This is a genomic window from Paenibacillus sp. P4_A9, assembly GCF_056402415.1.
The window spans coordinates 115,343-173,013 of record NZ_JBFUHL010000005.1 but is presented as its reverse complement, the minus strand read 5'-3'; the positions used below and the strand labels follow the sequence as shown (position 1 = coordinate 173,013).

The window sequence follows — 57,671 nt, the reverse complement described above, 5'->3', positions numbered from 1 at the left end:
TCTCCATTGCCTTCCACAGCTGCATCGTACTTCGCCTGAGCGCTTGTGATCGTTGCGTTCAAGAGCGACTTATCTACAGGTATACTAGCTACAGTTATTTGTATCTCGTGGGAAGCTCCGCCGACCTTCAGCTCATTCCCCAGCCCATTGGCAATCACAACATGGTCTACAGAAATTGTCGTATTGGTTGCCTGAGTTATAGATTTGGCCTTAAATTGGATTGAGAGCAATTCGCCTTGGGCAGGTATGTTAGCGCCCACGCTGGCAGCCACAATCCTAATAGTTCCTGGCACCGAGTCATCTTTATCAATGACTCTAAATCCGTCTATCAATGACGTAACTGTATTGAACTCCAATCTTGTCGGATCAAAGTGAAACGTCAAGTCTTGACCATACACTTGTTGGTATACACTTTGCGTAACGCTAGTCAATCCCATCGTCAGATTGAAAGTTTGGCCAGAATTTACTATCTGCGCTCCAGTTAAAACAGTTTGCGGCACTACCGGCACTACCACTGGTTCCGCAAGTACACTGATCTCCGAGGCGCTTGCAAACCCACTGTTGCCCGCTGTTGCTTCGAGCTTGACATAGGAAGCATTTGTCGAAGCAAACGTAGCATATTTCAATGCAATGTCGTTCGCCCAATTTCCATTTGCAACCTTCGTAAAAGATACACCATCCGTACTTACATACACGTTATAGCCTGTTATAATTCCATTGGTGCCTCCTGATTGCCTTGGTAAATACGCGACTTTATTGATATTGTAGGTGCCTCCAAGGTTTAAGGTAATCGATTGTGGGAGAACGTCGGATCCACTCCACTTTGTATGCCAGATCGTTCCTGGATTTCCGTCAATCGCCTTTGAAGCTGCGTTGTCCGCATTTTCCTGACTTGTCGCCGTTGCCGTCAATTGTGATGAAGGGATCTTATTTACAGTTACGCTAACGCTTGTTGTCAAAGGCACGTTGTTGGGATTTTCTACATCTGTTGGCAAAGCTACAGTTCCATTAACAGTGAAGGTCTGTGCTGTCATTACAGTGGGATCATAGTTTGTTGCATCTACATTCCATGTCACATTGGCATCCACACTGTTTGCATTGGTAACCATGGCTACTGTCTTTGGCAATCCAAGAGCGTCCGCTGTCTTTGCCGTTCCGATGTTCACTCCTGTGATGGCTGCCGGCGCTGTGAAGCTCATGACTGAACTAAACGTATAGTTTTGGCCATACAAGATCAATTCAGCGAACCCTACTCTAAATCCACCACCGGCAAGTATATCCTTTATAGTTACGCGAACATAATTGATATTCTTAAATGGCTTAGCAAAAGTCTCCGGTGTAAATTGTTGCCCCCCTACAGTGTAGTTATCAAGAGCTTTACGCCATACAACGCCATCCGTTGATACTTCTAAATCATAGGTATACCAGTTACTATCTTTTTCCCAGAAAATGCGGCTCCCCGCTATAGTTTGGGGTGTCTTAAACTTAACAGTAACGGACTGCGGCATTTCATTTGATTTTGCCAACCAGCCTGTTCCAATGTTTGTATCTCCATCCCTTAACTTATCCGTGCCTCGACCAGCTTCAGTTTCCGATGATGCTGTTATTGTGTCGATGGCATTATCAGTAATAATATCATCCGGGATTTGTTCATCTGATGGTACCACCTTAAACTCATACAGGGATGCCCAGTAATTATTAGTAATGTTGCCTACAATGGATAATTTTACGTATCTGCCTCTCGTATCAACCAAAGCTGTCTCTTTACCGTTTTTAACTGTATTGGTTGATTTATCAATAACCTTAGTCCAATTCACGCCATCTTTTGAAACTTCAATGTAATATTTATATACAGCATCTGATTTCTCCCATAGCATCTGGAAGCCTTGCAAGTTATAGTTTTTCCCTAGATCAACCTGCAACCATTGGGGCAAAGAACTTCCATTTGCAGTCCATTTTGTAGATTCACTATTGTCTACTGCATTTCTAGCAGGATTTCCACCTTGCTCAGACGATGCTGTAGTGGGCTTTCCAATGGCAATATTTTTAAAGAATGCCTCTTTAGGCTCTAGTTTCTCAACTCCGCCAACCCATGGCGTATGTTGTGATACTGACACAAACTGTCCTTGGTAAGGTAACGTGCTTACAGTTGTCGTTGCTGAGGTGAGACCTTCTGAAGTAGCAGTTATTTGTATATCCCCACTTATGTCAGAAGCTCTTACAAATGCAAAGCCTATTCCTGCTTCAACATTCTGATCTTCAACGCCAATTCTTGGCATGCCTTTGCCTTCAAGCTGACCTTGTCCTGTTACAGCGATATGAACGGAATTTGCAGCAGTTGGAACTACTGTACCGTTTGCATCAACAACCTTGAAATAGACAGGTATTAAGTCAGAACCATCCGCTACAGGTTTAATACCTCTATCACGAACTTCAATTTCTAGTTTATTTGCCTGACCAGGTGTTTTAACCGTATGCGTTTTTACAACTTGTCCATCTAAGATAGCATCAGCTCTAAGTTCTCCCGCAACAAACTGGGACAATGTAAATTTGAATATCGGGCTGCCACCTTTTGCTACTGTATTAGGAACATCCACTGCAGCCTGTGCTCTTGTAATTTCTCTCACTAGTACATTGTTTTGATACAGCTTAACAGAATCAGCATTGCTGAATACATTGACACTAAGACTTGATGTTGAAGAATAAGAGCTTCCTATAAACACCATTGGTCCATATACAGGGTTTCTAGCAGATTGCATGGACTGCAGCCAATAGTAGCCGTATTTTTCATATCTATCTATATCTACTGATCCGGCTCCTGCTGTCACAGAGTTTGACCCTCGAGTATGGTCATTCCAAATCCACATGAAATAACCGCCTATTCTCGCATTGGCATCCATCCCGCCCCAGTCAGAATAACCATCACCATTCAGCATTCTCTGACGGTTAAGAAGTGCGGATGTAATAGCAGCTTCGCCTTGATTTCYCAAAGCCCTACTACCATCGCCCCAATCACCCCATTCACGTGTTAAGAACGCTTTATTGGGAGCATAATCCGTCCATTTACTTGGATCTGCTTGCCAATTCGTATTAACTCCCTTGTAATTAACCTCATAGTATTCACCATGAAGCCCATTGTCGTTCGCGGTATACATCTGGTTACCCGGATATTCCTCATGAGCAATTTTAGTTACTGCGTCGTTCCATGATGCCGGGGCAGTTGGTGTTTCATTCAACGCTGCTTCCCATAAGACGACTGAGGGTCTGTTCCGATCGCGTCTTATCATTTCGCGTGTATCTCTTAATGTTAAATCATAAAATTTAGTGCTGTTTGTCCAGTTCTGCCAACCAGGCTGACACTCTACGACCAACAGGCCAATTTCGTCGGCTGCATCCATAAATGCAGGATCATTAGGATAGTGAGCAGCCCGCACCGCATTAAATCCATCTGCTTTCATTTGCAATGCATCGCGATATTGCATGGAATCAGAAGCTGCATCCCCTATATTTTGATACTGTTGATGACGATTTGCTCCACGTATAAATGTCTTTTGGCCATTGATATATAAACCATCCGGCTTAAACTCTATCGTCCGGACACCTACTTTAGTAGTCGTAGAATCTACTAAACTCGAATCATTATAAACCTCGCTTACCAAAGAATATAAGTACGGAGAATCCGGACTCCACAAACTTGGATTGGTTACAGTTAAGGTTTGATTGAATTGATTATCTCCACTCGCAGCTATACTTGTTGGATCGGTTTCACTTTGTGCAACAACGTTTCCGTTCTTATCTACAAGCTTGCTGATTACTTTGGCCTGTGCAGAAACAGTATCTGCATTAACGACGTGCGTTTTCACATTAACCGTTGCGCTTGAGCTTGTTACCTGAGGGTAGGTAACAAAAACGCCGCCACTGGCTGTTTTATCGGCCTGTAAAGCATCGGAAATATGCAAATTATTCGTAATTCTCATTTTTACATCTCGATATATGCCGCCGAAGTAATGGTAATCAAGACCCGCATCAGGTTTCCCAGGCGGCGTATCAGGATTGTCCAAACTGGATACCCTTACAGCCAGAACATTGGTTTGGCCATACTTTACCTTATTCGTTATGTCCACTGAAAAACCAACATATCCACCATTGCGAGTGAAAACTTTCTCACCATTCAAGTAGATGTCACTATCGATCATTACACCTTCAAAATCAATATTTATTGTTTTTCCTCTATACTGCTCATCAACTGTGAAATAATTTCTGTACCAACCTATCCCTTGATAAACGGATTGGGCGCCATTTGCATGTTTTTTTTCAAGTCTCATTGTATGAGGAATTGTAATATTTGCAAATTTGCTGTCGTCGAAAACAGGGGCCTCTGCGCCAGTCAAGTCACCTAGGTAAAATCCCCAATTATTGTTAAAGTTTAATATTGCTCTTTGATCCGTCCCGTTTGTTTCCTGAATAGCGCTTGCGGAAGCCTCTGAATTTGGAAGTAACATTCCTAACACAAGAGTAAGTAGTAGAAGCATAGGAGTTATTTTCTTCAATGTTAGCACCTCTTTCTATAATTTTGCATAATCGACAATCACTAACCGCTTCACTTGATGTATTTTCTCAATGAAAAGATAAGAATCACACAAGCTTCATGAAATCAATATTTTGAGTACGCTTACACCCACCTTCAAGAAAGTACAAATTAGTAAAACCCCCAAAATCGACTTTCTACTGCAATTTTACCTATCTTGTGACAATTTCACCTTAAGAATAATCATGTTTTTAATCGAAATTATCATTAATTTCAAATAATAATCTGATTAATTAGATTTATCCATTCCTAAGTTTATGGCCACGTTTATCTGAAGATTGTTGAGATACCTGGTAGATTTCTAAGCTAACGATAATTTCGCCTCCGAGTAATCATCTAGTTGCTCTCTTAAGTTTCCTCATATCGCTATCATAAGCAAAGTGAACATAATACCTATACAACAGAAATACATGAATTCTTCAAAGTATGAAGAATGTGCTTCTACTTTTTTTAAAGATTTCTCTAAATTCTGCTGCTGGCCCTATTATGTGACCTTTTCAACGAATCAAATCGATTTAATAAATCATCAAGTTCTTTAGACTTCCTCAATACAACCTCTGATTCTAATCCAAAGATCATTCCTAGAAAGACCATTTCCTCTCTTTTCTCTTCTATGGCTTTTTTGATTTTAGAGGCCTTATCCAGTCTTCATACCCCCTTCAATAAAATAATTTGTTGATATGGTTTTGGTGTCACGACTTTTTAATTTTAGTTAGATACATGTTTTTATCTGCAATTCTTATTAATTCATCTATGTTTAACGCATCATCAGGGTAACTAGATACACCTATTGATAGAGAAATTTCTAAATTTAAAATCATCGATACTTCCTTTAATTGATTTTCAATTCTATTTAAAAAAGTAAATAAATCATAATTATTCATATCCGGGGCAACAATAAGAAATTCATCACCACCCCAACGAGTTATAATATCCGTTTTTCTTGTACAATTCACCAACGATGCAGCTATACATTTTAAAACCTTATCCCCCGTATCGTGCCCAAATGTATCGTTAATTTGTTTAAACTTATCCACGTCAACTACAAACAAACTTAATTCCTTCTTTTTCTGCTCCATCTTTAGCAAAAGTGAAGATAATGTTTTTAATCCATATCTTCGAGTATTTACCTGGGTGAGGTAGTCTTTCTCGGAATAAAACTTCGCAATATCATAGTGCTTGCCCAAGAACCAACCCAATACTATGTTAGCTAATGCACAGATCAAATAGATGATGTCCATTTTCCCATAAAACTGATAAGAATAAGAATGAACGATTAATGAGGTAAATCTATCTTTTATATCGTTTTAGATGCAATATTCGTCTTTTTCATATGATATAGTGCTTCTAGCGCTATTCCCCAATTGACATCCCCAACTGCTTTCCAGAACCATTCCAAATAATGGGACTGCGGATGATTATTTCAATAAATTCAGTGTCAATTTTTAGAATCGTGGCATTATTTAAAGCATTTAACAATTTGTCATCCTGTAATGACCGCATAATTTATCACCTCAATCTGAAATGGGTAGAGGGAAGAAACACATTTGGGCGTAAAAAAGTAGTTTTTTCATATGTTTGTTATAACATCTCACCCACTCTACATCTGGGGGCGACATCGGCGATTGCCACCAAATAGATGATCGCGCCGAACTCGGTCTCCTTCCATACTCCTGTCGCGATTAATATCGTCTAGAAAAATTCGGGAATCGAGATCCAGTTCACCGGTTCCTTTATCTGGTCGATCTTCTGCATCAGTATGTTCAGGCTGCCGTTATCCACGGACAGCAGAGAGATGACGAACCCCGAGACGATAACCCAAGAAATAAAGTGGGGCAAGGTGCGTTCCGTCCAATAATTCGCAATGTAAACCATCGGCAGGCTATCCGTATGCTCATGTACGATATCCGGTCAACGTTGACTTTGGTAAAAATAGTAAACGAATTTAGACAGCCGAACCCAATCGATGGCCCATGTTGAGTCCAAGCCTGCTTCACCATCACGAGAACATTAGTTCCCACATTATATTAAGTGATTCAAATAAAAACAACGCAATCAGCATGAAAACACAAATAGCCCTACGATTCTCGTAAGGCCAGTATCACGTTAAGTTTTCTATCTCATTTTAATGCACCATTCGCCCATCCCGAAACCTAACAACCCGCTTCGCCTGCTCAGCGCTTCCAATTTCCTAAGACTTCTAAGTAATAAATTAAAACCGCGCTGCGAGCGGATCTCTATAGATATATGTACTTGTCCTCTTACATGTTAGGATATTTATTATAATTTAGTGTCTTAGCCGTGAAGATGTCTGGAGAATATTTTCGGAAAGAGAATTGTGAGTTTAGGATTGTTCTATAGTTATTTAACAAGAACATAATTACATTAAACTTTCAATAATTCTTCTGTCGCACTCACCCAATTGAATTATACCAGCCATTGGACTAGGCCATCTTGGTATGACTAAAAATGGACTGAAAGTAGTTCTATTTTCGTAAATTGCATAGTACATTACCCTCCCCTTTTCAATTTTCGTCTCATAACTACTGACGAATCCATTTTCAACGCTTTTCAAGGATATCTMTAGTATTCATGGGTACCCTTTCTTCTGTCACTCCCATAAGAATCAGCTCTCCGCCAGGCATCAAAATATCTATAGCTTGGTTAATCGCGCTTTCGGAGAATTTCCCCCCAGTACATTCTAAAGCAATGTCAAAAGCACTTCGCGAACTGAAGTCGAAATCTTGTACCAAGCTTCGTGTTGCAAATTCAAAATGCTTCAGCTTATCTTCGATTGCGCCAAATACATGCAGACGGTCTTTCGTTACGCCAAACATGTGATGCAGCATAACTGCTGTCACATATCCAACAGGACCGTCGCCGAACACAGCAACCCGCGCATTTTGCAGCTTATCGACTATATGGTAAAGTGCTTGATACGAAACGGTGCATAATTCGGTTAATACCGCGATTTCATCAGGAACTTCATCTGGAATTGGAATTGCACAGGATAACGGTATTACTAACCTGTTCTGGGCAATCCCATCCGTTCCACTTCCCAAGAACGCTCCACGATGACAATAGTTCTCGCCCTGGTTGCTTCGGCAAGCGTGGCAGCAATTCATGCGGTCAATCCCTTCTAATAAATAGCCAGGTATATTAGGAACAATGACGACACGTTGCCCGATTGTTAAGTGTGAGCTTCTACTCTTCACGACCCTCCCTATCCCTTCATGAATGAGTGCCATGGGAAGCTTACGACTTAAGGCTTCTTGCCTTCGTTGTCCGCTATAATAACGTAAATCAGCATGACAGATACTTCCCATGGAAGGTTCTACAATGACTTGGTGATCATGCCACTCATGTTCAACAAAAGTCTCGTTAACTACCCAAGGTTTCATGAGTCTATAAGTTCTAGATTGAGTAGTCTCTATGCGAATTGGTTGTGACAAATCGCGTACCTCCTTATATCCTTACTCAAGTGAGTCCTTCTTTTCTCGAACCCGATCATTCAGATTGGCCATAAATCGAACATATTCTGCTATCACAATTTCAGGCTCTGAACCAGGAACCTGCAGTTCTTTGCGCCACTTCGTCTCCCACTCCAACGAATAAAATCCGTCATAACCAGACTGAATAAGGCCACTTACAATGTCCTCCAACGGCACTATGCCATCACCGATGCGAGTATAGCACCAATCATGCTCCATGGGGTCATCGAATGGCGTCCCATCCTTCATATGCACATGAGCACAATATTTGCCAATCCACTTCAATGTGTCCTTAACCGATTCACCATCCTCCAAAGGATGCAGCACATCCCAGATCACTTTGCAGTTTGGTCGATCGACATCCTGCAAGAGACGGGCCAACGATGAACCTGTGGCATACTCATTGTGGCTTTCCACCCAAATTTCAACCCCGTAGCATTCAGCATATTGGCATGCTCTGCGTAAACAATCGACGATTCGGGTATGGTCAATGGCGACCTTAGGTAAATCGTATCTTCTAGCAAAATTACCAAGGAAGACGCGAATCCCTTTCGCATTTAACCTGGCTGCCATATTGGTCAGGGCTTGCAGCTCCAAAATCCATTTATCGGTTTCCTCATCCGAGGTGCCTTTGATGCATACACTTGAACCAATATTGGTGACGATTATTTTCTCGCGCTCAAACTGTCGAGCGATTCGCTGAAGCTCGTCATGTCCCCAATCCGCAGAAGCCCACGTTCCTTTCGTTTCCCGAAGCTCTATCCCCTGAATGAGATGTTCTTGGCAATAATCAATCAACCTCTGCGGGCTCCAATCCTCGCAAGGCAGCGTACTGAAAGATAGATTCACCATGCCATACTCCCCTTTATCCTCTGTCTTTCAAAGCTTCGTTCATCAAATTAATGACAAACTGCTGTGCAGCTGGGTCCTTTCTCACTCCGTAAAGTCCCTCAGTTCCGTAGCCATCCGACAATCGTCCATCTGTTAAAAGCTGCGATAGCAGCAATCTTCCTTTCCCAACGCCGAAATCAACCTGAATGACAGGTGTTTTAGTTAAGTTAACTCCGCATTGTACAAGAGGTGTTACTTGCTGCGCAATGTTATGAAACGATGCCCGATACATCTCGGCCAAATCAAATACGTGTACAGGAGCACTCGGATTTAAAGCATGTTGTAAAGCCGGAGCATCATCGAACAACAAGCGCACCTTGTTCCTTAGAGCATCTATCGCCTCGGTGCAGCGATGTGTATCAAAGGCGTAAAATCCACAAAGTTCAAATGCAAAGTAATCTCCTTGCTCTATTTGCTCAATATCAGCTCCACGTTGTTCCCATGTGTAAAGGAAATCCGTGGCGCTCAAGCTAGTGACTTCCATATCGTAAGCTGGTGAAATCAGTCCACCGCGGTACCCATTCCATAGCCAAGTTGCCTGATGATCCAGTCCATCCCATAGCTGCTTCCCTGCATCTGTCGAGTGAATACAACTTTCGGGTTCAGCATGCTCTTGGAAGCTCACGTTAATTCCTTGGAGCAGCCCCGTCTCGATCCGTTCTGCCTGCTCGACTTTCATAATCTCCTGCAGCGGTCCGAGATCATCATTAGTTAAGTAGCCTTGGCCGAGCTTGACAGGACCACAGTTCAGCATAATGACCGAACAACCTCGTTCGATAGCTTGGTTAAGCCGATCTTTCGTGTCCACGTCGGAGGTGGCCGCTGCCCATTTCAAGCCGGATAACAGCAGCAAGTTCGCATCATCCTCCTTCGATATCGTCCAGCCGCATTGGCTAATAAACGCCTGAAGTTCATCTTCCCCTTCTAACACAGCTATATTCGCCGTTGTCAATCTTTCTGGAATGATAGGACGTAATGTTCGGAAGCGCCATTCCGATACTATGGGATGGACAACGGAGTCAGGTCCATTGAGCAGCTCTGCTCTGAATGTCCATTGTCCGTTTCCAGGGGGAAGTGTCACCTTGACTTGGGTTCGAATGGTTCCATAGGCCTCGACTTCTTCCCTTAATTCAATCACTGTAAAAGGCTTAGCATCCGATTGTTCCATAATTGAAAAACGTGCTTTCATTTCTCGGTTTTCATCCGTCTCGTTAAACCAATATAACGGCAGCGCAACCTGCTGTCCTGGAATGAAATTGCGATCCCACACTTCCAGACTTACGCTGACTGGCGAATAAGCAGCGGTCAAGCCAGCCCAAACCGGCTTCGGATTACCTTCCTGCAACTTACCCATAAAATGATGGTTCCCGTCCTCCCAACTGGACAACATGACAAAAGGTGAAAAACCGGCCGCACCTAGTCTGCGCCAATATTCGGCAATTTGGGTGTTAGCCTCACAGTTCAACTGAAGACGCTGCTCTTTCGTATGATCTTTCCCAAGAAAACGAGCAAGGCTTTCTTTTAATGTAAAATATCCGCCGGGATTTCCCTCGCCATCMAAATAATTGCCACCGAACTCATCAGCTACAATAGGTAATGAGAACTGCTCTGCTGAATCGTAATATAAGCCAACATTCTCAAACAAGCTCCACCAGTACTTATGGATGTGAAGCACATCGCGGTGAGAAATAACTAGCGGAGGGTACTCTTTGGCAAGTCGTTCAATCGCACGAAAGCCTACCGCCAATTGTTCGCCTTCTGTCTCATTCCAAGGATGAATGATACAGACCGATGGGTGACGCATGCATAAATCAAGCCAATGCCGCCATTGCAGAAGCAAGCTTTCTTCCGAAGCATTCATACCATGGAAAAAGCTCCATTCAATCTGGACCATCAAACCATGTCTATCACATAAATGCAGCAGCTCCTCTGGCGGAGTCCCCAGATGAAAACGAAGAGCGTTTGCACCATGGCCTTTTAACCTCAATATGATATTGCGTTCAAACCAATCGCTATCGAAAGCTAGCTCCGATGCCTCTGGATCACGGACCCATCTGTGCCAAACCAAGCTTCCGGCACGGAAAGTAATCGGATTTCCGTTTAAGCGGAACTTCAATCCATCCGTTTGAAACTCTTTGATGCCAAGTGTTTGATTCTTCACACTCGAGCACTTGCCATTCACTGTATAAACACTGACTTTGAGGCGATAACAATAGGGTGTTTCAGGTGACCAATACTTGCATAATCCGTTCAGTCGAATGACTGTTTGACCAACTGAATGCTTGAGGGGGACGTTCTCCTCGGCCAATACAGTGCCACATGCCTCTGTCACCTGAATGGAGAGACTTGCCTCTCTCTGAGTCGAAAATCCTTCTACTTCCCAGTGCAAATTAACTTCATCCTGTTCCAAGTCTACAAAAGGAATTAGTCTTGAAATGTAAAACCCATGATGAAATTCCAGCGATACCGAATCCCAAAGGCAGGAGGAAATATTAGAACGCCAATGATCTGCCGAAGGGATGTAGGATGCATCCTGCACATCCATATCCTTCATTGAACATAAGGAGATCTCCAGCATGATCAGCTCTCCTGGGGCAACATGACGGCAATTCAATGGATGCTTTGTTATCGTCATACCGCCTGGTGAGGAGGATACCTTCTCACCATTCACATAAACGGTTGGGCAAAATCGTGCCCCATTTAGGATCAGAATCGCCGAGGTCCAATCCCCCTCCGGCAATTCAACCATCCGTCTATACCACAACGTCCCTTCCGTCATATGGCCTGGATCTGTGGCCAACCCAGGGACTTGAGCCACTATTTCATAGTTTCTGTCAATTCCTGCTTCCCATGTTCCATTCAAGAGCATTTCAAACATGTCCCCCTTCAGCTGGCGTTGTGCGTGAACCCTGACCACACCAAACAGGACTTGACAGTGCCATGTGATTATCCACTTGAATGACCCGAATATACCAGTACGAACTCTCTCCGCCACGTAACGTTAGTTCTTCTTCAAAGTGCTTGGCATTGGGCTTAAATCTGTGGTACAGCTCTCCATTTCTCACCACATCTACCGCTTTAAGCGGTTGTTCTCCAGCAACAGAAATTTTGAGTGTATACGATTCGGCTTGCGGAAGTTCTGCGCCCATTAAATGACCATCAACTGTAAAGACCAATCGGATTCTAGCATTCGTCGTCCCGTAGACCCGCCTGTTTCTATAAGCATCCAGAATTGCTTCCCGCGTCAATTCCTTGGCAAACACCGCCGTCAACCCGTTTCTCCCTGGATTTCCTTTGTGACCGTCGGAATTGCAAGTCAATCCATAGCGATGACCTTGGTTCAGAAAATAGGCAGCTGTCCGATCTTCCCTCATTTTGTACATATGCTCAGGCACTAGCTTCTCTTGTACTTGCTTATATTCAAAGCTGCCGTGGCAGGAGAAAAACTCAATTACCGGCTCAACACCTTCGTATGGACAGGCATACCAAGTGTCTGCATCCATGGTACCCGAATTATGCAAATGTGGAATCGCCATATAATCAAATTCTTTGAATGCCTCCCACAAGTCTTTCACATTCTTCAGGCTAGAATTAGATATTGTCTCATAATCCAATTCTTCATTTAGCAGTACATGCGTGTCGCCACGTTCACAACGAAATTCAAAACCCCAAAAAGTAATAAAAGAGCCATCTACGTTGTATTGCTGTACCGTCTCACTAAGTTCTTTCCAATTCGCGCGAGTGAGCTTGTTTCGTTCGTTGTCCCAAGGCTGATGATGATCCGTAATAGCCATAAAGTCCAAGCAAGCTGCCTCTTTTCCATATGCAAACATGCGGTCCGGCGTCATATTCATCTTTTCGCGTTCGATACAGTCATTGGACAACGAAGAATGGCAATGTATATCGCCGAAATAGAGATGATAATCGTCAAAGACATGAGTAACGGATGGTGTTTCAGCTATAGGTAAACCCTTGCTCGTGATCTGCTCATGGCTGTGGTTCGATTCAAATACACCATGTCCATTCATGGCGTATTCTCCCTTATCCATGATATACGTAGTCAAATCGGTGATATCACTCATATTCGCAAATCGGTCCATGATTTGCAGCCGACTTCCCCGGTCTGTGCGAATGACGCGCATCCGTTCCGGTTCTCTTGCGATGATATGAAGGCGCAGCTCTTGTGTAAACTCAGGTATAGGTCGTTCATAACCTGCATAGGAACGGCCGAAATCGGGAAAGGCCCGACTTCGGTCAACAAAGTAACGAACATCTATCGTGCTGTAAAATGGCTTCGTTAAAGAGAGCGTTGTTACTTTGACGCCCGTACCGTAGCCCTCGCGAACATACCCCCATTTAATCACAATTTCATCTCCTGGTTCTGCTGCCGCTCCTTGAAATAAGATGACAAACATGCGAGACGCGTTATTCTGGAAGCGAGGCAAGCGAGAAGTGACGAATTGCTCCGTTTCCAAATTCCAGACCTGCTTTTCATACTTAATATCCGGATTTGAACAAAATACTTCGGTGTATCCCGCATCTTCCGGTCCAATGACAGAGGGGCGATTAAAACCTAAAAACCCGGGCATATCCAGTACAAGGCAGCTGTTATCTGAAGTAAAATGCTCACCCGTAATAAGCCGAATCGTGATCTCCCCGCTATCACCGGCTTTCATTTCATCCGGAGTAATTTCAACACTTTGGAAATATATAGTCTCCAAGCTTACCGACTCCTTTGACCATTTCTCTATTCGTTACACTTTATTGACCGTCATGCGCGCGAACATCTGGCTCGTAACCTGACGCTGAAGAGGATCCCCTTTGGCGAATCTTTCTAAGTCATCGACAATGAGCTCACCCATTTTGGTTTTCCTGTTGTGGCTGTAACCACCTATATGAGGCGTACTCAATACATTAGGTAGATGCCTAAGTACATGATTGCTTGGAAGCGGCTCGATATCAAAAACATCCAGTGCCGCATGCAAACGAGATTGTTTCAATTCAGCTAAAAGAGCCATTTGGTCAATAATTTGGGCTCTCGCTGTATTGACCAACAAAGCACTGTCTTGCATCCATGACAGCTCCCTCCGGCCGATCATTCCCTTCGTAGATGGAGTTAACGTATTATGCAATGAAACGATAGAACTGCGTTTCATCAGCTCCTCTAGGCTGCATAAGGTGACGCCTAGATTACGTGCCTCCTCCTCCTCGCAATAGTTAGATCGCAGCAATATTTCAGTTTCAAACGGCTTCAACAGGCGGATCACTTCTCTTGATATTTCACCTAATCCAATAAGCCCGACCGTTTGCCCTGACAATCCCATGACCGTTTCCGTCATATTGTTCGACCAGCCACCATTCTCAAGACGGTTGACATACGGGCGAATCTGCCAAGCTCCTCCCAGCATGAGCACCAATGCCAGCTCTGCTGTAGATTGAGCTAATGCACGATTGGCATTAACAACGGTGATCCCTTTCTCAAAAACTGCTTCATCCACAATGCCGTTAATGCTGCCAGCAGCGTGCCCGATAAATTGCAGTTTTTGTGCGTGCTCCAATACGTCAGAGGTTATTTTGGGCGACCGCCAGGAAGTAATTAAAGCGTCATATTCGCTAACCACTTCAGACAGATCGCTGCTTGTAAAGGGGTAGGATTCCGTCACAATATCCACTTGGGAAAACTGCTTTATGCGATCGACTAGCGCATTCGGGAATATCATCTTTTTTAAATCAGGTTCAAAGATGGTGATTAACGTTTTCATTGGCTAATTTCCTCTCCAGATGGACTCTTTACTTTTCTTCAATCGTTATAGGTGTAAGAATAAATTGACCCGTATGACCTTCCAGCCTCAGCACCCCGTTGTCCTCTACTCGTCGGATCATAGTGTCCTCTCCGTCGATCTCCCTTGAGACCTTCCAATCACCTGGCTTCAAATCAAACACCCAGATCTGAACGAGCTGACTTTCGCTCGGAATTTGAAATGTGAAGGCTTCATTCAAATGGCGCCCCGTTTTACTGAAAATCGCAGCCTTCCCCATTAGGTGACATCCTACAACGAGATGATTAACAATCAAATCTGGCTTTACGGGTTCCGGTCCGCCTATATTTTCCATAACCTGAATCACATTTAGAAATAGATGTTCCTCAGCAGCATGGGCTGGACTAATCTCTACTCGCCAACTACCCGCCTCACTCTGCGGTTCTGTTAACGGATAATTTCGCCCACCCACCCAAAATTGTTTGTCCTCCCCTCCGACTTTCACTATGTGCAAATCCTCCTCGGCTGGGAGCAGGGTGTGATTAACCATTTTTCCGTTATACCCATATTCAGTACGTCGAACCACTGTCGTATTTCCGTTGATCTCAGGCTCCTCCATGCTATGCAGCAGCCAGGATTTCTTATAATCGGGCACCGTAGATACGAGCCTGTCAAACACAATCAGTACGGCCGGCCGCCTAACGTCATCAAGTGGCATAAAGGCAAAGGAACGGAAGTATTCCTTTACCTTGTCGGATGAATACGCCTTTGTCAGATTCCCTTTCAAGTAACTTAGCTCCGGTTTCTGTGGATCAGGACCTATATAATGCGCGTCAACATGAGCGGTTATGTTATGGAGGAATAAATCCTCAAGACGTTTGGGCTCTTTCCGATCATTCGGAAACCGTTGGCCGCCATCGTTCGCATGATTGTCAGCGAAAACTTCATTCGGATCATAGACCAACATACAATTATGAGCGATTGTGCGCCGATGATAATTTCGGACATGCTCCGAATTGTAACCAATTCCACGATAAAACCCGGTATCCACAGCGAGATCACCCTTGTAATACAGTTGAAAGTTCCCTGCGTCCAAATGCTGATGGTTGGCAAAATAATAAGTGCCTACCTTCATTTCCACCACGACATCAGGGGAATCCATCCCCATCTGCCATCCGGTTCTTGCTACCATCGTCCCAACTGGATTCCCAAAATAACGAGTTAATGGCAGGTCATCGGGAGCTTTCTCCTCAACATAAGGATCGACAAGGAGCAGGTCCAGTATGGGATCCACACTGAGCTCATCCTGATACATCCAATGATGTTGATATTGGAAATGCGTATTCTTATAGTAAGAAGCGGCATACGAGAAAAAAGTATCCTTGGTTAAGCTCTTCACGTTCGGGTCGCCGCTCGTATAGGAGTCACCCCCACGAATGAATAGTCCATCTGGACGCCGAATGTATATCCAATAGTAAGGAACTTGCTCGTGATCACGACTATAGACGTTGTCGTAACCCATCCGATCGAATAACAATATAGGAAACATTTCCCATTTATAACGTGTAGTCCCGTAAGAATCCCCTTGGTGATGCGTATGCGATTGATAGCTGAAATTTCGTGCCGGAACCATCTCATTAAAGAAAATCTCACACACATACCGATACATATCCGGCTTCTCGTCATAAATGGTAATCCCCGTGCCCAGCATATCACGCATGAGCATAGCTTCCCCGGCATGACCTGTTATTGAGCTTCCTGGAACAGGGGGATAGCCCGTTTCAAGCAATTCTGCCAATCGTTCGAATTGTGCAATAAACGCGTCACGTTCTTCTTTGGAAAGTAGCGGATAACACCAATCGTATACGATTGCACCCATTAACATTAAATTTCCAATATCCCGGGAGATATCTTGTTTATCCATGGGAAATACAGCCTGCCGCAGCACATCGATTGCAACGGAAATGCTTTTACGTCCCGCTTCTTCCTTCTCTTCAAACAAATATAGAAGCGCATTACCAATAAATATGTCCTTTGACTTAGTGATTTCATCCACATTAGCTTCCAAGCCAGAAGCATGTACATAATACTCCCAAATCTTCCGCAATCTTGGATGCTTGGCATGTCTGCGAATGCCCTCAAGATGCTGCTTTCTTATAAATAACCGAGGGTGCTCCTCTGATGGAACTGGAAGACCCTTCGGGCTAAATGCCGATGGCGGTATATCATGTTCATTGGACATGTGAGGGTTCCTCCTTAAACAATTTGAAGGAGGTCAATGATGCACCTCCTTCAATTCTTTTTATTACTGGATGCCCGCATTGGATTGCTTCCAAATGGAATCGTCTACGCCGATACCTTTGCGTGAACCGACAGATGCTTTTCCACAAACATTCTTATGCGGACTCTGATCACTTGTTATCGCATAAGGCACGGTATACGTCTCCGGTCCGGTTAAACGCTTTCGCTCGAAACGCAGTTCTTTATTGCCGGACTCTTCAGCCGTTTTAAACAACAGATCATGCGTCCCCGGAACTTTCAATTGCCCTTTGGTATTGTAGTAAGCATTGTAGTCCGCTTCCATATTCATAGAGGGGGAGGTCACTTCTTGGCCGTTAATCACCACATTACATCGCACATCACTCAACAAGGGGGCTCCGCTCAACCAATCGGCATAATCCTGCAAATTGATGATCGTGTTATAATACACCTCGATACTATGCGTTGCCTTGATCGGCTCGATCGCTGCCATGCCAGCATTGTAGATGAGGTTGCCGATGATTGAAACATGGTGGACGGATCCAGTGCCTTTCCCCGTATTCGTAGTAATCGGGAGCACATTATCAACCATCAGGTTATCCTTCAGCAAAATGTAGGAACGGACGCCATCCGGATTGCTAAAGTCAATCGCTCCTGGAGATCCACCCGTACCTCCAGCTCCGCCAAGTCCAAAAAATCGGTTGTGTTCAATCCGTACCCAATTCTCGCTTCCGACTGCGCCGCCGCCTTTAAGGTCAATTCCGTTTTCCGTAAATTCACTAAATTGCGGTTCATTATAGAAATCGTTATCCGCAATCCTCGTTCCTTCGTAGACACCGGGATGTATCTGCAGTCCGTCGCCTGCACAATTATAAATTTCATTGCGCAGAACCTGAGACCCTTTCACATTATTGCTTAATACAACACAATGATTGTCTTCTTTCGGCGAGACAATCGTATTGCGTATAACGCTATTTTGAAGGACGTTGTTCACGTTCGTCGCACCGTAGAAGCTTACCAGTCCGCCGCCTTCGCCTCCTCCATACACAAGAAGTCGGTTCAGAACATTGTCGGTTGCTGCCGTACCATCCTTAAAGATGACTAACCGAGTACGCTTTTGTGCAGGTTCTGTTACAACAATCCGATCGACGATCCAGTGATCAGCTCCATCAAAAACGAGCTTATTGATGATCGCCTGCTCCTTATCCTGCTGTTTCACAGGATGAGTTGCGTCACTCGGATTGCTCGGTTGATACGCACGAATGACCCGTTTCTCCTTCTCATTCCCACTTGCCGTTAACCGTATCTCTCCTAGATCGACATAATTGCCAGGAGCTACACAGAAAACCGTTTTGGCTGGATCATTAATCTGATTCCAATCCTCTTTCTTGGAAATGATCTGTACATGAGACTTCTGGGCATCACATGCAGGAATAGCAACTTTCACCTCAAATGTATCAACGGATGCATTAGGGGAAGTGGCACAGCCTGACATCAACATCATACATAGGAGTAATGTCACTTCCACATATCTTCTACAGATCCGAACCATCACTGCAGCTCCTTCGTATGCTTATTGCTTAATATATCGTTGATAAGCCTCGTTTTTAATTTTCAATACTTCATCAATTTTCAAACTTTTTAATTTCTCTACATATTTATCGTAGCTTGCCTCAACGGATTCCCCGCCAAGAATCCATTTCTGACTCATTTCCTCCACAAAGGTATTGATCGGTCCTTCAAGCTCTTTTAAACGTTTTTGTTCATCCAATGTGTAAGTGAGCTTCGGAACTTGCGGAATAATAAATTTGTTTTTAATATAATCGGTCATCCCTTTGGCTGCGAGCGGAGTCATCCACTGTTCTTCATAAGCGAACTCCTGAGGGAAACCAATTGACACTTGTGCGCCTAACTCATTCAGTTGTTTGTTAACCGCTCCAGAGTCCAATATGGCCTTCGTAAAGATCGGTTTACCACCAACCATCGTATATGTCTTTCCTTCGATACCATAATTAGCCATTCGTTTGCCCGCTTCACTAAACCAGAAATCAAAATATTTGACCGTCTCTACAGCATATTTATTGGATGTCGCAATCCCCCAACCAAAACTTGCGATCGTTTCCCTCGCACTGTATTCAGCCACGATTCCTTTCGCACTCTTTGGCGGAGTAATAGGTACGATGTTGATTCCGCTCACTTTATCCTTCAACGTATCGTTGTAGGTGGCCGTACTTGCAAACCAGTCATGGGTTGATCCACCTGTATTGTTGCCGAAGAGAATTTCCCGCGATTTATYTCCTCTGGTGAATGCTTCTTTATCAATCAGCCCTTCTTTATACCATTTTGCAATGTTGATCATGCCGATTTTATATTCTGGCTCATAGGCGCCGTAAGTGATTTTGTCTCCTCGGAGCAAATAGTTTTTATCCGTATCCCAAAGCGTTAAGAGATCATAGATTTTTGAGGGGTCGCGTGTGAAAAATGGGACTTCGTCTGCCTTCCCGTTTCCGTTGGGATCTTTTTCACGGAAAGCTTTCAGCGCTTGATAATACTCATCCACCGTCGTTGGTGCTTTGATACTGAGCTTATCCAGCCAATCTTGCCTAATAAACCAACCTCTGGCTGGATCTCCTTCAGGAATTTGCGGAATGAAATAAATGTTCCCGTCTGCGGAAGTCGCGAATTTACGTACGTCTGGCCGCTGCTCAAAAAATTTCATAATATTCGGCGCATGCTTCTTTAGTAAATCATTCAATGGGATGAACGCGCCTTCAGCTCCGTATTTATTGAAGTTGGACTGATCCGTAGACACGATATCGCTCACTTGGCCGGATGCCATCATGAGGTTAAACACCTCTTTGGGATCCGTCACAGCGCTGGACGTACTGCCTTTTAATTTCACATTCGTCATCTCAGCAGCTTTCAGAAATACTTCCATATCATCCTTAAAGGAAGCCGTTGTGGCCACCATATGGATGCTGAGCGTAATCGGCTTTTCAGATGCCTTCCCACTCGATATGGCGCTTGGAGCGCTTGGAGCCGCAGACACATTGACGGAAGCTTCCGGCGTCTTCTCAGACGACGAAGAGCATCCTGCAGCAACGCCAGCTAATAGCAGTGCAGAAACGACAGCAGGTGTAACTTTGTTAAATCCCATTTTCATTTCCCCCTCGAATAATTTGTAAACGCTTTACTCTAGCCCTTTATGGAGCCAATCATGACACCTTTTACAAAATACTTCTGAATAAACGGGTAGACAACAACGATTGGAATAATGGATACAATGATGGTTGCGTAAATAATCGTTTCCTCCGAAAAGGTAGCCATATCCACATTTCGCATCATCTCTTCCGTGGGCTTCATCTCAACAATCAATTTCTTCAACAACACCTGCAAGGGAAGTTTATTGTCATCTTTGAGCAAGACCATCGCCCAGAAATAACTGTTCCACTTACCTACCGCATAGAACAACGTAATAGCCGCCATAGCTGGCTTGGATAATGGCAAGTATATTCGCCACAATATTTGTAAATCTGACGCGCCATCCATCGTAGCTGCTTCCTCTAACTCCTCGGGAATCGATTGGAAAAAGCTTCGCAATATGATGACAAGCCATGTGGACACGGCGAATGCAATGATAAGTGCTAGGCGAGTGTTAATCAGGCCTAACGCTTTTAGGTTTAAATAGACAGGGATCATGCCCGCGGAAAATAACATGGTAAAGGCGATAAAGAATCCGATCGTTGTGCGTCCAATCAATCGCTTTTTCGACAGTGGATAAGCACCAAGTATCRTCAACAGCAAGCTGACGGCCGTCCCTACTACTGTATAAAAGACCGTATTGGCATAGGCGATCCAAATATTGTTTTCAGATAAGACTCTTTTGTAAGCGTCTAGTGTCAACGCTTTGGGAAATAGAACGACCCTCCCTGAGATGACCTCATCGGATGAACTGAATGAAGCGGAAAGCACATAGAGAAATGGATAAACTGTAGATATGGCAAGTAGTGACAACAGAATGTAATTGCAGATAACAAATATTTTTTCGCCTTTTGACTCTTTCATTCCATCACCTACCATAATCCGCTTTCGGTATATTTTTTGCTGAGCTGATTAGCAATGACGACCAGTACGAGTGATATCACCGAATTGAATAAATCAATCGCCGCCGCAATATGGTATCTGCCCTCCTGTAGACCCGTTCGGAACACGTATGTGCTGATTACATCCGACGTTTCGTAAGTCGCTGGTTGATACAGCAAAATGATCGCTTCATAACCGACGCTTAACAAATCCCCAATCCTGAGAATGAGCATAATCATAATCGTGGGTAATATGCCCGGGATGGTCACATGCCAAATTCGCTTCCACTTATTGGCGCCATCTATAACAGCTGCCTCGTATAACTCTGTGTTGATGCCTGATAAAGCGGCAATGTAGATAATGGAACCAAATCCAACTTCCTTCCAAATGTGCATCGAGATGAAAATCTGGCGGAAATATTCTGCTTTCACCAGGAAATACTGTTTTTCAAAACCAAGCTTATCCAGTCCGATGTTGATCAAGCCATTCTCTGGCGCTAAAAAGTTCGTAACAATTCCGGCGATCACGACCACCGAAATAAAATGCGGTAAATACGTCATGGATTGCACCGTTTTTTTAAATACCGCATTCTTCACTTCATTGAGTAGCAGTGCCAGAACGATTGGAGCTGGAAAACTGAAAAATAACGAATACACACTAATCAAAATCGTGTTTTTTATCGTTCTGAAAAAATAAGGACTGTTGAAATACGTAGCAAAATTTTCAAAACCACTCCATGGACTTCCCATGATTCCTTTAAACAAGCTGAACTCTTTGAAAGCAATTTGCAGACCGTACATCGGTGCGTATACAAAGACGATGTACCACAAAATAAAAGGGATCAGCATCAAGTACAACAGTTTGTTACGAACGATATTCTTTTTGTAAACCGTCATCCTTCTCGTCTTGGCTGGAACGAGTTGATGGTTGTCTAGTCCAACCTCCACTTCCACAGGTTCACCCTCATTCCCCTATCCGTGATCAATTCCATCACCTTCCGTATTTGAAAATGCTTTCATTCTTGCCGGCACAACCAACATTAACGGGTTACCTATCTCGAAGTAAATGGTCAGTTTTCAAATCGTCACCATTATTCAATTTTTAAAAAAGCGCATACATTTGAGTATGCGCAAGTAGAGGTTATTCAGGGAATTGCTTCGCATAAAGACCTGGAGAAACACCTTCATATTTTTTAAACATGCGGATAAAGGTGTTTGGATGATTACAGCCCACCCTACCAGCGACTTCGTGGATTTTCAGATGGCTGTTATTTTGTAACAAATCTTTAGCAATTTTAACGCGATACATATTCAAATAATCTTTAAAATTTTCTCCGGTGTAATTTTTAAACAAGATACTGATATAGGCAGGAGAAGCATTGAATTCCTCAGATAAGTCGACCAAGGAGATATCCCTTTGGTAATTGTCATGTATAAATGTCATCATACGATCCGACATGGATTCGTCTACTTCTTCATTTTTACGATGAACATGATCGATAATGGCAGCAAACATGCCCAACACCGTATCCTTAAGTCCTTTTTCTATACCGCTGCTTTTCATTTCCTTTAGTAAATTCGTCCCCTGACCAAACAAGCTTGCTTCTGTTTCGTTTAATTGTTGCAGAATTCTTCGAAGGGTGTTATACAAACTATGGACTAGTTGGTTCTGCATGTCTCGGCCAATTTCCCGCCGCTCTATATTTTCCTGAAATATGTGATAAATCAGCGCCTCCAATTGTTCCTTTTTACGCTGAATAACCATATGAATGATATCTCTTTCTAATTCGAGCGGGTAATAATATTGATTATTATTCACCTGTGTATACTCATCGTAGGTCAGTATAGACTGCCTATCCAAGGCCGAGTGATCCTCGAGCATAGAGGTTGCAGTATGAAATGACTGCTCCCACTCCCGAATATTAGCCGCTGATTGCCCAATAGACACGAGCATAGAAATGCCGTACTCCTCATGAATCTCATACATAATTTGACTCATAGATTTCTTGATTGTCCCAGTGGCTGTTTCATCAACAAGAAACACATAATTGTGGGTTCTATTTTCAAACCATTCCAATTGCGGTGAGATCAGCAATCGAATACGATCCACAACTTGATTCTCAATTGCCGCTAACTCTGATTTGTTTAAGTTCATGGCCATATCTTCACCGGTCCAACGAAATAGAAGGATTGAACCACCTCGTGCCAACCATTCCAAGCCATGCTTTGACGGAGTTTCGTTCAGCTGCTCCTCAGACAAGGCACCATAGGCCAAATCTCGTATATACGTTCTTTTCCAAACCTTACTGTTCTGCAGCATAGCCTTTTCCAATTCATCATTTGAACTTTGTAAAGTGGAAATCTTTTCTCGAATAAGGAAAAACTCATCCTTGCCACCTATTTCGCTAAGATTCCAGATCGAGGACACGACATGGCGAATTGGCTTGTAAATTTTACGTGATAAAATAATTGCCGCACCAAAACCTAATAGAAGCAGCAATAAGTAAAGGGTACCTGCTTCCCAAGTAATGCTTTTGATTTTGCCGATGAATGGATGCATTGGTGTTATATAAAAATAGGCAACCTCGTCAAATAATGCTGAACCTGTTGAGTGAATATGAAAGGAACCCGTTTCTGTTTTTAAATAACTAGACACTTCGCCGATAAACTTATCGTCCGACAACAATCCACGAATTTTCTCCTCGCCCAGATCCGATTTGGAAAGCATAAGTTCTTTGTTCAACAGGAACCCGATACCTGCTTGATTTGCCATCTGCCAATCAGAGAAGAATAGTTTTTCTGCGAAAGTAATAATAAATGTAATTTCCGACGTGTAATCCACGGTTTCTTTCTTGATGATTGTAAAGGAATTTCGATCTGGCAATGCCCCAGGATCTGTAAGTACGTGGCGAATAAATAACATATCAGTTGTAGACTTTGTTAAGAAATAATCCTCAATCTTTTGAAGGTGCTCGGATGTAAATCCCATTTCCTTATAATACGAATCCGTATCAATCGTCTTATTGGGTGTAATAACCAGCCCTGCCGATTTTTCCATAACATCAATCTTATATCCGAAATTATTAAAAGCGATCGTGCTCGATTTCAATCGATTGTAGACATTATTCACATAGTAGTAATTCTCAGAATCCGCTGCGTATTTAATAATATCATCGTTACTCTTTAATTCTTGAATCAGGTTCAGAGCCACCATAAATTTCATATCCATTTGAGACCTAGCTTGGTGAATGAAATTCCGTTCTTCCCCCTCTTGCTTGACCTCATGAATTTCGTTGTTTTTGTACAACCAAACTCCAGCTACGATAAAAGCATAACCAGTCGCAATCAGAAAAAAGGCAATAAACAACTTTTTCAAGAATGGTGTGTTGTTCATGAGCTCCCCCCTTTTTATGCTTTGAAAGCGTGACCATTTCTCTGTATATTAGTCTGACTCATCGGTTAAGATAGCTTACTTTTCATGCCTGTGTAAATGCACATTATTAAAAAGATCACCGAAATTAAAATTGGCTTACCCAATCAATTCGCCAATCCCCCTTGCGAGTCCTGTGATTGATTAATTAATATTTATTAATTTAACGTTGTACTACAAATGAAAAACCCGGATAGCACTGTCAAACAGTACCTCCGGGTTCTTGCTATGAATGACTTTAACTATCAGTTCGAAACTGTTAAATTGTCAAACTGAACAATCTTGTTGCCCCCGAAACCGATCTTACCATCAACAAACGATGAATCTATTCCAGTTGCGATTAATGTTGTTCCAAAGTAAACGCTAATCGAGCTTCCTGACTTGACGATTTTGATTGGATATACGCCGTCACCGGAAATTAAGGATGCTGAGAAATCGGCCAATTGCGTCGCCGTTCCCGCAGCTACCTTGAACAAACCGTGTGTCGTTGACGTATTCGACTCGCTGAAGTTCACAAAGTAGTAATTGTTTACATCCTGATAATTGAAAATCATCGAGAAATTATCCGTCGATCCGGAGTTGTTCTTCGCTTTACCATCGGCAAGCATCGTAAAATCACCGGTTACTGACGTATTATGAAGGGAAATATTATTGTTTGGAGCCGTGCCGGTTACTGGCGTGTTAAGCGTGTATCGAGCATCTGCAATACCCCACGTACCGCTAACTGGAGTCAAGTGTGACGCATCTGATCCCGTTTGGAATGTTTCGCTAATTAACGTCGAGCTGTTCGAAACAGTTACGGAAACAGCCGATGATGTCGTCGTATTGCCTGCGGCATCGCGTGCTACAGCCGTTAAGGAATGCGCGCCGTTACTAGCACTCGTCGTGCTCCAGTTTATAGAGAACGGAGAGTTGGTATCTTCGCTTCCCAAATTGACACCGTCCAGTTTGAATTGAACGCCTACTACGGCGACGTTGTCACTTGCATTCGCTGAAACGGCAGTTGTCCCTGATACCGTCGATCCGCCTGTAGGAGCTGTCAAGCTTACAGTAGGAGCAACTGTATCGCTGCTGTTGCTAACCGTTACAGACACGGTGGAAGATGTCGTCGTATTGCCCGCGGCATCACGTGCGACTGCCGTCAAAGAGTGCGTACCATTGCTCACACCTGTTGTGTTCCAGTTTACTGTAAATGGAGCGCCAGTGTCTTCGCTGCCGATATTCGTGCCATCTACCTTAAATTGAACACCAACTACACCAACATTGTCACTTGCATTTGCTGAAACRGCTGCCGTACCCGATACGGTCGATCCACCTGTAGGAGCAGTTAAGCTTACCGTAGGTGCAACAATATCGCTGGCGTTGCTGACCGTTACTGACACGGCGGTAGATGTCGTTGTATTTCCTGCGGCATCACGAGCGACTGCCGTCAAAGAATGCGTTCCATTGCTCACACCTGTTGTATTCCAGTTTACCGTAAAGGGTGCGCCAGTGTCTTCGCTGCCAATATTCGTGCCATCTACCTTAAATTGAACACCAACTACTCCGATATTGTCGCTTGCATTTGCTGAAACAGCTAGCGTCCCCGATACAGTCGAACCGCCTGTAGGAGCTGTCATGCTAACCGTTGGAGCAACCGAATCGCTGCTTCCACCGCTGCTAGTTAGCGTTGCACCTGCATCCGTTTGGGCGTAAGTGTTGTCATCAACACCCATTCCTGTACGGGAGCCAACCGATGCGCCTGCGCACAAATTTTGGTGTGGGCTAGATGAGCTTATGACCGCAGTAGGAATCGTATAGTTTTGTGCACCGGTAAGCAGCTTATATTGGAATGTCAGGCCGGTGTTGTTCGATGCAGCCGCAGTGGATCCGATCACATCATGCGTGCCCGGGCTCTGCAGTTGACCTGCTGTGTTGTAATAGGCATTGTAGTCCCCTGTTGTGCCGCTTGCAGGCGTATCAACGTCTTGGCCGCTAATAATGACGTTGCACATGACATCCTGAGAAGTAGGCAGTCCATGCAGCCATTTGCCTGCTGATGCCACATTTACGATGGTATTGTAATAGACTTCAATGCTATTCGTATTTTTGATCGGTTCAATAGCCGCAGCACCTGCGTTATAAATCACGTTACCAACGATGGACAAATGATGGGCCGAACCGACGCCGCCACCCGTATTCGTCGTCCACGGAAGCGGATTGTCGAAGAAAATATTGTCTTTGAACAAAATGTATGATTTGACGCCAATATCGTTACTGAAGTCGATGGCTCCAATCGACCCTCCACTGCCTCCAGCACCCCCTAGACTGAATAAACGATTCCCTTCAATCGTCACTAGATCTCCAGTCGTGCTGCTGCCGCCGCCTTTAATATCGATACCGTTCTCCGTGTATTGCACAAAACTTGGGTCATTGTAGATGTCGTTGTTCGCAATTATCGTTCCGTTGTAAACGCCTGGATGCAGCTGAATAACGTCCCCTGCACAATTATAAATTTCATTGCTAATGACTCTTGTGTCCTCAGCATCATCCGACAGAAGCACACAGTGATTATCGTCGCCTGGACTGACAATCGTGTTACGGACTACGCTGAGCTGCAGTGTATTCCGATCGCTTCCGCCACCACCATAGAAGCTGACTTGACCACCTCCGTCTCCACCGCCTTCAATAAGCATCCGGTTCAAGACATTATCTGTGGAGGCATACGAGTTGTGAAAACGGACGACATTCACCCTGATCTGATTAGGCTCTTTCACATTCAGACGGTCGATAACAACATAATCGGCGCCTTGGAATACGAGTTGCTTGATGATCGCACGGTCGCCACTGCTCATCAGAACAGGGTGCGTGTTATCGCTAGGGTTGCTCGGATTGTAGTATCGAATATACCGTTTGGCCGAAGATGTCCCGCTTGCYGTTAAGTTGATCGTGCCTTTGGATGTGTAATCGCCTGGCTGTACACAAAAAATTGATTTCGAAGGGTCGTTGATCAAATCCCAGTCCGTATTGGAGCTAATAAATTGCACTTGTGAATTTCCTGAATCACAGGCAGGCACAGCTACGCTTACTTCATACGGACTACTGGCTTGCGCTACATTCTCGTTAACGGGTATGCCGATCAACATCATCGTTAACATCATGACCGACATAAAACCGGACAACATTTTTCTGTTTTTAATCAAATTTAATAACCGCCTTTCGTAAATTGGTTTTACTCTCGTTCGCCCTTCGTTGAACAGCCTAATACTTTTCACAAAATGAGCTTCCAACTCCTCCTCAGCTTCGCAAGTTTTAGTAAGCGCTTACTCAATGCCACTTAACTTTACTTTTTCGACCTCATTGATGTAAATCTTCATTTTTCAAATCATCACCAAGGGTTGATTCATGCTTGCACAAACGYCGAAAGTCCATGATCATCACAAATAAATCGTCAAACCGTCATAAGCGACTAGGATACCATCGTTGCCGTATTTATGAGCGAGCTCGTCATGAGTTGGTCCTCCCTGATGAGAGAAATGCGTAACGTAAACCTTGGTATTCGGAGTTTTTGCCCCGATCTGCTCCATGCGATCCAGCATCATCAAAACACCAGCATAATTGAGATGGTTTTTAAACTCATCTGTATCCGTCTTTGTAGCATCCATAATAATAGCATCGAGCGTAAATCCAGTTAACTCGTCCCAAACTTTTTCCCGATAGAGACCTGTATCGCAAGCGTAAAGCAAATTTACTTTGCTATCACTGATGACAAAGTTCATAGCGTCACCGGATTCTTCATGATGCGATGCGGTTAATGACTTGATCTTGTAAGGTACCAACTCAAAATGTTGATCTGGACTGATGACATGTCGTGTCAAGTCGAGTGCAGCATCATTGGTTTGCCCGAGTAGTCGGAATACAGAGTCCCCTGCAACCAGATGCAGCGGATAAATGGCCGAGAATTTACGTAGGTTTTTGCTCCTCAATAATAAGTTGTTCCCATAGAAATGGTCGACGTGGCTGTGTGTAATCAGATTGTATTTGAGCTCGACGAGCGAAATGCCGTACATACCACAGGAGGCTGGCACATCGGGCCCTAAGTCTATTAGCAAATCAGAATTGATGATGACAGATTGTCGTTTGCGTACGTTGACTCCGCCATATCTTCTTGCGTGCTCACATACCCTACAGTCACAAAAGGGAGAAGGAATTCCCTCAGCAGCACCTGTTCCTAAGAACGTCACTTTCATTGCACTCAGCTCCTTATCACTAGTTACTAATACGTTAGCGCCGATGCCCTTTCTCGTATATAAGCTCTTTTCAAATCATCACCATTATTCAAACAGCTACTCAAGGCATTATTTTTCTTACCGTAGACCTTGAACCCTAAAGCCTTGTAAAGTTTTTGCACCACTCTTCACTGCCCGTCCCTCGGGGAATAGCAGACGAATTCAGACCAATCCCTTTTCATTTACCTTGAGAAATCAAATAGCCCTACGATTTATCGTAAGGCCTAATTCCATTTGCTATATATTCAGTTTGAATTCAATAAACCAACCTACCATCTCTAAACTTTACAACCCGCTTCGCCTGCTCCGCAACCTGCCGATCATGCGTAATCACAATAATCGTTCGTCCCTGATCATTCAACCGCCTGAAAATATCCATGATCTCTGCACCTGTCTTGGAATCCAATGCCCCCGTAGGCTCATCCGCCAAGATAATCGGTGGATCGCCAGCCAATTGGCTACGCGCTGCTGTTGCCCACCAGACAGCTCCGAAGGAAAGTGCTTCCGACGATCTAGCAGATCAACCGCTTCCAACGCCTGGAGTACCAGCGGCTCCCGCTGTTTCCTCGATAGTCCTCGATAAATCAACGGTAACTCCACATTCTCGTAAGCACTTAACCTAGGCAGCAGGTTAAAGCTCTGGAAAACAAACCCGATCTTCCGATTCCGAATCTCAGCCAATTGTGAATCCTTCAGAGAATGAATCTGCTTCCCATCAAGGGTATAGACACCTTCGTCCGAAATGTCCAAACAGCCGATGATATTCATCAACGTGGACTTCCCAGAACCCGACGGCCCCATAATAGCGACAAACTCACCCTGCGCGATGTCCAAAGAAATGTCATCTAACGCCCGAATGGTCTCTCCGCCCATATAATAAAATTTACTAACATGTTCAATTTGAATTAAGGCTGTCATTGTCTTCGCCCCCATTATCTGAAACCAAATAAATGAAGTCTGCGATTCAATTCTTTTACCGCTTCGCCTTATAAAACTCATGATATAGCTTCATCAGCGCCCGCTTCTCTATTCGCGAAACATACGAACGCGAAATCCCCAGTTCCTTCGCAATCTCCCGCTGCGTCCGCTCTTCCCCGCCTAACTCCAACCCAAATCGACCAACTACAACTTCCTTCTCGCGGTCGTCCAATATCTCTAGATTCCTATAGATTTTGCTCTTCTCAATCTTCAGCTGTACCGCATCCACCACATCGTCTGCCTCGCTGCCGAGGATGTCGATCAACGTAATCTCGTTCCCCTCTTTATCCGTTCCGATAGGATCATGCAAGGACACATCTTTCCGCGTTTTCTTCAATGAGCGCAGATGCATTAAGATCTCGTTCTCAATACAACGTGCCGCAAAAGTTGCCAGCTTCGTGCCCTTGTTCGGCGAGAATGATTCAATAGCTTTGATCAGACCGATCGTCCCGATGGAGATCAAGTCTTCCAAATCTTCGCCCGTATTATCGAATTTTTTGAGGATGTGGACACGAAGCAACGTAAAATTGCATGGTCACTTCGCACCCAGCTACTGGGCCTAGCGTATCTTTGCCTTGAATACAAAAAGCCACCCTATGGTGGTTAGTCACAAGGTGGTCCGTACTTACAATGCCTCCTACCGAAGGTATCAATTAGCATTTTAACTTACTCGTCCAGATCCAAATATCCCTTACCTTTCTAACTGCTTGCCACTCTTCAGCGTTTTGTCCCAATCTGCTCTAGCCAAGTATACATTGGATTTGCCGCCCTTGTCGGAAGAGAACAGGATATGCCGATCATCCCGGGTAAAGAGAGGATGCGGATGCGACATCTGGCTGCGCCAGGAAGTGCCATGTGCACAAAGAAGGCCGACTTCTATCGAATCCCCTTCGTATTTCAACAAGGACATATAGTTCCCACTATCCTTCATCACTTCGCGAATATGCGCACGATCGCCGACCCCCATCGTCTCCTGGTAGTTCATCTGTACATGGGAAGGCCGGGTGTAAGGGTAGTAATATCTTCTCTCGTTCGAACCATCTGTGTTTATGAAAATATCGCCATGTAACAAAAATTCATCGCCGATCCGCTCCCTAGATGAATACTGAGCGCCAACCCTTCCGCTGGCAGTAAAAAATTCATGTCCGATCCGTTCCAACCCTACCTTCTGATCCACTAATGGATACACCTTGTCATGGTCTAAGCGCGCCGTCCACATTCTCTGAACCTGAAGCCATGGACCTTCATGGCAAAACAAAACTATATTCGGATCGACCGGACTTATATTCACATGAGAGATATACTGTCCTTCTCCCCATACCACATAGGGAGCTTTTCTATCAATATCAAAGCGGATGACTACGCTCCTTGGTCTGCGGAAGTGTTTTTCCCTGTGTGTTGAATAGGTACCACCACTATCCGTACAAAGCTCCATATGCTCCACATACGAAAAAGCGAGATATTTCCCAGCATCGTCTACAGATAGATCGCTGGGCGTAAAGCCACGTGGAATTTCCATAAGCTCTTCGGTTTCCAGGTTATCAAGGCAAACGCGCATCAGCGTGCGGTCTGTAAAATAATAAACAATATGATTCCAGGCATCGAGTACGGAACTGAATGGAATAACCCCGTCATGATCGGTAATTTGCACCATTTGTCCATCATTGAATCCTAATGTGTACAGTTGCATCGAACCGGAGCGGTTAGAAGCAACTAAGACGTAACTATTTTCACAATCGATCAATGTTTTGGTGAAATAGGGATGATACGTATCACCGGAATTGTCGGTGAGCTGCACCACTTCGACGCCGGTCAATTCATCTTGCTTCTTGGTCATCGTTGAGTAATAAACATCGCCTTTCAACACCAATCACTCCTCGTCAATGATTGTATAACCTGATAACATTGCTAACATCCTGTTCATCGTATCGGCTTCGATTCCGGCAAGCAGGACGATGCCAATGCCATGCGGATCGTTCGTAACTACCTTAAGGTCATACTTGTAATAATCAGGGGAATACGAGTATTTTGATCCGCAGCATACGCCATGGACTGATCCATTACCCTCGAAGGCATGGCTGATCAATGCGCTCCACGCTTTACGTACGGCATCGGCGTAAAGCAGGGGCTTATCTAGCCAACCGAAGCGCACACCTCTCGCATAGGCATAAATAAACATCGATGTGCAGGACGTTTCTTCGAACGAGCCTTTATCCGTCAACACTTGATGCCACAAGCCATTCTTCCCTTGCTGAACAAGTAACCCTCCAGAGAAATCTCGGAAGAAGGCAAGCAACTCTCCTCTGTCCGGGTGGTCCTCCGGCATGATCTCCAGCAGCTCTGACAAAGAAAAAATAACCCAACCGTTCCCACGTCCCCAAGGTATCTGATTAGCCATATTGAATTTGAAATCATAGACATGAGACATCAGTTTTGTGTCGGGGAGATACAAGTATTTCTTAAAAAGAAGAAACTGTCTTGCGGCTTCATCAAGCCATTTGCGCTCTCCTGTCAGCTTGTAGTATCGACACAAAAAAGGGGTACTCATGTATAAGTCGTCAGCCCATAATGTATTTTCCATGTAATAACCTTTGGATTCACGATAAAATGCACCGTCATCCTGCCGCTCTTGCGTGTTGGCCATATAATCGGCGATGATATGCGCCAGCCTGATAAAACCTTCATCTTGCGCTTCTTTATTTGCCTCCAGCATCGCACTGCCGATTGAACCGCAATCGTCCAACATCTTCAGATCCACCAGCTTCGTGTTAATCGCTGGATACCCATACTGCTCACGATCCCACATCGAGTAGCTGTACATCGTCGTACACGCATTTAGATGTTGAAGTACGTATCGGACCATATCATTGCGAGCGAGCTTTCTGCCCGTCTGAAGAAGGCCGTACAAAGTCACGCCAATCGGATAGTTCCATCTTGCGTAACGAGCATTGTGTAGGTAAGGTCTGATCCAAACGCCTGGTCTGTCTATCCGCCAGTAGGTATGACTGCTAGATTCCTGTAATGTACCATCCGCTTCAAACAAACTATACATTGTTTGCAGCTGCTCTGGGACGATACCTTCAGCGCGCTCCATCGGTCCTAGGTAAAACCAACATTCATCCGTTCCTTTCACGGGATATGGCTGACTGAATGCATACGCCTCGTCTCCAGTGGACACTTCCAGTGTGAAACCCCAGTCTCTCCCCCCACAAGCTGACTCAACCAACCAATTGTGTTCCCCATAGGCGAGATTAATCTCATACTTAAATGGCCCTTCCGTCTCGGACATTGCGACTAGTTCGCTGTTAACCCAGATGCGCATCTTGCCTGCTGACCATCCCTTTAAAGCGAACCGATTCCGGCCGGGGAGGACAGAGTTCCCTTTGGCCCAAGCATATGCCACCTTATTCGGGTGGATACCGAATATTCTTGCACAGTTCATCAGCGACTGCTGATCAGCCGTTCGCGCCTGAGAAGGAAACCACCGGATAGAGGAGTCCGATTCGGATCCTTTCACATCGGGGAAGTTCGTTTCTCCGAACTGTTCATCATCTTGCGGCTCCGAATACAACCAACCACCACAGTCGTATCGTTCAAGGAACGGGTTCATAAAATCTAGTGGAGTCGAATGGCTGCGGTTTGAACCGAATATACAACCGAAACCGGAAGCAACTTTGCGGCATACAAGCAGGAAAGCATTCCAACCCTTTTGCAGCTGTACTTCCACGATCTTACGTGTATCTCTATTCACTTCTTCGGCTACACTCGATTTATATATTTGCTTGCCATTCAGCAGCAACTTGGTCGGACCATAACAATTGACAGCTGTTTCGACAGACTTGGCGTTGTCACTCCAAAGCATGCATAGCGCAAAAGCATATTGACCTAAGGAAGCATCTCGATGCTTCTCGTGCATATTAAAATCAAATCTGCCATCCTGCAGCTGCGGGATTGAAAGCCTGCTATAGCATCGGAATACGAACGGATGAGGGGGATTATTCGCTATATAGGCGCCTGCTATCGTTTCGAGGATGGCGTCCGTGTCCTGATCTGCCATCTTATATGTCATGCTAGCTTCTAATTCAAAATACCGATTCATTCTTTCTCCTCCTTCCGCCTTAAATAGAGGTTTCATTCGAATGAGAGGTACTGTTGTGCAAGTAGCCGGCAATGAATGCTGCCTGCTGCATTTGGATGTGCGAGACGTAATGGACATGATCGCTGTACAACGTCTTGCCATCACCTAGACTTTGAGTAAATCTGTACAAATCTATGGATTTGACTCCAGCAGCCGCCATAATCTGATCGGCAACTTCATTATATTGAGTGACGTCGCGATTGAACCGTACAAATTTCTTCATCTGCTCCTCATGGATAGAATCATCCACAGGCGTGGTTCTCGCCCAAACAATTCGGATATCGAGAGGTTGCATGAGTTGTAAAATTGCCTGCAAATTAGCTCCATATTTATCCAATGGAACTTGCAACTCGCCAGTCGACGAATTTCGTTTGATATCGTGCAGCCCGCAATTTAGCAACAATATGGAATGATCAAACAAGCGATTAGAGACGAGATAGGATAAATATTGAAGAACCATGCCGCTGTCCCCACCGTTTGCGCCTCTCATCGCGTTGGGGAGATCTTGGTTTTCGTTAATTGAATGCTGATCCTTCTTACGATCATAAATGATTTCACTTTCCAGCATTTTCTCCAAATAGCCCCCGTAATCGATCGATATGCTGTCCCCTAAAACGAACAATTTATCCAACATGACTCCTCCTTTCAAATGCCCCGGTACACGTCCTAAACCTACCTCCTCTGACGGCAGTTTTAATGTTCTGTTTGTTCGCGATATTTACCAGGTGTTATTTGCTCCGAACTTTTGAATGAGCGGATAAAGTTTCCAGAATTGCTAAAATGCAACTTCTGCGCTATTTCGCTAATCGTCATATCCGTTTCCCGTAGCCATCGTTTGGCAATGCCAAGACGAACTTTAGCAAGATACTCGCCGAAATTAATGCCCATTTCCTGTCGAAACACACGGCTAACATAGACGGGATGATAATTTAACCTTTCTGCGCAGGATTCCAATGTAAGATTGGTCTCAGCTTCGTTGTTAATCATCGTACAGACCTCTTTGGATATACGGTGATGCGCCTTGTCTTTTTGCTCGCTAATCACCTTGACTAATGGCGCGATCAGCATTTGCATAAACCAACTTTCGATTTCCGGAATCGTTTTAATTTCAAACAACCGTTCAAATAACGAGACCGTTCCATCGTAGGGCATAACACCCCCTATTTCCTGATGTAGACGAAGCAGGTCGGTTAGAAGCCTCGCCACAAAGATTTGGTAATCCCGATGATCGGCCGCATTCTTGTATATCTCCTGAAGAAATACGTTAAGCTTCTGCCTGATCTCTTCCTCATGGCCTAGTTTGATCGAATCGATCAACTCATTTTCCATCTGCATTGGAAAAATCGGGGGCAGTTCGCGGTTGGGTTGAACTTCGTCGAAGAAAAGCAGCGATTCTTGCTCATAGCGAATTCTGTATTTTAGTGCCTCCAACCCTTCCAAATAAGCCTTCGGTATTTCCTTTAAGTCTGTATGAACCCTGCTAACTCCGATGCTCAATGGCAATCGCAAAAACTGCCTCACCTTTTTCTGAATGTCCATCGCCCGTTCAAAAGCCAAAAGCCGAGCCTCCTGGGAGTCTTCACCCTCACTACCCATGATCAACACTTGCGACTGGTTAATCACAATCGACTCGAAGCGCTCCTGCGACGGAACAATCTCACCTACGATATTGCTAATCGCAAACATCAGCAGGTAGCGATCATGCTCCGTGTAGCTGGTGCCTTCAAGCGTATCAAATTCGGATACAAGTACCACATATTGCTTCAGATTCGTTGGGTAATTGTAGCTCCTCATCATCTCTTCAATTTCATTGCGGCGCCATTCGCCTAATATCAACTTGGTGACGAAAAACTGCTTCAATTGATCGCTCATTTGTTGCCGTAAGTGAAGCAGAGACTTCAATTTTCCGCTGATAATGTCAATCTCGCTGCCTTTGTCCGAACCCGACACTAAATCCCGGAGCACTCCGTACCATCTCTTGATTGGCGAGTAAATAACCCTTGAGCTGTAGAGCGACACCAAGATGGTGAGAATTAAAATTCCCGTGCAAATATAAATCGTATATCGGCCAATTTCCCTTGAGTCCATTGAAATGTCATCCAACGAAATAACCGATAAATACAACCAATTGTTGTAGCTCGAACGGTAGGGAATAATAACGGACGGCTTGCCATTCAGTTGAATAGCAACTGCCTTATCATTTTCCAGATTGGCTGTTTGCGCCACAATAGATTCGAGTGCACCATGTAAATGCTCATCCGAACTTGTTCCAGCTACAAACTTTCGATTTTCGTCCATGATGAACATTTCGCCAAACTCTTTATTTTTTGCAAGGATGGCATTAAGATCATCAAGCGAAATATCTACGAGCAACAATGCAATTGGATTAGCGGAGTGTAGTGGCAGCCTTTCAACGACCGTGACTGACTTGTCGGATAGGTAATACCGATTAAATTGCTGACCGACCTCCGTATAGCGAGAGAAAAGCGCTGGATCCGAATAGTACGTAAAACTGCTAAAGCGGCCCCCGCTGCTGATCAACCAATTTTTTTGAAGATTTACAAGCACGACATCTGAGATGCCAAGTTCATAGGACTGCATAAAGGAAATTTCCTGCTGAATTTGCCCCACAGCCTGAAAGTCGTGTTGGGTAACGGCTTTGTTTAGCGTCTGGGTGACCAGCGTCGAGTACATTAATTGATTCATCATCTTATCGACCAGACTTAATTCCTTCTCCGTTCGAAGATGAATCTGAGCCAATATCAAATCGTTGCCACGGATCACTTTCTCTTTTATCGAATTGGAGGAGATCACATAGGAAAGTAACCCCAGCGTAATAACCGGAATGGCACCCAGCAATATACTGATCGCCAGCAGCTTGGTAAAGTATCGAGACACCCCAATGTTCATGCGCTTTCTTCGCGACCCGTTTAAATACTTCATTGCTACTCCTCCGTTATGACGACTGGGGTTGCCTCAGATAGACGGTACAAAAGAAAACCCAGGCATTGTTCACTTGTAAAATAAATGGCTACTTTTTAACCGCCTGATAAGCGGCGTTGATTTCTTCAATATACTTAGTGCCTCCGCTGCTCTTCCATTGCTCAACCGCCTTTTTCCATCCTGCCGCGTCAAGCTCGCCTAGAATAAATTTGCTTTGAGCGTCGTTGACGGTTTGATCCAATGTCTTGCCGAGAGTAGTATACGTTGCCGATTTATAAGGCGCCGCAGGATTGAACACAGCAAACTTCTCATTTTCCCTACGGACTTCTGTCGATCTAGCGACTTGCGGATCGTCCGATTTTAATTGCGGCAACATATCAGTCAATATACTCATGTTATAGATGCCTGGGCCCGCGCCTGTCGACTTGGTGAAACCATCTTGATCCTTCCACACGACTTTTTCGCCGTCCAACGCATAGTTGACCCCTTCAATGCCATAGTTTAGCAGCATTTGTGCTTCCTTACTGCCCAATTTATCAATAAAACCCAATACTTGGCGCAGCTGTTCCTCTGTCTTTACGTTTTTCTTTGGAACCATCATCATCAAGTTGAATCCGCTTTCACCTCGTGTCTTGACACCAGCCGGACCTGTAAATTGGTTAATCATAATCACTTGTGCCTTCGGATCATTTTTCTGAACAGACTTCTCCCGAGTGGAATCAGAAACCTGATAATAAATACCTGCTTTGCCACCATAGAAAATTTCGTTCTTCTTGTTGGAATCCACCAGTAGGAAATCTTGGTTGACGCCATGATCGTCATATAACTTCTTCATTGCATTCAGGGTGTCTGTATACTGTGGCGTCAGCACAGCTGGAACCAACTTGCCGCCGTCTTCTGCCCATTCGTTTGGTCCGCCTAGCCATGTCATTAACGCTTTGAAATCCGAGCCGCCGTTATCCATCACCCATCCGGTTGTATCGGTTTTCCCGTTCTTGTCTGGATCGCCAGTTCCGAAAGCTACTGCTGTATTCAACAGTTCTTGCGGCGTTGTCGGCGCTTTAAGACCCATATTATCTAGCCAGTCCTTGCGAATAAAGATTGTGCTTCTTGCTTTATCTCTAGCACGATAAATGCCGTAGTTTTTTCCTTTGTATGAAGCATTGTTCAGGACACCTGCGTCAAGACGCTTCAAATTAGGGTATTCTTTTAAATAAGGCGTTAAGTCCCAGAACACACCAGCATCAACGGCATTAGCAACTGCCGGTAGATTTAAATCGGCAACAACGACAGTCGGCAAATCTCCTGCCGCAAGGGAAGCGGTCAACTTGTCATTGTATGCCGCGTTCGGTACCCAGTTGATGTTCAGCTTCGAGTTAGTAACCTCCATCAGTTTCTTCATGACGTCGCTGTCGGCTGCTGGCGCATTTGGCGAGGTGTACATCGCCATGAGGGAGATATTTACCGCTTCAGCTGGTTTAGCGCTAGGTGTTCCCGATGTCGCAGTTGTGGAAGAAGCCAGAGTTGCAGTCGATGTATCTCCGCTTTTTGTTCCGTCGCTGCATGCCGCTAGTAGCGCAGTACTTAGCATTAGGACGAGCATGACCCTTGTTTTCTGAACCGTAACCGTTTTCATTTTAGTTAATACCCTCTTTCTATTCAAATTATATATTAAATGATGACGAACTGCACTCCCGAAGGCCATGCAATAATCATCCTTTAACCGATCCCAGTAGTACGCCTTTGGTAAAATATTTCTGCAAAAACGGATATAAAATCAAAATAGGAAGCGTCGCGACCACGATGACTGATGCGCGAACAATGTTCGATGGAGGAATGTAGGAAAACTCATCATCGCCAACCCCGGCAGTGCTGACCGTTACAATTTGCCGGAGCAAAACCTGAATCGGCCATTTGGACTGGTCGTTCATATACAGAATCGCCGATAGGAACGTGTTCCAATGACCCACTGCATAGAAAAGCGAGATCGTAGCGATGGCCGGCAGCGACAAGGGTAGAATGATCAGGAATAGAATAAATGGGTCTTTGGCGCCATCCATTTTCGCCGATTCCTCCAATTCATCCGGAAGGGCCTGGAAAAAACTTTTTAAGATGATTAGAATGAACGGACTAACCAACCCAGTAAGCCATAGCGACCAGTAGGAATTCAGCAACCCCAGCGATTTCACAAGCAAGAAATTAGGGATCAGCCCTCCAGCAAACAGCATGGTGAACACAATCATCAGCATAACGGGATTTCGGCCTTTTAAATATTTTCTTGATAGTGGATATGCGAGCAATGCCGTCACAATGACATTAAGCGCAGTCCCTACCACCGTTATGAAAATCGTTGTCATTAGGCTTCGTGGCAACGTGTTAGAAGAGAAAATAAACCGGAATCCGTCCAAGCTATACCGTGTCGGGATAAGAAGAAACGGATGGGCCGCCAGTTCCGAAGAAGCCGCGATGGATGTAGCAAATACGTGCAAAATCGGTATAAAACAAATCAGTGCATAGAGAAATAACAGAGCATAGTTGACCCAATCGAATAGCATGTTCCTCGAGTGCCTACGGGCTGCGCTGATCGGTACAGATACGTTTGCTGTTGTTGGTTTCGACTGTTCCATTACCATATACCCTCTTCTCCCAACTTTTTAGCTAAACGGTTTGCTAGAAATACCATAATCAAACCTGCTACCGATTTGAAAAGACCGACGGTGGTGCTGTAGCTAAACTGGCCGCCTAGTACCCCTATACTATAAATGTAGGTATCAAATACGTCCGCCACGCCCCGATTCATCGAATTCGACATCAGGAACACATGATCGAAGCTGAGATCCATGATATCCCCCACTTTAAGAATAAGCAGAATGACAACAACATTGCGTATGCCAGGAAGTGTAATATGCCAAACTTGCCGCAGCCTGCTGGCTCCGTCAATCTCTGCCGCCTCGTATAAACTCGTGTCCACACCAGCTATCGCAGCAAGGTAAATAATGGTACCCCAGCCTGCATCATGCCAGATGGACTGAATCGTATATAAGGGGCGGAACCATGTGGCGTCGAGCATAAAGTTAATTTTGTTGCTGCCGAGCGATACCAATAGATTGTTTACGATCCCACCTTCTGTTGTCAGCATTAGGTAGGAGAGAGAAACCACAACAACCCAGGAAAGAAAGTGCGGTAGATAAATAACCGTCTGGATGAATCGCTTAAATAACTGCTTCCGGACTTCATTCAACATGAGAGCGAGAAGGATAGGAATCGGAAAAGCAAATACAAAGCCATACACAAACAGCATCAAAGTATTTCGGAGTAGTACAAGAAACGTATCTTCCGTAAACAGTCTGTGGAAATGCTTTAATCCGACCCAGGGACTGCCCGAAAAGCCAAGAAACGGCTGAAAATCTTGAAAAGCAATAACGTTCCCAAGCATAGGTACGTATCGAAAAACAATGAAATATAAAACACCGGGAATCATCATCAGGTATAGCCATCGATGTTTACCTAACTCCATACGCACTACCTGTAACACCACCTTGTCAAATGATAAGTCGCTTGCAAACTTACTATAACTGGATTAGAGATTATCGGTATATTCTCTTTGCTGAACCAAATTCCAGACAACGCTGCTTTTAATTCGATTATCATTAGTTAGCCTCATTATCATTCGTTAAGATTATAGGCCTAGACCTCGCAAATCCATCTGATAAACGTGCCTTTGCCCTTCATGAGTTGAATCGAAGGAGATAAACGTGCCCTGTCGATTCCAGCGTGGATGTAGATCACAGCGGATATCACCGTCTAGGTCAGGTTGAGAATAATACGAAGCCAGCTTCATCCCCTTCTTGGTGTGTAAATTGTAGATGTACAAATGTCTATAAGAATCCGCATCGGGATAACTATCATAGAGCATCAATCGCCGATCCGGAGAGTAACTGYAATGTCCATCCTTGAGGAAAAATAACTTATCGATCGCCTGCACCTCGCGCGTCTTATCTTTCCACACGTATAGCTGCTCCCCCTCAGGATTCGTTTCCATTTCTCCAGCATGTATCGTCAGGTACTCACGATCCCTCCAGTGGTAATGGGACGCGTACCCATAGTCGGCAAGCAGGAAAAGATCGGAACCGTCCATATTCATCGTGACGACAGCTGTTTTCCACAATTTATCTTTATCTGGGAAACAGCGCACTAGAGCGACAAGGCGGGAGCCATCAGCGTTGAAGGTGATGTGATTGATTAATATTTTCCTGTCCTCACCTTGAAAATACGCTTTCGTAAACTCCCATATCTGTTGCAAAGAAATCGTCTGCCGACTGATCCCTGTCAACAGGTCAATCAGATAGATACCATCATCTTGTGGATGAGGGACGTTCGCGTAAGGGTCCGATTCGCCGGCATATCCGTATCCCGGGCGGAAATCATACATGCGAGGAAAATTGATACTGACCGCATACCGGCCAGTCGGATCGACATTGGCAACCGGCCTTTCCAATTGATGGGACTTACCCGTTGTCAGATTTAGTACGACGCCTTCATAGGCGCTGCCGTTCCTCGAATTATAAATAACGGTATCCTGCGGGTACGCGGGATGCCATTGCAACATGCTCCCCTGCTGGAAGTTCCATGCAGTCGTTTCTCCGATGACGATGAAGTTGTTGTTCCGCAAATCTATAAAACCAAGCTCGGCTCGGTCTTCCGCAAGCGGGAGCCGATCACAAAACGCGACTTTATGACATAGATGATACCGATCATTCCAGCTCCATGCAGGTGTGTCATAATAGCCGAAAAAATAATAGCCATCTTCCTTAGTTAAACGCTCTGCCTTCAACAATTCGTCCTTTATCCGATCCATTGCTCATTACCCCCCGCAACAATAAGAGAGTGATTGTAGATAACATTTTCCGAATATGCGAGACATATATCATGTCGATTATGTTCAGCCGCCTCCCCGCTTTCGAAGACGTTAATATGATCGAGTCGTAAGTTCTTTCCATACGCAATTGTCATATAGGCGGGCTTGATCATAAATTCAGAATCCCGCTGCTCTTTAAGCGTCCGTTTGCCCGTAATAGGTTTGTTGCGATTACCGAAAGGCGTATAACCTGTGATGCGCATCGTCACATCTTGAAATGAAATATTGTCGAGCAGGCTGTCCGGTGCTCCTTGCACAACAATTGTGCTTTGCGTGCTTATAAAGAGATCGCGGAAGGCTACATCTCGTACGCTGCCCATCTTTGAGTCGGCATGCCGCTTCTCGATATCGATGAACACCGGCAACACCGGCTTGATATCGTACAGGTGTGCCGATTCAATCGTGATTTCGCTCATTCGCACCCTCTCCACTGAGCCTCCGTCTTTGACGAAGATGCCGATCCCGATCGCGGAATTAATGGTGCAGTGATTAAAATAAATGTCGCTGATATTTCCGAAAGTCTCCGTTCCCAACTTAATGGCTGTATTCGGTGACTCCAGGATGCAATTCGTCACGAAGATTGACCCGCACGCCTGCTGCTCAGTACTCTTTATTGGGATGCAATCGTCCCCTGTCGATAGGTGACAATCCGTAATAAAAACATGTCGGCAGCCATCAGGCACGATGCCGTCAGTATTCAAGTGGTAACGATAATTCTGAATTGAAATACGGTTGATATAAACGGTATCGCAATGCTTCAAATGAACGGTCCAAAACGAGCTGTCCTGAATACGAATATCCTCCAATGTGACTGAGCGGCAATTATCGAAGAAGCAGGTACAAACCCGTAGTTCAGGCGGCTGTGGTACCCCCCACCAGGAGCCGAACTTCTCCGTACCGAACCCCCGAATCGTTCCTTTGCCCGTAATGCCGAACAAATCGGCATTCGTGGCTTTAAACAAAATCCTGCTCTCATATGCGCCTGACCAGTCTTCCCGGTAAGCGGCACGATTAGTCGAAGCCCAAAGCGTAGCGCCTGTCTCCAAATGCAGCATTACCCCGCTCTTCAGTTCGATACTTCCAATCGAATAATCGCCGGTGGGAACGGTAACCGTCCCTCCGCCTATTCGGTGACATTCGTCTATGGCTGCCTGAAACGCTGCGCTGTCCAGTTTGGATCGATCCCCGACAGCCCCGAAAGCCTTCACATCCAACATGTTCAACCACGATCCTTTCCTTATTAAGTTCTGTAGAGTAAAGCCTTCGTCATCAAAATACCAGCGAAGGTTCATAAGCATGAAAGAATCGTAACGTATTTGCGAATTATCCGTATATATTCATTTCCTAACTATCTTGTTATTTTCTATGCTTGCTCACATTTTTGTATATTCGAGATGGAATATTCTCTTCAATTCAAACTTTTGTGCTTTTTCTTCTGATCATTAACGAAAAGCGCACATCATCCTGCTGCAGTAGCAAGTGAATGTGCGCTTTCATATTCAACATTAGATATCTGCTCACCAAAAGTCTCGCAGCCTTCGTATCACGTTCCCTTTTAGGTAGAATATCTAGACTCGCCCTCATCATAGCTGATAAGCGATTGATAGAGAAATCCACATAATTCTCGCTACTCTACATTTTTCCACGCCGAAAAACAGCGTCTTTACAGGAAGTTGATCGATTACCATTAGACTCCATGCACCTCGAGACGGTACTCCGCCTTATAGGTCGCGGACGTGCCCGTGCGGCGCACCATGACGCCCCAACGAAGTAAGTCGGAACGATGTTCGTACCCTCGGAAAATGTACACCGTGGTGCCGGAGCAACCGGCCATCTCCAGCCTCACCCGTTTGCCTGGCAGCTTCCAGCTGATCTGCCAGTCTCTGTCAACGGCGCAGCTTTGCACGTCCTGCATTAGCTGGTAGCCGTCACCATCTCCCGGCGCCGATGTGTTTTCCATCGGCAGTTCACATTCCAGCTCGCCCGAACAGTGGAAGAACCAATCGAATGTATGCTTTTCGCTATTAGTGTGAGAAGCCGCTTCCTTCGTAATCATAAATTCATCCTGAAGCCGGTCGTCCAACAAGTTAAAGCTGCGCTTGTACGTTATGCCTGGATAAACGTCATCCGCCTGCACGAGGCAACTGTTGGCGACGGAATCGAACGACACCAACTTGCCGGCCGGCCGGTTCGGCTGATTGATTCGGTCTACCATGACCGTATTGTGTGCGATCGCTTTGCGCTGCCATTCGCGGAAAATGTCCGAGCCATATCCGGCGTTCGAAATATCGCGCGATACGATTTCATCCTTCAGGAAGATTTCGAAGTTCATTACGTCGGCATGAGCGTGCTCGCTGATAACGAATCCGTACTTCAAGAACACGCTTGTCTGCGGATTTTGCAACAAGACGTAATGAATGTCCTCGTCGCAGCGGGAAACGCGCTCCGGCCGGATCGAAGCGCCGTGCTCCCGCTGATAACACTCGAGTTCGCTTCGCCAATCGGTGCCGAACAGCAGGCGTGGGAGCGTGCCCACATATTCCGACGCTCCGTCGTTGTTGTCATCGTAGCATTGCGCAAGTGCATAGCGGAAATTCGGCTCGTCGTAAACGTTACGGATCCACTCGTATTGACGCGCGTAATTGGCGAACGAGAGTAACGGCCAGCCGTCGTTCGGGCTCGGGAATTTCCCATTTGGGAACGCGTATTGAAGTGGATAGCGGTACATTTTGCGAACGGAGTCCGTAAACGTAGACTGCTCGTACCCGTAAAGCGCGCAAAAGGCGGCGTAATGGGTCAAGCCGTCCGCGCAGTAAAAATGATAATGGAACGAGCTCTCGTACCAGAAGCCTTGCGGCAGCAGCCCTTTGGCCAGCTCCTTGTTGATCCCTTCGTGCCCATCCTCCGCTAGCCGGCACCATTCATGCTCGCCGAAGAAAAGGCCGATCATGCCGAGCGCCGACTTCATCCAACAAGCGATATTCGGCGTGCCGCCGTCCTTCGTGTTCAGAAACGAGGCCATAGGGAAGAAAAAGCGAAGTTTTGCCAACTCGAGTTCGTCCTCCGGCAATTCGTCTCGCACAAGGTGCATGCCGTTCAGCATCCAGCAAATCGTGACAGCATCCATCAGGTTAATGCCGCTGAACCGGCCTTCGAAGCCTCTCGGCGTGCGGACCCGGAACGATTCCAGATGCTCCGACAAAAAGGCCAGCACCTTACGGATATACGTCAAATACTTCAAATCCCCGTGTAGATTGTAGAGCACGGCGGCGGAAAAAACCTGAGTCCCCGTTTTACTACGGTATGCGGCGTTCCAAGCCTCGTTCGCTTCGTCGTCATGGCGAATGGCATCGCAGTGGCTGCAACGATGCTCGGTCGGCTTGTTGACGTCGAACACGAGAGCAGAGGCGCAAAAGCTACAAAAGTAATTGTGTCCCCAGCCGGAAATGCGCGTTAGATCGTCAGCGTATTGCGCAATCCATTGATCGGTTTCTGCTTTCGTTTGTTCGGCAATCTGCTTCGCCCATGGATAGCGGGTAATTTTATCGTGAATCGCGGGCCAGTCCTTCACCAAAAGTTTGGCTGCCGGTAGCATTCAATCGTCTCCTTCGCGGGTGCTTTAGATTGTTCAGCTTCTTGCACAAGTTCTCATCCAGCTGATTGCGGTCTGGTCGTGCGGCTTCGTAAACATAAGCGCCTATTAAATGAAAGCAGCTTGGTTCAGCAGTTATCTCTTAAAACGAAGCCCAAGGCTTGGACGCGGCGACCGATATCGTCCGGAATTCGTTGCCGAATATCATCGTCGCATCTCCCTGCTGATATGGCCTGCAAGCAACATAAAAATGATACAGCACGCCGTTCCAGAAAAATACGGATGGTTTGTGTGCGTGAGTCGAATCGATTTCCCCGGCCACACCTGCGGCAACGATCGGCTCCGGATACTTTGTCCACAAGGCAAGATGATTCGAGAGGGCAATTCCGTTCTGAGCATGCCGTCCATCAAAGCCGAAATAATACATAAGCCATTGTTTCCCGTCATAAACGATGCAGGGCTCGCTCACAAAGATTGAATCCCACCGGCCTGGACTGTTCGGCAATACAGGGTTATGTGGCGCCCGATTCCAGTTCAGCATATCGACAGAGGTGGCATATCCAATTTGCTCTCTCCAGTGATGCCGCTCGAGAGATTCTTTCGGCTTGTTTTTCGCGTTGTAAAAGAGATATAGCAGTCCGTTATGCTCCAGCAAACATTCTTTGTACAACCCGCCATTCTCCCAATCATCCCCGCTTTCCGCCGTTAAAACCGGCTCGGGCAAGCGATGCCACTCGAGCAAATTCTCGTCCTTCGTCCAAGCAAGACCAATACTGGCCGCCCCCCTCTCAAAGCCGCTTTCCGGATAAGCGTGATATGCGAGCCAATACTTTCCGTCCCACCGCTTCAATGTTCCTGGGCCGTCGATCTGCGAGTCACGCAGCATCCATGTGCCCGCTGTATTGCAGTCGTCCCATCCAGAGCCATTGCCGCGCTTCAAAATCATGCCGTATGGCTGCCAATCAAGTAGATTGTCGCTTACCGCGAGTGCGGTCTGGTACCCCATTCCGTCAAACCCTACATACATCATATAGAACCGGTTCCGGTGCCTAAATACAAAAGGGCAATCGACCGCTTGTTCATCGAATGCCCCTTTCTTGTCGGAGCCAATCAGCACTGGTCTGCCAAGCTTGTATGGCCACGCCCAATCGGGATTTGTCGTTTCCATTAGTATTAGCTTCCTCCGTTTGCAGTTGTCCCCATGATAATAACGAATTATCCCGGCGAAATGTATTCGACTTCCTTATGATTTTATTAGAATTATTGCTTTTTTGTCTTTCTCAATAGACTCCCTGCAGCGGTATTATTAAAATGGACCATCGACACAATCGGATATTGTTCTTGTCACCAATGGTGGACTCGAAATGGGTCTGCAAGCTGTTTGAACTCATCATATTTTCTTGTAACATAAGGCCCTCCTCCTAATTCCGCTGCTCATATTCATGAAGTGCGACCGATAAACTGGCTGCATCCCCAACATTATCTTTTAGTCCGGATGGAACTACTCGGCAAACACCGAGAGAGATAGGCAAAGCCTCGCGCTGAAGTTCTTCCATGACAAGAGGTGCAAGCATAGACTCTTGCCGCTCATAGATACTTCCAATAACAATGGTATCTGGATTTAGAATATCAATCAAGATAGCCAGTCCGCGACCGAGCTGTCCACTTACCGTTCGAATAACCGTCATCGCCAGCTCATCTCCGGCGTGGGCAGCTTCAAACACATCTTTTGCTGTGAATTCTTGGAGCTGCCTATCGGCTAATAAAAGTGCCGATTTCTCCACATGTCCACCATACTCAAATAACATTTGAGCCAGTCGGACAATCCCGCCGCCGCTGCAAAAGCCTTCGAATGAGCCAAATTTGCCATAGCCGAGAGGGCCATTTTCTGCTAAACGGATATGCCCAACTTCACCGGCCATATCGTTGGCCCCTCCATAAATGCGCCCGTTTAGGATAAGACCAGCACCCATACCTGTTCCGAAGGTCAAGAAAACCATATTGTCAGAGCCACGCCCGGCTCCCCATTTCCATTCCGCTAATGCACAGGCGTTAGCATCATTTTGTAAACCCACAGGGACGCTGAAACGATCTCGAAAAGGAGTCAACACATCAATGCGATCCCATCCTGGCAGATTCGGCGGTGACAATACAAGACCATCCTTACTGCTCAAAGGTCCACCGCAGCTGATACCGATCGCTTGTAATGTGCCTCTATTGTTGCGCTCTAGCAATTGTTCCAAGGCATCACCAAGCTGCAGTAGTGCTTCTTCAGGTGTTGGCGGCGTCGGAAAGCTTATTTTATCTATGATGTTAACCGTCTCAGATGCCGTACTGCCCAGTACAGCCGCACACTTCGTGCCTCCAATATCAATACCACCGAGCATTAGACTCATACAAAGAATGCCTCCTCGAGCATCATACAAAGCACATGGTAGATCGGAAGATGACGTTCCTGAATGTCCGGTGTGGAGCGGTACGGTACGCGAATGATGACATCGCAAAGTTCCTTTAATCTGCCGCCGCCTTCACCCGTTAGACCAATCGTCGTTACACCCATGGATTTGGCTACCTGCACAGCGTACACAATATTAGCCGAGTTACCGGATGTACTTAATACAACGAGCGTATCCTCTTGTTTGCCATACCCGTAAACTTGTTGCGCAAATACCATATCTGCCGCTACATCATTATTAAAAGCTGTTGCAAACGCCGTATGGCTGACAAGCGAGATCGCCGGGAGCGAACCCTGCAAATGATCCGCTAAATACTTTCCATGCTCTTCGCCATGTATCATCATTTTGTCTCTTTGCTCCTGAGGGAGTCCGCGCGGAGACATAAATCCTTTCATTAATTCACCCACAACGTGTTCACAATCCGCTGCACTTCCTCCGTTACCGGCAAGCAGCATTTTGCCACCCTTTTCGAACGACAGCTTCATCGCCTCAAATGCCGCTTGGATTGAGGCACGGCAAGGCTCCAAATCTGGGTATTTAAACAATAGTTGCTCTAACGTTTGACCCATGCACCAATCTCCTCCCTACGCATGTTTAGGTTTGTTTCAAATGTTCAATCCTTCTAAGAAAAAGGGTTCAGGGGCGAAGCTGCCTGATTTCAGTACATAAGGGGATCATCACGGTTTAGATCCGCTAGTAGGCGTTGAAGCTCGGGGTGATACCGTTGATGTTAAAAGAAGAGACGGTTCCCACGTAGAGAACGTCCCTTCAGGCAGCTTAGAAATCCAAATTGGAACAGATTCGACGTCTACACTCGCTCATCGGTGTTCTACCTGGAGGACGGAGAAATAGACATTCATCTCAGTTGACACCATGACACCTTCAACTTGGATAACTAGTTAACTCAGTCCGATTAAAAGCAGCCTGGGTATTGCCGACCTCTAACGAGCAAACCCGGATTATAGCGATTCACCTGGCTTGGATTCTTTGATCTTGCACTCGCATAATGAAGCACATAAGCCCGTCTTTGCCAGTCGGTCGTTTCATTATCTCCAGATCGATGCAGGAGAGTACCTGGGAAAAACACAGCTGATCCTTTCATCAAGCGGCATGGGACTTCAGCCTTTCCTTTAGCTGCTTGAACCTCTAAAAAATATGTTCGCTGACGCTCTTCCTCTGGCACATCATGAGGGTGAATGGGGTCTCGCTGACTTCCGGGAATGACATGAAGGCAACCGTTTTTTTCGTCTACGTCATCTAGAGCGATCCATACTCCTATTAACGTGTTTGGCTCTGTTTTAATATAATGTGAATCTTGATGATACGGCTGGCCGACTCCCAGTTTATTAGGCTTGTCAATATACATGCTTTGCAGGCATTTAATATCCGGTCCGAGTAAACCGTTCAGGATATCCGCAATTTTATCATGCATGGCATAGTAACGGAAAATCTCATCTGTGAGGTGCATATGGTGTCCAATCTTGAACAAATAGGCAGGATCGGGCTTATCGTTCGATACAAGCCCTTTTTTAATTGCCTCAGGCTCCATATAGATCCCGTTTTTTGAACCGAGCGGGACTTTTCCAGTAATCATGTTTACGGCGTTCGCGTTCAGTTCGTCGCATTCGGAATCCGTTAATATTTGCTCAATGATTAAAAATCCATGCTCACTGTAATGCTCCATTTGTTTGTCCGTTAGCTTCAATGCTTCAGTAAAATGAGTAGCCATCAGTACCGCCTCCAATGATTGTTCGAATGTAGTTCGCTTCTAGGCTTTTTCAAACGACCGCGTGCTCGATGCAGGTAGGCAGCGACGAGATTTGAGTAAGCAATTCCTTATCATTCATACCGCTCATATTGCCGAAGCAGATGGATGTTTGCCCCTACATAAAGACTCGGAAGAAGACCGGCTGCCATCAACTCCAGCTCGACATTTCCCGTTACGGATGCCGCAATGGGCTGATGCTCCAAGCAAAGCGAAGGCAGTTCATCCGGATGACCGGGCGTATACTCCCCTTGAGGAAAGTAATATAGCTCCATTCGCCGTTCAAACTGACCTTCGTCATGGATCTCACTCCCTCTTATTTTGCAATCCGTTCCTTTTCTTTACATAGCTGTTAATCCACCATCGACAAATATAGTGGTTCCCGTTACATAATCGGAGTCGTCACTTGCAAGAAACAGCGATACTCCTGCTAAATCTTCGGGCTCGCCCATTCTTCCCCAGGGAATCCGTTTCGTATTCTCTTCTCTTGCCCCGGGCTTCGCAAACTCTTCCCTGCTGATATCCGTGTCGATTACGCCTGCGCCGATCGAATTCACATTAATCTTGTACGCAGCGAGCTCAAGCGCCATACACTTCGTCATGATTTTAATCCCTCCTTTTGTCGTGGAATAATGGGTTAAATTCGGAGTCCCGACCTCTTCGGAGATCGAGGACATGTTAATGATTTTTCCGCCTTTTCCTTGCTTGATCATCTCTTGAGCCGCTCTTTGCGAGCTGAAGAATGTACCGAATAAATTAACGTCCCAGATTCTGCGAACCGTCTCGGGATCAACTTCCACAAACGGTTTGAAAACAGCGATTCCAGCATTATTCACGACAATGTTAACCTCTCCAAATTCCTCAAGAGTGCGGTCATAAAGCTGCTGAATTTGCTCGTAGCTCGATATGTCACACGGAACGGCAAGCGCATTTCCGCCTTGAGAAATAATCGTCTCCGCCACCTCTTTGCACAAATGCTCTTTCGTGCCCGAGATCACGACATTCGCTCCCTCTTTTCCAAAAGCCAGGGCTATCGCTCTTCCTATTCCACGCGTACTCCCAGTAACGATTGCGGTCTTACCTTGCAAGCGCTTCATTAAGCATTCCTCCGTTTTTTGGCGTCAGCACGATCTTACTATAAGGTGAGCGATTCTTGATCAGCATAGAAAAGGCGTCGGGACCATCCTTCAGATTCATGGTGCCTACCCAGTTATCGATTCTGATTCTACCATCCGCAAGCAGTTGAAGGGCTTGCTCAAAGTCTTGGTTGGTGTATGTGTAGGAACCGATAATGGAAATCTCCTGACGGACAAGATGATTAAGTGAAAGCGTTGTTTGATCGTGTCCTAGTCCGACCATAATGATTTTCCCGCCTGGATTGATGAAGCGCATACTTTGCTCGCGAGTAGACTGTACTCCCACGCAGTCTATAATCGTATCCACGCCTTGACCCCCAAACTGCTCCAAAAGCCGCTCTGCCGCAACTTCAGGTGTGGCGGTAACAGCCCCCCATTGCTCAGCGAAGCGCAATCGTTCGATCTGTTTGTCGATCACCATGACTTGATCCACTCCCATCGCTCGTGCCGCTTGTAAGGTCAGCAAGCCGATGGGGCCTGCTCCGAAAATTACGGCTCTCTGGATAGGTCCATTTTCTATTTTCAAGGCGTGTACACATACGGCAAGAGGCTCGACAAGCGAGGCTGTAATCGGATCTAGAGATAATGGAACCTTGTATACATTACGTAAAGGCACATTTACATATTCTGCGAATGCTCCCGGACGGTGGATGCCGATAATTTTACGTTCACGACAAATATTGAGCTTACCTTGGCGACACCGATCGCATATCCCGCAAGCGATTAGGGGATTGACAACCACTCGTTCTCCGATAAGCCCACTGTCAGTATCACTGCTTTCTACGATTCCGCAAAACTCATGTCCCATAATTAAAGGCGGTATTCTTATACTGCTGTGTCCGGAGTACCCTTCCAGTTCACTCCCGCATATGCCGACCGCTTCAATGCGAATCAGAACCTCATCTCTGCCTAAATGCGGTTTCGGCACGTCCTCCAAGTGCAATTGTTCGGGTCCTTTATAAACCAGCGCTTTCACAAGATCACCCCGTTTACAATATGTTTGGGCTTCTCTCCTGTAAACATTCTTCTTATTTCTAGCGCGGCATAGCGTTGGAGCTTGACTAATGAAGTCTCCGAATACCATGCGCAATGGCTGGTAAGCAAACATTGTTCATGCGACAAAAGTGGATGATTAGAGGGAATCGGTTCTTCTTCCAACACATCGAGAGCTGCGCCGGCTATGGTTCCGTCCTTCAGTGCGGATGCAAGATCGAGGGAGTTGACTACAGCGCCACGAGAGGTATTGATCAAATAAGCACTTCGTTTCATTCGCTCGAATGCAAATCTATTAAAGAGGTGCTTCGTATCTTTGTTGAGCGGAAGGTGAATCGAAATAAAGTCGCTGGCGGCTAGAAGTGTGTTCCATTCTACTCCCTCTACTCCGAATTGATTCAATACTTCCTTCTGTACAAAAGGATCATAAACGAGTACTTCCACTCCGAAAGCTTTCGCCCGTTTGGCCACAGCTCTTGCTATATTGCCGAAGCCGGCGAGTCCTAATTTTTTTCCGCTTAGCCCTTCAATCGGACGAAAAGGGGCAATTTCCCATACTCCATCATGAACCTGCCGGTTAATCCGAACAATTTTTCGGATTGAACCAAGTAAAAGGGCCATTGCATGATCAGCTACCTCGTCAATAGCATAATCCGGGACATTCACCACAGGGATTCCTTTCGCTTTCGCAGCAGCAAGGTCTACATTATCTACACCAATTCCATACCGAACGATGATTTTACACCGTATTAACTGGTCAATAACTCGTTTGGTCACCGGAGCCCATTGCGTTAGAATGGCATCGGCATGATGACATAATTCCTTAACTTCATCCTCCGTCTTGCACTGGGAAGAAACAACAGAAAAACCGATCGGCTCAAGGAGTGTCTTCTCCTCATTTAGATCCGGAAAGCCATAATCGGTTATCGCGACCTTATAACCCGTCATATATGGGCCTCCCGTTCCTCTAGCATAGCAAGAGCTCGAACTGGAGAGCCGTCTCTACCTCTAATTTTTAGCGGTGCAGCCATAAAAAAGAATCGATCGAAAGGGACGCTTTTCAAATTTGCCAGCCCCTCGACAATGACCATTTCCGCCCCTAGTAGAATATGGTGCACCTGTTCGTAATCAGCAGGATTCGGTGTAGGAACGTCCATTCCGATCATGCCTACCTTTTTGTCCGCCAGCCATTGAGCCAATTCGACAGTCATGTATGGAAAATCAGTAAAGTATTGCCGAGCAGGAAGCTGAAGGTCCCAATCCGTCCGATAGATGATCCGTGATCCAGGTAAAATATGCGGTTCGTACGGCAAAAAATCTTCAATGAGCAGAGGCTCTTTAGCACGTTTATAGGAGAGATCGATTAGGAGTACTTCTCCGATGCATTTGTTCAGATCAATTTGTTCAACGGTTTTACCGCCGTTTATAAAATGAAACGGAGCATCGAGATGAGTTCCCTGATGCGTACTCATGGAAAGCTGGGTCATGTTATACCCGATTGTATCGATCGTATTGTGAACGATAACCGCACACTTGGGGTCCCATGCAAAATTCGGAGCACCATGATAAATATCGACGGATAAGTCAACGAAATATCTCATATTTCTCGGCATCTCCTTCCGTATTAATAGCTGCCTGCAAAGTCATTTTCCGGTTTATTGCCTTTGAACTGGTCCATATATTCCTGCCTTCTTCGAACGGTTTCGTCAGCTTCTTCCATCGCTTTTCTCACATCTCCCCCATATATCGAATCCACCACCCACTTTTGACCATACCCGGCATGAGTCACTTCGTCCGCCCAATCGAAATCCTGAAAGGTTGTCATGAGAGGATCACGCACGATGTCACGGCAAAACTCCCATTCCTCCCGCTTCCCAGGCGGATATTTCATACCTGCCTTCTCAATGGCGATCGTTAAATGCGTATAGGTTTCCTCCAAATTAAAGATGTCAGCCGCCATATCATGCCACCCCACCCAGTTAGGGGAAACATATATATCCTCTCCCTTTACGCGAAGAGCCGCTTCACCGAACCAAGAGTGACGAACCTCATCCCAAAGGTGGCGTGCTGTATCATAGTAGAAGGCCCAGGGTTTGTTTTCCGATAAAAAATGTACGCGGGCGATTCCCTCCGCCGGAGACATTTCGAAAAAACGATGATATAGCATCGTTCGGAGCCGACCTTGCTCGGACTCCTCCAAATTCATCCCTTCGAATTTTAGCGTCGCTTTGCGGAACCGGATATCCCTTGTACTGCGTGCAGGCAAGATAAACTCCTCACGTTCTACAACAAATGATAAGTTCGGCTCCTCCCTCTCCCCAGTTCCATCTACGCGACCGGCCCGATTCAACAAATGGTCCAAATATGCTGCCCATCTCTCCGTTTCCCGAATATTCTCTTCGGAGAGTCCCTTCGACAATTCGGCAATTGCCGCTTCTCCCCATTCGAGTTGCCGTTCGCGATCGATCAGCTGATGGCGGAGCATATGAATGGAAGGTTCGTCAACGAGCGGCTGAGCTTCATTCATATATGACTTGACGGCGACAAGAAGGGCAGGCTTGATTATCCGAAAAAGCGCGAAAAGCAGCTCCATTGTAGTAGATGACTTTAATGCTTCGGTCATGACGACCTCAAGAGCGCTATCCGGACACTTATCAAAAGCAACTGAACTCTTCCGCAGCTGCTGACATCGATTGCGAAGTTGGTATGGTGCTCGGCATCCTGCCATAGGAGACGTCCGAGTGCCCCTTTCACTTCATATTCGGGTCTCGCAATCATATGTCCGGCTTCAATCTTCAAACAACACCTATCCAAATAGGCTATACGCTGCAACCTTCTGGCCGATTCCTCAACAGATAACCTGATACGGTCCCACTGCTTGATCTCCATAAAAGGCGATAAACCCATAAGCATCTTCCCTCCGGTTTCGGTTTTGAATCGTATTACGCGTCTCGACGATACTCATCTGCACTGCTAATGTGGAATTCCTTCGGCAGTCGGGCAAACTTCTCCGTAGGCGGCACACCTTGCGGATTATGGAAAAACTCGTCAGTGCCATTCACAAGATACGATTGAAAACGCGGCGCCTTTGAGAGGTCGCATTTCACGTTCGTTCCCGAATAGCGAATCGTCAGCCCTATACGCCATCGATCGGAATAGTTTGCGGGCGACCCGTGCACAATGGCGTCGTCATGCAGCGAAACCTGCCCAGCCTTAAGCTTTAGTGACTTGGCTTCCGCAGCATTGAAAGTCCCCTGCTCAAGCTCAAGCGCCAGAACGGAATCTCCACTTATGCTGCGATGTTTGATCAATCCGGCATTATGGCTCCCTGGAATGACCTCCATGGCACCGTTCTCCTCATCTACATCCGTAAAAGCTAGCCATACAGTTACTGTATTATGCGGATGAAGCGGCCAATAATAGGCGTCTTGATGCCATGCCACCGTATCAGACGACCCCGGCGCTTTTGCGAAAAACTGGGACCCCCATAAATAAAAGTTCGGCCCTAAAATCCCTTCCACATACGCCAAGATTTGCGGATGGGTGCAGATATCGTAGAGCCAAGTGCTCGACATGTGCCATTCTCGTATTTCCATCATTTTCTCGCCCGGCTCGAGCAGCTTCGTTAATTCTTGACGCTCCCGGTTTAGCTGCTGCATTTCGTCTTCTGAATAAACGGGAGCAAGATCGATGATATAACCGTTTTTATTGTAGAACTCTTTCTGCTCCTCGCTCAGCTGCTGAAGCTTCATGATCAATCCCTCCTATTAAGGTCAACTCGATTCTCCATTTTGCCGCGCTTTCCGGATCGACTTCCACGTCTATGCCTTTCGGTGCCTGAACCCGCATGACCGATTGGCCGTCCCTCTTTGACCAGGACGTAGTAATTCGTCCGAACGGCGTTGGAATCGAACCTTCCGCCCACTGCAGTTCGCACTCCGGAGGCTTCACGAGAATCCGTTTCCAGCCGTCTGCTTTACGTTCGATACCGAGTAGAAGCTCAGATAAAAAGTACCCTGGCGCTGCTGACCATGCATGCGCATGGCTACGCGGAAACGTAGCAAATGTCTCCCACGTCGTTGTCGCTCCAAAATCAATCATCCGGCCCCATTCCCGACGAATACCGTCCATAATTCGATCTGTAAGCCCGAGTTGTCTCCAAGCATCGTACAGATAGAAGGCGAAGAACGGCGTTCCCGTCTTCACCCAATGCTCGGGCGGATTCGCAAGCTTCTCTTCAATTATGGGTCGTTGTTTCTCCGAGATTGCCTTTGTCAAAAACAGAAGCACATGGGTTTGTATACTGCAAGTTGAAGATTTTTTCCCTGTTCGGTGGATCCCGTCGATAAACTCCCCTGCCGTCTCGTCGAACAGTTTGGTTTGCAATGTTCTTTGCAGTTCGGCAGCAAAGACTCGCATTTCCTTACATGTCTTTTCCTGTCCGAGCGTTTCTGCCATATTCGCCGCCAACTCATGGCAATAGGCAAGCAGAGCATTCTCTGCTGTCGATACCCCGATGGACGGCAAATCGATCGGTGCCCAGTCAAGCAGATGCCATGCGCTCATATCGAGCAGACCCTCTTCATTTAGAAAACTGCGATAAGTAGCCAAAGTTTCCGTAACTTCTGGAAAAAGATCTTGGAGAACGACAAGGTCCCCGCTCTCCGCCGTATACTCCGCAATCGCTGCAATCCAGCTGAACGTCCACATCGGAATGGCCGCCTGCCAGTCCGTCGGAAGTAACGCAGGAATAAGATTGCTTAGCCGCCGTGTACGTGGCACGAGCGTAAGGCAATGCCGAACCAGTTCGTATGAGCCGAACATTCGGTAATCGACCAAGGCGCTGACGCGGCAGTCCCCAACCCAAAACACCTGTTCATATGTCGGGCAATCAACGAATGTATCCTCCATACAAAGCTTCATGGTGCGGTGTGAAATGTCCCAAATTTCGTTCAACAGGGGATCCGAGCATCGAAATCCGCCGTGACCGGCTGCGGGATAATGGGACTGATGCAGCCGAATGCTGTAGAATCGTGCCTCCTGAGAAAGCCCGCGAATCGTGATGATCAAGTACCGGAAGCCCATTCGGGTGCTGCTCCGGAACGTCTGCCTTCCTTCCCGGGCTATATACCGATATGCATTATTGCAACCGGACGTATATTGGTTGGTCCCTTCGTGCCGATTCTCGAAGCCGTACACGTCAATGATGGTTCCTTTCGGCACATCCACCTCAAACTCAACATCTCCGATCGTCATCGCACCTAAATCAATTGTATATTCCATATCCCCGCTCGCAACGGGAGTCGGAACGATGGACGGGATTCCATACCCGTGAAGAAGATGCTCCGAATCACGAGTAACGGGAAGCGTTCGAACCGTTTGTTTGTTTTTGACAAGCGAATATATATGCTTGTTCCACATGACGTGGTCAGCAGGTACATCCGTGAACTGTTTCCGATATGCAGACAAATCCGCAAGAGATGCACAAGCCCCCACCGAAACGAGCAGAGGATGCTCACGATCGAGCCCCGTTTGCTTTTCGACCCCGCCGTAAATCGGCTGGATGCCGTCCGCTATCGGATGCCTCCGCTCGATCGGACCGAGCGTAGCGAAGGAAGCCCCCTCTTCTCCGTGTCCGAAAGGATGGACGAATCGGGCCACTCCTTCCAAATCCAATTCCATATGCGCGAAACCGTCGTTATGTACGGCAAATATCTCCATTAGAAAGAGATGGCTACCCGGTGAGATCGAAAGCTTATCGCCCGACTTATACCACTCGCCGCCGATGCGAAACCGTCCCTGCACCCCATTCCATGGCGTATGGGCAAAGCTAATGGTTCCTTCGGCACCGAGTGGCACCTCCAAGCAAGAGGCTACAAACCCCGAAAATACCTTTGCGTTCGAATCCCGTTCGCCGGGGAAAAAATTATCGCGCAGCCGCAGCGACAGAACGTTCGTTGGCTGAACTTCCGCTAACTCCAATA

At 45.8% G+C, this 57,671-nt stretch carries 41 protein-coding genes and 3 pseudogenes (2 of these 44 running past the window's edge); all 44 read right to left on the bottom strand.

What is annotated here, in order from left to right:
* Positions 1 to 4,502 carry the 5' portion of a discoidin domain-containing protein gene (locus AC1DVJ_RS07180; protein WP_477589497.1) on the bottom strand. It extends 325 nt beyond the left edge of the window, so only the first 4,502 of its 4,827 coding nucleotides appear in the window; its start codon is at positions 4,500 to 4,502; its stop codon lies off the left edge, out of view.
* A gap of 548 nt (positions 4,503 to 5,050) precedes the next feature.
* A complete protein-coding gene (locus AC1DVJ_RS07175; RefSeq protein ID WP_477589496.1) occupies positions 5,051 to 5,203 on the bottom strand; it encodes an aspartyl-phosphate phosphatase Spo0E family protein in 153 nt (50 codons plus the stop codon).
* A 77-nt stretch (positions 5,204 to 5,280) separates the two neighbouring features.
* On the bottom strand, positions 5,281 to 5,829 hold the full coding sequence (locus tag AC1DVJ_RS07170) for a GGDEF domain-containing protein (RefSeq protein ID WP_477589474.1): 549 nt from the start codon (positions 5,827 to 5,829) through the stop codon (positions 5,281 to 5,283).
* Positions 5,830 to 5,941: 112 nt separating this feature from the next.
* Entirely contained in the window at positions 5,942 to 6,091 is a 150-nt protein-coding gene (sda, locus tag AC1DVJ_RS07165) for a sporulation histidine kinase inhibitor Sda (RefSeq protein WP_477589472.1), read from the bottom strand.
* 105 nt (positions 6,092 to 6,196) lie between these two features.
* Positions 6,197 to 6,427: pseudogene (locus AC1DVJ_RS07160) on the bottom strand (sugar ABC transporter permease); the annotation flags it as partial.
* A 722-nt stretch (positions 6,428 to 7,149) separates the two neighbouring features.
* A complete protein-coding gene (locus AC1DVJ_RS07155) occupies positions 7,150 to 8,040 on the bottom strand; it encodes an alcohol dehydrogenase catalytic domain-containing protein (RefSeq protein ID WP_477589470.1) in 891 nt (296 codons plus the stop codon).
* A 21-nt stretch (positions 8,041 to 8,061) separates the two neighbouring features.
* Entirely contained in the window at positions 8,062 to 8,931 is an 870-nt protein-coding gene (locus AC1DVJ_RS07150; RefSeq protein WP_477589468.1) for a sugar phosphate isomerase/epimerase family protein, read from the bottom strand.
* 13 nt (positions 8,932 to 8,944) lie between these two features.
* Positions 8,945 to 11,848, bottom strand: a complete 2,904-nt coding sequence (locus tag AC1DVJ_RS07145) for a glycoside hydrolase family 2 protein (protein ID WP_477589466.1) — start codon at positions 11,846 to 11,848, stop codon at positions 8,945 to 8,947.
* Positions 11,841 to 13,691, bottom strand: a complete 1,851-nt coding sequence (locus AC1DVJ_RS07140; protein ID WP_477589465.1) for a DUF3604 domain-containing protein — start codon at positions 13,689 to 13,691, stop codon at positions 11,841 to 11,843. Before AC1DVJ_RS07140 ends, AC1DVJ_RS07145 begins: the two co-directional genes overlap by 8 nt.
* A 33-nt stretch (positions 13,692 to 13,724) precedes the next feature.
* Positions 13,725 to 14,732, bottom strand: a complete 1,008-nt coding sequence (locus AC1DVJ_RS07135; protein ID WP_477589464.1) for a hydroxyacid dehydrogenase — start codon at positions 14,730 to 14,732, stop codon at positions 13,725 to 13,727.
* Between the two features lie 28 nt (positions 14,733 to 14,760).
* Positions 14,761 to 16,971, bottom strand: coding sequence for a heparin/heparin-sulfate lyase HepB (hepB, locus tag AC1DVJ_RS07130; protein ID WP_477589462.1), 2,211 nt, complete (start codon positions 16,969 to 16,971; stop codon positions 14,761 to 14,763).
* 63 nt (positions 16,972 to 17,034) lie between these two features.
* Positions 17,035 to 18,516: a hypothetical protein gene (locus AC1DVJ_RS07125; RefSeq protein WP_477589460.1), complete on the bottom strand. Its 1,482-nt coding sequence runs from the start codon at positions 18,514 to 18,516 to the stop codon at positions 17,035 to 17,037.
* Positions 18,517 to 18,561: 45 nt separating this feature from the next.
* Entirely contained in the window at positions 18,562 to 20,145 is a 1,584-nt protein-coding gene (locus AC1DVJ_RS07120) for a type 2 periplasmic-binding domain-containing protein (protein WP_477589459.1), read from the bottom strand.
* A gap of 38 nt (positions 20,146 to 20,183) precedes the next feature.
* Positions 20,184 to 21,053 (bottom strand): carbohydrate ABC transporter permease, encoded by an 870-nt coding sequence (locus AC1DVJ_RS07115; RefSeq protein ID WP_477589458.1) that lies wholly within the window; start codon positions 21,051 to 21,053, stop codon positions 20,184 to 20,186.
* Positions 21,054 to 21,061: 8 nt separating this feature from the next.
* The gene (locus AC1DVJ_RS07110; protein ID WP_477589456.1) at positions 21,062 to 22,024 is read right to left on the bottom strand and encodes an ABC transporter permease; all 963 of its coding nucleotides are present in this window, start codon (positions 22,022 to 22,024) and stop codon (positions 21,062 to 21,064) included.
* A 187-nt stretch (positions 22,025 to 22,211) separates the two neighbouring features.
* The gene (locus tag AC1DVJ_RS07105) at positions 22,212 to 24,464 is read right to left on the bottom strand and encodes a helix-turn-helix transcriptional regulator (protein WP_477589455.1); all 2,253 of its coding nucleotides are present in this window, start codon (positions 24,462 to 24,464) and stop codon (positions 22,212 to 22,214) included.
* 281 nt (positions 24,465 to 24,745) lie between these two features.
* The gene (locus tag AC1DVJ_RS07100) at positions 24,746 to 27,682 is read right to left on the bottom strand and encodes an Ig-like domain-containing protein (protein WP_477589453.1); all 2,937 of its coding nucleotides are present in this window, start codon (positions 27,680 to 27,682) and stop codon (positions 24,746 to 24,748) included.
* A 234-nt stretch (positions 27,683 to 27,916) separates the two neighbouring features.
* Positions 27,917 to 28,729, bottom strand: a complete 813-nt coding sequence (locus AC1DVJ_RS07095; RefSeq protein ID WP_477589451.1) for an MBL fold metallo-hydrolase — start codon at positions 28,727 to 28,729, stop codon at positions 27,917 to 27,919.
* A gap of 295 nt (positions 28,730 to 29,024) precedes the next feature.
* Positions 29,025 to 29,686 (bottom strand): annotated as a pseudogene (locus AC1DVJ_RS07090) (ABC transporter ATP-binding protein).
* Positions 29,687 to 29,741: 55 nt separating this feature from the next.
* A pseudogene (sigK, locus tag AC1DVJ_RS07085) lies at positions 29,742 to 30,263 on the bottom strand (RNA polymerase sporulation sigma factor SigK); the annotation flags it as partial.
* A 174-nt stretch (positions 30,264 to 30,437) separates the two neighbouring features.
* Positions 30,438 to 31,610: an oligogalacturonate lyase family protein gene (locus tag AC1DVJ_RS07080; protein WP_477589450.1), complete on the bottom strand. Its 1,173-nt coding sequence runs from the start codon at positions 31,608 to 31,610 to the stop codon at positions 30,438 to 30,440.
* Between the two features lie 6 nt (positions 31,611 to 31,616).
* A complete protein-coding gene (locus tag AC1DVJ_RS07075) occupies positions 31,617 to 33,845 on the bottom strand; it encodes a glycoside hydrolase family 88/105 protein (RefSeq protein WP_477589449.1) in 2,229 nt (742 codons plus the stop codon).
* 19 nt (positions 33,846 to 33,864) lie between these two features.
* Positions 33,865 to 34,515, bottom strand: a complete 651-nt coding sequence (locus AC1DVJ_RS07070; protein ID WP_477589447.1) for an SGNH/GDSL hydrolase family protein — start codon at positions 34,513 to 34,515, stop codon at positions 33,865 to 33,867.
* Positions 34,516 to 34,577: 62 nt separating this feature from the next.
* Complete coding sequence (locus AC1DVJ_RS07065) at positions 34,578 to 36,827, bottom strand: helix-turn-helix domain-containing protein (RefSeq protein WP_477589445.1); 2,250 nt, start codon at positions 36,825 to 36,827, stop codon at positions 34,578 to 34,580.
* 88 nt (positions 36,828 to 36,915) lie between these two features.
* Entirely contained in the window at positions 36,916 to 38,463 is a 1,548-nt protein-coding gene (locus AC1DVJ_RS07060) for an extracellular solute-binding protein (protein WP_477589444.1), read from the bottom strand.
* Between the two features lie 76 nt (positions 38,464 to 38,539).
* A complete protein-coding gene (locus AC1DVJ_RS07055) occupies positions 38,540 to 39,382 on the bottom strand; it encodes a carbohydrate ABC transporter permease (protein WP_477589495.1) in 843 nt (280 codons plus the stop codon).
* Positions 39,383 to 39,453: 71 nt separating this feature from the next.
* A complete protein-coding gene (locus tag AC1DVJ_RS07050) occupies positions 39,454 to 40,344 on the bottom strand; it encodes an ABC transporter permease (RefSeq protein WP_477589494.1) in 891 nt (296 codons plus the stop codon).
* A gap of 162 nt (positions 40,345 to 40,506) precedes the next feature.
* A complete protein-coding gene (locus AC1DVJ_RS07045; RefSeq protein WP_477589443.1) occupies positions 40,507 to 41,685 on the bottom strand; it encodes a TolB-like translocation protein in 1,179 nt (392 codons plus the stop codon).
* A complete protein-coding gene (locus tag AC1DVJ_RS07040; RefSeq protein ID WP_477589442.1) occupies positions 41,673 to 43,037 on the bottom strand; it encodes a glycoside hydrolase family 28 protein in 1,365 nt (454 codons plus the stop codon). Before AC1DVJ_RS07040 ends, AC1DVJ_RS07045 begins: the two co-directional genes overlap by 13 nt.
* Positions 43,038 to 43,432: 395 nt before the next feature.
* Positions 43,433 to 45,340 carry a heparinase II/III domain-containing protein gene (locus AC1DVJ_RS07035; RefSeq protein WP_477589440.1) on the bottom strand — a complete coding sequence of 636 codons (1,908 nt, stop codon included), beginning with the start codon at positions 45,338 to 45,340 and terminating at the stop codon, positions 43,433 to 43,435.
* 139 nt (positions 45,341 to 45,479) lie between these two features.
* On the bottom strand, positions 45,480 to 46,505 hold the full coding sequence (locus AC1DVJ_RS07030; protein WP_477589439.1) for a glycoside hydrolase family protein: 1,026 nt from the start codon (positions 46,503 to 46,505) through the stop codon (positions 45,480 to 45,482).
* A gap of 112 nt (positions 46,506 to 46,617) precedes the next feature.
* The gene (locus tag AC1DVJ_RS07025) at positions 46,618 to 46,746 is read right to left on the bottom strand and encodes a hypothetical protein (protein ID WP_477589438.1); all 129 of its coding nucleotides are present in this window, start codon (positions 46,744 to 46,746) and stop codon (positions 46,618 to 46,620) included.
* A gap of 12 nt (positions 46,747 to 46,758) precedes the next feature.
* On the bottom strand, positions 46,759 to 47,733 hold the full coding sequence (locus AC1DVJ_RS07020; RefSeq protein WP_477589436.1) for an ROK family protein: 975 nt from the start codon (positions 47,731 to 47,733) through the stop codon (positions 46,759 to 46,761).
* Entirely contained in the window at positions 47,730 to 48,362 is a 633-nt protein-coding gene (locus AC1DVJ_RS07015; RefSeq protein ID WP_477589435.1) for a D-sedoheptulose-7-phosphate isomerase, read from the bottom strand. The genes AC1DVJ_RS07020 and AC1DVJ_RS07015 overlap by 4 nt, the downstream gene beginning before the upstream one ends.
* A 344-nt stretch (positions 48,363 to 48,706) precedes the next feature.
* Entirely contained in the window at positions 48,707 to 49,522 is an 816-nt protein-coding gene (locus tag AC1DVJ_RS07010; RefSeq protein WP_477589433.1) for a phytanoyl-CoA dioxygenase family protein, read from the bottom strand.
* Positions 49,523 to 49,632: 110 nt separating this feature from the next.
* A complete protein-coding gene (locus tag AC1DVJ_RS07005; RefSeq protein ID WP_477589431.1) occupies positions 49,633 to 49,833 on the bottom strand; it encodes a hypothetical protein in 201 nt (66 codons plus the stop codon).
* Between the two features lie 66 nt (positions 49,834 to 49,899).
* Entirely contained in the window at positions 49,900 to 50,655 is a 756-nt protein-coding gene (locus AC1DVJ_RS07000) for an SDR family NAD(P)-dependent oxidoreductase (RefSeq protein ID WP_477589429.1), read from the bottom strand.
* Positions 50,636 to 51,670: a zinc-dependent alcohol dehydrogenase gene (locus AC1DVJ_RS06995; protein WP_477589428.1), complete on the bottom strand. Its 1,035-nt coding sequence runs from the start codon at positions 51,668 to 51,670 to the stop codon at positions 50,636 to 50,638. The genes AC1DVJ_RS07000 and AC1DVJ_RS06995 overlap by 20 nt, the downstream gene beginning before the upstream one ends.
* Positions 51,667 to 52,635, bottom strand: coding sequence for a C-terminal binding protein (locus AC1DVJ_RS06990; protein WP_477589426.1), 969 nt, complete (start codon positions 52,633 to 52,635; stop codon positions 51,667 to 51,669). The genes AC1DVJ_RS06995 and AC1DVJ_RS06990 overlap by 4 nt, the downstream gene beginning before the upstream one ends.
* A complete protein-coding gene (locus AC1DVJ_RS06985; protein ID WP_477589425.1) occupies positions 52,632 to 53,288 on the bottom strand; it encodes a cyclase family protein in 657 nt (218 codons plus the stop codon). Before AC1DVJ_RS06985 ends, AC1DVJ_RS06990 begins: the two co-directional genes overlap by 4 nt.
* A gap of 23 nt (positions 53,289 to 53,311) precedes the next feature.
* Positions 53,312 to 54,310 (bottom strand): hypothetical protein, encoded by a 999-nt coding sequence (locus AC1DVJ_RS06980; protein ID WP_477589424.1) that lies wholly within the window; start codon positions 54,308 to 54,310, stop codon positions 53,312 to 53,314.
* Complete coding sequence (locus AC1DVJ_RS06975; protein WP_477589423.1) at positions 54,307 to 54,594, bottom strand: hypothetical protein; 288 nt, start codon at positions 54,592 to 54,594, stop codon at positions 54,307 to 54,309. Before AC1DVJ_RS06975 ends, AC1DVJ_RS06980 begins: the two co-directional genes overlap by 4 nt.
* 35 nt (positions 54,595 to 54,629) lie before the next feature.
* Complete coding sequence (locus tag AC1DVJ_RS06970) at positions 54,630 to 55,439, bottom strand: phytanoyl-CoA dioxygenase family protein (protein WP_477589421.1); 810 nt, start codon at positions 55,437 to 55,439, stop codon at positions 54,630 to 54,632.
* Positions 55,393 to 57,671 carry the 3' portion of a family 78 glycoside hydrolase catalytic domain gene (locus tag AC1DVJ_RS06965; RefSeq protein ID WP_477589419.1) on the bottom strand. The gene runs 622 nt beyond the window's last position, so 2,279 of the gene's 2,901 nt are visible here — the last part of the coding sequence; its start codon lies off the right edge, out of view; it ends in the stop codon at positions 55,393 to 55,395. The genes AC1DVJ_RS06970 and AC1DVJ_RS06965 overlap by 47 nt, the downstream gene beginning before the upstream one ends.

Bases quoted from the DNA above. Each gene is read 5' to 3' on its own strand.
- AC1DVJ_RS07170 (WP_477589474.1), bottom strand. From the start codon at position 5,829: ATGGACATCATCTATTTGATCTGTGCATTAGCTAACATAGTATTGGGT.
- sda (WP_477589472.1), bottom strand. From the start codon at position 6,091: ATGCGGTCATTACAGGATGACAAATTGTTAAATGCTTTAAATAATGCC.
- AC1DVJ_RS07150 (WP_477589468.1), bottom strand. From the start codon at position 8,931: ATGGTGAATCTATCTTTCAGTACGCTGCCTTGCGAGGATTGGAGCCCG.
- AC1DVJ_RS07135 (WP_477589464.1), bottom strand. From the start codon at position 14,732: ATGAAAACGTTAATCACCATCTTTGAACCTGATTTAAAAAAGATGATA.
- hepB (WP_477589462.1), bottom strand. From the start codon at position 16,971: ATGTCCAATGAACATGATATACCGCCATCGGCATTTAGCCCGAAGGGT.
- AC1DVJ_RS07105 (WP_477589455.1), bottom strand. From the start codon at position 24,464: ATGAACAACACACCATTCTTGAAAAAGTTGTTTATTGCCTTTTTTCTG.
- AC1DVJ_RS07095 (WP_477589451.1), bottom strand. From the start codon at position 28,729: ATGAAAGTGACGTTCTTAGGAACAGGTGCTGCTGAGGGAATTCCTTCT.
- AC1DVJ_RS07075 (WP_477589449.1), bottom strand. From the start codon at position 33,845: ATGAATCGGTATTTTGAATTAGAAGCTAGCATGACATATAAGATGGCA.
- AC1DVJ_RS07065 (WP_477589445.1), bottom strand. From the start codon at position 36,827: ATGAAGTATTTAAACGGGTCGCGAAGAAAGCGCATGAACATTGGGGTG.
- AC1DVJ_RS07060 (WP_477589444.1), bottom strand. From the start codon at position 38,463: ATGAAAACGGTTACGGTTCAGAAAACAAGGGTCATGCTCGTCCTAATG.
- AC1DVJ_RS07055 (WP_477589495.1), bottom strand. From the start codon at position 39,382: ATGCTATTCGATTGGGTCAACTATGCTCTGTTATTTCTCTATGCACTG.
- AC1DVJ_RS07050 (WP_477589494.1), bottom strand. From the start codon at position 40,344: ATGGAGTTAGGTAAACATCGATGGCTATACCTGATGATGATTCCCGGT.
- AC1DVJ_RS07040 (WP_477589442.1), bottom strand. From the start codon at position 43,037: ATGAACCTTCGCTGGTATTTTGATGACGAAGGCTTTACTCTACAGAAC.
- AC1DVJ_RS07035 (WP_477589440.1), bottom strand. From the start codon at position 45,340: ATGCTACCGGCAGCCAAACTTTTGGTGAAGGACTGGCCCGCGATTCAC.
- AC1DVJ_RS07030 (WP_477589439.1), bottom strand. From the start codon at position 46,505: ATGGAAACGACAAATCCCGATTGGGCGTGGCCATACAAGCTTGGCAGA.
- AC1DVJ_RS07025 (WP_477589438.1), bottom strand. From the start codon at position 46,746: ATGTTACAAGAAAATATGATGAGTTCAAACAGCTTGCAGACCCATTTC.
- AC1DVJ_RS07020 (WP_477589436.1), bottom strand. From the start codon at position 47,733: ATGAGTCTAATGCTCGGTGGTATTGATATTGGAGGCACGAAGTGTGCG.
- AC1DVJ_RS07015 (WP_477589435.1), bottom strand. From the start codon at position 48,362: ATGGGTCAAACGTTAGAGCAACTATTGTTTAAATACCCAGATTTGGAG.
- AC1DVJ_RS07010 (WP_477589433.1), bottom strand. From the start codon at position 49,522: ATGGCTACTCATTTTACTGAAGCATTGAAGCTAACGGACAAACAAATG.
- AC1DVJ_RS07005 (WP_477589431.1), bottom strand. From the start codon at position 49,833: ATGGAGCTATATTACTTTCCTCAAGGGGAGTATACGCCCGGTCATCCG.
- AC1DVJ_RS07000 (WP_477589429.1), bottom strand. From the start codon at position 50,655: ATGAAGCGCTTGCAAGGTAAGACCGCAATCGTTACTGGGAGTACGCGT.
- AC1DVJ_RS06990 (WP_477589426.1), bottom strand. From the start codon at position 52,635: ATGACGGGTTATAAGGTCGCGATAACCGATTATGGCTTTCCGGATCTA.
- AC1DVJ_RS06985 (WP_477589425.1), bottom strand. From the start codon at position 53,288: ATGAGATATTTCGTTGACTTATCCGTCGATATTTATCATGGTGCTCCG.
- AC1DVJ_RS06980 (WP_477589424.1), bottom strand. From the start codon at position 54,310: ATGACCGAAGCATTAAAGTCATCTACTACAATGGAGCTGCTTTTCGCG.
- AC1DVJ_RS06975 (WP_477589423.1), bottom strand. From the start codon at position 54,594: ATGGGTTTATCGCCTTTTATGGAGATCAAGCAGTGGGACCGTATCAGG.
- AC1DVJ_RS06970 (WP_477589421.1), bottom strand. From the start codon at position 55,439: ATGAAGCTTCAGCAGCTGAGCGAGGAGCAGAAAGAGTTCTACAATAAA.